This window comes from Rhodococcus sp. D-6 (assembly GCF_040256695.1).
Taxonomy (GTDB): Bacteria; Actinomycetota; Actinomycetes; order Mycobacteriales; family Mycobacteriaceae; genus Rhodococcus; species Rhodococcus pyridinivorans.
In genome coordinates this window covers 628,104-685,774 of the sequence record NZ_CP132970.1, presented here as the reverse complement: position 1 = coordinate 685,774, position 57,671 = coordinate 628,104, and the positions used below count along the sequence as shown (strand labels likewise).

At 67.8% G+C, this 57,671-nt stretch carries 49 protein-coding genes, 3 pseudogenes and 1 riboswitch (1 of these 53 only partly in view); of the genes and pseudogenes, 22 read left to right on the top strand and 30 right to left on the bottom strand.

Annotated elements, in window-relative coordinates; all coding sequences use genetic code 11:
* The first annotated feature begins 97 nt into the window (after positions 1–97).
* The gene (locus tag RBB84_RS03345) at positions 98–2,326 is read left to right on the top strand and encodes a glycoside hydrolase family 3 C-terminal domain-containing protein (RefSeq protein WP_064257352.1); all 2,229 of its coding nucleotides are present in this window, start codon (positions 98–100) and stop codon (positions 2,324–2,326) included.
* A 12-nt stretch (positions 2,327–2,338) separates the two neighbouring features.
* Here the strand turns inward: RBB84_RS03345 and RBB84_RS03340 are convergent, their stop codons facing one another.
* Positions 2,339–3,385 (bottom strand): zinc-dependent alcohol dehydrogenase family protein, encoded by a 1,047-nt coding sequence (locus RBB84_RS03340; protein WP_064257363.1) that lies wholly within the window; start codon positions 3,383–3,385, stop codon positions 2,339–2,341.
* Positions 3,386–3,565: 180 nt separating this feature from the next.
* On the opposite strand from RBB84_RS03340, the gene RBB84_RS03335 reads away from it, so the two are divergent.
* Together RBB84_RS03335 and RBB84_RS03330 are read left to right on the top strand one after the other, a co-directional pair.
* Positions 3,566–4,846 (top strand): serine hydrolase domain-containing protein, encoded by a 1,281-nt coding sequence (locus RBB84_RS03335; protein WP_064257353.1) that lies wholly within the window; start codon positions 3,566–3,568, stop codon positions 4,844–4,846.
* 133 nt (positions 4,847–4,979) lie between these two features.
* The gene (locus RBB84_RS03330; RefSeq protein ID WP_064257354.1) at positions 4,980–5,924 is read left to right on the top strand and encodes a type IV toxin-antitoxin system AbiEi family antitoxin domain-containing protein; all 945 of its coding nucleotides are present in this window, start codon (positions 4,980–4,982) and stop codon (positions 5,922–5,924) included.
* A gap of 15 nt (positions 5,925–5,939) precedes the next feature.
* Here the strand turns inward: RBB84_RS03330 and RBB84_RS03325 are convergent, their stop codons facing one another.
* Both RBB84_RS03325 and RBB84_RS03320 read right to left on the bottom strand, forming a co-directional pair.
* On the bottom strand, positions 5,940–7,244 hold the full coding sequence (locus tag RBB84_RS03325; RefSeq protein ID WP_064257355.1) for an LLM class flavin-dependent oxidoreductase: 1,305 nt from the start codon (positions 7,242–7,244) through the stop codon (positions 5,940–5,942).
* Entirely contained in the window at positions 7,244–8,008 is a 765-nt protein-coding gene (locus RBB84_RS03320) for a 3-oxoacyl-ACP reductase (RefSeq protein ID WP_064257356.1), read from the bottom strand. Before RBB84_RS03320 ends, RBB84_RS03325 begins: the two co-directional genes overlap by 1 nt.
* Before the next feature lie 54 nt (positions 8,009–8,062).
* Positions 8,063–8,154: riboswitch (TPP riboswitch) on the bottom strand.
* A 261-nt stretch (positions 8,155–8,415) separates the two neighbouring features.
* Here RBB84_RS03320 and RBB84_RS03315 point away from each other — a divergent pair.
* Entirely contained in the window at positions 8,416–9,912 is a 1,497-nt protein-coding gene (locus tag RBB84_RS03315) for a stealth family protein (RefSeq protein ID WP_024103526.1), read from the top strand.
* Here RBB84_RS03315 and RBB84_RS03310 read toward each other — a convergent pair.
* A complete protein-coding gene (locus tag RBB84_RS03310; protein WP_064257357.1) occupies positions 9,909–10,829 on the bottom strand; it encodes a phosphodiesterase in 921 nt (306 codons plus the stop codon). The two genes, RBB84_RS03315 and RBB84_RS03310, sit on opposite strands and share 4 nt — an antisense overlap.
* A gap of 280 nt (positions 10,830–11,109) precedes the next feature.
* Between RBB84_RS03310 and RBB84_RS03305 the strand changes: the two genes are divergently transcribed.
* From RBB84_RS03305 to RBB84_RS03295, 3 genes and pseudogenes are all read left to right on the top strand, one after another.
* Positions 11,110–11,445: a hypothetical protein gene (locus RBB84_RS03305; protein ID WP_156666199.1), complete on the top strand. Its 336-nt coding sequence runs from the start codon at positions 11,110–11,112 to the stop codon at positions 11,443–11,445.
* A 7-nt stretch (positions 11,446–11,452) separates the two neighbouring features.
* A pseudogene (locus tag RBB84_RS03300) lies at positions 11,453–11,593 on the top strand (hypothetical protein); the annotation flags it as partial.
* Between the two features lie 197 nt (positions 11,594–11,790).
* The gene (locus RBB84_RS03295) at positions 11,791–12,687 is read left to right on the top strand and encodes a type IV toxin-antitoxin system AbiEi family antitoxin domain-containing protein (protein ID WP_064257359.1); all 897 of its coding nucleotides are present in this window, start codon (positions 11,791–11,793) and stop codon (positions 12,685–12,687) included.
* A gap of 52 nt (positions 12,688–12,739) precedes the next feature.
* Here the strand turns inward: RBB84_RS03295 and RBB84_RS03290 are convergent, their stop codons facing one another.
* From RBB84_RS03290 to RBB84_RS03265, 6 genes are read right to left on the bottom strand one after another with little or no spacing between them, the layout of a single operon-like run.
* Entirely contained in the window at positions 12,740–14,221 is a 1,482-nt protein-coding gene (locus tag RBB84_RS03290; RefSeq protein ID WP_006550409.1) for a sodium:solute symporter family protein, read from the bottom strand.
* 21 nt (positions 14,222–14,242) lie between these two features.
* Entirely contained in the window at positions 14,243–15,274 is a 1,032-nt protein-coding gene (locus RBB84_RS03285; RefSeq protein ID WP_006550408.1) for a 2-oxoglutarate and iron-dependent oxygenase domain-containing protein, read from the bottom strand.
* Entirely contained in the window at positions 15,271–16,038 is a 768-nt protein-coding gene (locus tag RBB84_RS03280) for a hypothetical protein (protein ID WP_064257360.1), read from the bottom strand. Before RBB84_RS03280 ends, RBB84_RS03285 begins: the two co-directional genes overlap by 4 nt.
* On the bottom strand, positions 16,035–18,005 hold the full coding sequence (locus tag RBB84_RS03275; protein ID WP_024103518.1) for a 5-oxoprolinase/urea amidolyase family protein: 1,971 nt from the start codon (positions 18,003–18,005) through the stop codon (positions 16,035–16,037). Before RBB84_RS03275 ends, RBB84_RS03280 begins: the two co-directional genes overlap by 4 nt.
* Positions 18,006–18,012: 7 nt before the next feature.
* The gene (locus tag RBB84_RS03270) at positions 18,013–18,663 is read right to left on the bottom strand and encodes an urea amidolyase associated protein UAAP2 (protein WP_019288136.1); all 651 of its coding nucleotides are present in this window, start codon (positions 18,661–18,663) and stop codon (positions 18,013–18,015) included.
* On the bottom strand, positions 18,660–19,508 hold the full coding sequence (locus RBB84_RS03265) for an urea amidolyase associated protein UAAP1 (RefSeq protein ID WP_024103516.1): 849 nt from the start codon (positions 19,506–19,508) through the stop codon (positions 18,660–18,662). Before RBB84_RS03265 ends, RBB84_RS03270 begins: the two co-directional genes overlap by 4 nt.
* A gap of 174 nt (positions 19,509–19,682) precedes the next feature.
* Between RBB84_RS03265 and RBB84_RS03260 the strand changes: the two genes are divergently transcribed.
* The gene (locus RBB84_RS03260) at positions 19,683–20,369 is read left to right on the top strand and encodes a TetR/AcrR family transcriptional regulator (RefSeq protein WP_080678557.1); all 687 of its coding nucleotides are present in this window, start codon (positions 19,683–19,685) and stop codon (positions 20,367–20,369) included.
* Here RBB84_RS03260 and RBB84_RS03255 read toward each other — a convergent pair.
* Positions 20,266–21,837: an NAD(P)/FAD-dependent oxidoreductase gene (locus tag RBB84_RS03255; RefSeq protein WP_024103514.1), complete on the bottom strand. Its 1,572-nt coding sequence runs from the start codon at positions 21,835–21,837 to the stop codon at positions 20,266–20,268. The two genes, RBB84_RS03260 and RBB84_RS03255, sit on opposite strands and share 104 nt — an antisense overlap.
* 59 nt (positions 21,838–21,896) lie before the next feature.
* A complete protein-coding gene (ctaD, locus tag RBB84_RS03250; protein ID WP_258913650.1) occupies positions 21,897–23,645 on the bottom strand; it encodes a cytochrome c oxidase subunit I in 1,749 nt (582 codons plus the stop codon).
* Between the two features lie 219 nt (positions 23,646–23,864).
* Here ctaD and RBB84_RS03245 point away from each other — a divergent pair, with 219 nt between their 5' ends.
* From RBB84_RS03245 to RBB84_RS03235, 3 genes are read left to right on the top strand one after another with little or no spacing between them, the layout of a single operon-like run.
* Positions 23,865–24,194: a hypothetical protein gene (locus RBB84_RS03245; RefSeq protein WP_006553968.1), complete on the top strand. Its 330-nt coding sequence runs from the start codon at positions 23,865–23,867 to the stop codon at positions 24,192–24,194.
* Complete coding sequence (locus tag RBB84_RS03240; protein WP_231911964.1) at positions 24,188–24,454, top strand: AMP-binding protein; 267 nt, start codon at positions 24,188–24,190, stop codon at positions 24,452–24,454. Before RBB84_RS03245 ends, RBB84_RS03240 begins: the two co-directional genes overlap by 7 nt.
* Positions 24,355–24,573, top strand: coding sequence for a hypothetical protein (locus RBB84_RS03235; protein WP_006553967.1), 219 nt, complete (start codon positions 24,355–24,357; stop codon positions 24,571–24,573). Before RBB84_RS03240 ends, RBB84_RS03235 begins: the two co-directional genes overlap by 100 nt.
* 72 nt (positions 24,574–24,645) lie before the next feature.
* On the opposite strand, the gene RBB84_RS03230 is transcribed toward RBB84_RS03235, so the two are convergent.
* From RBB84_RS03230 to RBB84_RS03205, 6 genes are all read right to left on the bottom strand, one after another.
* Positions 24,646–25,629 (bottom strand): TauD/TfdA family dioxygenase, encoded by a 984-nt coding sequence (locus tag RBB84_RS03230; RefSeq protein WP_064255811.1) that lies wholly within the window; start codon positions 25,627–25,629, stop codon positions 24,646–24,648.
* 194 nt (positions 25,630–25,823) lie between these two features.
* The gene (locus tag RBB84_RS03225) at positions 25,824–26,549 is read right to left on the bottom strand and encodes a hypothetical protein (protein WP_041803607.1); all 726 of its coding nucleotides are present in this window, start codon (positions 26,547–26,549) and stop codon (positions 25,824–25,826) included.
* A 145-nt stretch (positions 26,550–26,694) separates the two neighbouring features.
* Positions 26,695–27,207, bottom strand: coding sequence for a hypothetical protein (locus tag RBB84_RS03220; protein ID WP_064255812.1), 513 nt, complete (start codon positions 27,205–27,207; stop codon positions 26,695–26,697).
* The gene (locus RBB84_RS03215; protein ID WP_064255813.1) at positions 27,204–28,061 is read right to left on the bottom strand and encodes an AAA family ATPase; all 858 of its coding nucleotides are present in this window, start codon (positions 28,059–28,061) and stop codon (positions 27,204–27,206) included. Before RBB84_RS03215 ends, RBB84_RS03220 begins: the two co-directional genes overlap by 4 nt.
* 95 nt (positions 28,062–28,156) lie before the next feature.
* Positions 28,157–28,531 (bottom strand): hypothetical protein, encoded by a 375-nt coding sequence (locus RBB84_RS03210; RefSeq protein WP_006553960.1) that lies wholly within the window; start codon positions 28,529–28,531, stop codon positions 28,157–28,159.
* A 239-nt stretch (positions 28,532–28,770) separates the two neighbouring features.
* Positions 28,771–29,973, bottom strand: a complete 1,203-nt coding sequence (locus tag RBB84_RS03205) for a hypothetical protein (protein ID WP_006553959.1) — start codon at positions 29,971–29,973, stop codon at positions 28,771–28,773.
* A gap of 793 nt (positions 29,974–30,766) precedes the next feature.
* Between RBB84_RS03205 and RBB84_RS03200 the strand changes: the two genes are divergently transcribed.
* Positions 30,767–36,244: a carboxyl transferase domain-containing protein gene (locus RBB84_RS03200; protein ID WP_064255814.1), complete on the top strand. Its 5,478-nt coding sequence runs from the start codon at positions 30,767–30,769 to the stop codon at positions 36,242–36,244.
* Positions 36,245–36,317: 73 nt separating this feature from the next.
* Here RBB84_RS03200 and RBB84_RS03195 read toward each other — a convergent pair whose 3' ends face one another.
* Together RBB84_RS03195 and RBB84_RS03190 are read right to left on the bottom strand one after the other, a co-directional pair.
* A complete protein-coding gene (locus RBB84_RS03195; RefSeq protein WP_006553957.1) occupies positions 36,318–36,701 on the bottom strand; it encodes a hypothetical protein in 384 nt (127 codons plus the stop codon).
* A 97-nt stretch (positions 36,702–36,798) separates the two neighbouring features.
* Positions 36,799–37,578, bottom strand: a complete 780-nt coding sequence (locus tag RBB84_RS03190) for an alpha/beta hydrolase (RefSeq protein WP_064255815.1) — start codon at positions 37,576–37,578, stop codon at positions 36,799–36,801.
* Positions 37,579–38,250: 672 nt separating this feature from the next.
* Between RBB84_RS03190 and RBB84_RS03185 the strand changes: the two genes are divergently transcribed.
* The 6 genes and pseudogenes from RBB84_RS03185 (at position 38,251) to RBB84_RS03160 (ending at position 44,420) form a co-directional block, all read left to right on the top strand.
* On the top strand, positions 38,251–39,084 hold the full coding sequence (locus RBB84_RS03185) for a 3-oxoacyl-ACP reductase family protein (protein ID WP_024103504.1): 834 nt from the start codon (positions 38,251–38,253) through the stop codon (positions 39,082–39,084).
* Positions 39,085–39,130: 46 nt separating this feature from the next.
* Positions 39,131–41,014 carry a ketoacyl-ACP synthase III gene (locus tag RBB84_RS03180; protein ID WP_064255816.1) on the top strand — a complete coding sequence of 628 codons (1,884 nt, stop codon included), beginning with the start codon at positions 39,131–39,133 and terminating at the stop codon, positions 41,012–41,014.
* A gap of 300 nt (positions 41,015–41,314) precedes the next feature.
* Positions 41,315–41,713, top strand: a complete 399-nt coding sequence (locus tag RBB84_RS03175) for an excalibur calcium-binding domain-containing protein (protein WP_024103502.1) — start codon at positions 41,315–41,317, stop codon at positions 41,711–41,713.
* 139 nt (positions 41,714–41,852) lie between these two features.
* A pseudogene (locus RBB84_RS03170) lies at positions 41,853–42,008 on the top strand (salicylate monooxygenase); the annotation flags it as partial.
* 147 nt (positions 42,009–42,155) lie between these two features.
* Positions 42,156–43,313 carry a helix-turn-helix transcriptional regulator gene (locus RBB84_RS03165; protein ID WP_024103501.1) on the top strand — a complete coding sequence of 386 codons (1,158 nt, stop codon included), beginning with the start codon at positions 42,156–42,158 and terminating at the stop codon, positions 43,311–43,313.
* 3 nt (positions 43,314–43,316) lie between these two features.
* Positions 43,317–44,420 (top strand): glycosyltransferase, encoded by a 1,104-nt coding sequence (locus tag RBB84_RS03160; protein ID WP_024103500.1) that lies wholly within the window; start codon positions 43,317–43,319, stop codon positions 44,418–44,420.
* Between the two features lie 53 nt (positions 44,421–44,473).
* Here the strand turns inward: RBB84_RS03160 and RBB84_RS03155 are convergent, their stop codons facing one another.
* Both RBB84_RS03155 and RBB84_RS03150 read right to left on the bottom strand, forming a co-directional pair.
* The gene (locus RBB84_RS03155) at positions 44,474–44,839 is read right to left on the bottom strand and encodes an SRPBCC family protein (RefSeq protein ID WP_064255818.1); all 366 of its coding nucleotides are present in this window, start codon (positions 44,837–44,839) and stop codon (positions 44,474–44,476) included.
* Between the two features lie 20 nt (positions 44,840–44,859).
* Positions 44,860–45,660, bottom strand: coding sequence for a DUF5602 domain-containing protein (locus RBB84_RS03150; protein WP_024103498.1), 801 nt, complete (start codon positions 45,658–45,660; stop codon positions 44,860–44,862).
* Between the two features lie 210 nt (positions 45,661–45,870).
* Here RBB84_RS03150 and lhgO point away from each other — a divergent pair, with 210 nt between their 5' ends.
* Together lhgO and RBB84_RS03140 are read left to right on the top strand one after the other, a co-directional pair.
* A complete protein-coding gene (gene lhgO / locus RBB84_RS03145; RefSeq protein ID WP_024103497.1) occupies positions 45,871–47,067 on the top strand; it encodes an L-2-hydroxyglutarate oxidase in 1,197 nt (398 codons plus the stop codon).
* Between the two features lie 89 nt (positions 47,068–47,156).
* A complete protein-coding gene (locus tag RBB84_RS03140; protein WP_006553946.1) occupies positions 47,157–47,816 on the top strand; it encodes an SDR family oxidoreductase in 660 nt (219 codons plus the stop codon).
* Positions 47,817–47,886: 70 nt separating this feature from the next.
* Here RBB84_RS03140 and RBB84_RS03135 read toward each other — a convergent pair.
* The 6 genes and pseudogenes from RBB84_RS03135 to RBB84_RS03110 all read right to left on the bottom strand — a co-directional run.
* Positions 47,887–48,093 (bottom strand): annotated as a pseudogene (locus RBB84_RS03135) (aromatic ring hydroxylase); the annotation flags it as partial.
* A 455-nt stretch (positions 48,094–48,548) separates the two neighbouring features.
* A complete protein-coding gene (locus RBB84_RS03130; RefSeq protein WP_064255898.1) occupies positions 48,549–49,901 on the bottom strand; it encodes a permease prefix domain 1-containing protein in 1,353 nt (450 codons plus the stop codon).
* Positions 49,901–50,263 (bottom strand): PadR family transcriptional regulator, encoded by a 363-nt coding sequence (locus tag RBB84_RS03125; protein WP_024103494.1) that lies wholly within the window; start codon positions 50,261–50,263, stop codon positions 49,901–49,903. Before RBB84_RS03125 ends, RBB84_RS03130 begins: the two co-directional genes overlap by 1 nt.
* Positions 50,264–50,358: 95 nt before the next feature.
* Positions 50,359–51,324, bottom strand: coding sequence for a hypothetical protein (locus RBB84_RS03120; protein ID WP_024103493.1), 966 nt, complete (start codon positions 51,322–51,324; stop codon positions 50,359–50,361).
* 135 nt (positions 51,325–51,459) lie between these two features.
* Entirely contained in the window at positions 51,460–53,535 is a 2,076-nt protein-coding gene (locus RBB84_RS03115; RefSeq protein ID WP_064255819.1) for a hypothetical protein, read from the bottom strand.
* Positions 53,536–53,775: 240 nt separating this feature from the next.
* Entirely contained in the window at positions 53,776–53,967 is a 192-nt protein-coding gene (locus RBB84_RS03110) for a hypothetical protein (protein WP_006553937.1), read from the bottom strand.
* 210 nt (positions 53,968–54,177) lie between these two features.
* Between RBB84_RS03110 and RBB84_RS03105 the strand changes: the two genes are divergently transcribed.
* Both RBB84_RS03105 and RBB84_RS03100 read left to right on the top strand, forming a co-directional pair.
* A complete protein-coding gene (locus tag RBB84_RS03105; RefSeq protein ID WP_064255820.1) occupies positions 54,178–55,083 on the top strand; it encodes a hydroxymethylglutaryl-CoA lyase in 906 nt (301 codons plus the stop codon).
* On the top strand, positions 55,080–56,039 hold the full coding sequence (locus tag RBB84_RS03100) for a glycerate kinase (protein ID WP_033097330.1): 960 nt from the start codon (positions 55,080–55,082) through the stop codon (positions 56,037–56,039). The genes RBB84_RS03105 and RBB84_RS03100 overlap by 4 nt, the downstream gene beginning before the upstream one ends.
* 114 nt (positions 56,040–56,153) lie before the next feature.
* Here RBB84_RS03100 and RBB84_RS03095 read toward each other — a convergent pair whose 3' ends face one another.
* Both RBB84_RS03095 and RBB84_RS03090 read right to left on the bottom strand, forming a co-directional pair.
* Entirely contained in the window at positions 56,154–57,155 is a 1,002-nt protein-coding gene (locus tag RBB84_RS03095; protein WP_064255821.1) for a hypothetical protein, read from the bottom strand.
* A gap of 83 nt (positions 57,156–57,238) precedes the next feature.
* A protein-coding gene (locus tag RBB84_RS03090; RefSeq protein ID WP_019288108.1) for an LppA family lipoprotein crosses the window boundary here: on the bottom strand, positions 57,239–57,671 show its 3' portion. 62 nt of this gene lie beyond the right edge of the window; the window shows 433 of its 495 coding nt (coding positions 63–495); its start codon lies beyond the right edge, outside the window — the gene reads right to left on this strand; the stop codon is at positions 57,239–57,241.

Below are 57,671 nucleotides of genomic sequence, written 5' to 3'. Positions count from 1 at the left end.
CCGCCCTCCCGATGTACCACACGCGCCGGCTCCGTCGATATCGTCCGTCTCCCCGAGGGGTTATGGTGCAGCGGACCGACCCCGCCGAAGGAGCAGCATGACCGACCGCTCACCTCTCGAGATCGTGGCGCGACTGACCGTCGAGGAGAAGGCGTCGCTCACCAGCGGCCTCGACTTCTGGCACACCGAACCGGTTGCGCGCGAGAACATCCCCTCGATCATGCTCACCGACGGGCCGCACGGTGTGCGGAAGCAGACCGCCGAGGGCGACCATCTCGGTCTGCACTCGTCCGTGCCCGCGACCTGCTTCCCGCCTGCCGTCGCGCTGGGGTGTTCCTTCGACCCGGAGTTGCTCGAGCGCGTCGGCGCGGCGTTGGGTGCGGAGGCCCGCGCACTGCAGGTCGGTGTCCTGCTCGGGCCCGGTATCAACATCAAGCGCTCCCCATTGTGCGGCCGGAACTTCGAGTACCTGTCGGAAGATCCGCTGCTCTCGGGTGTTCTGGGCGCTGCGCTCGTGCACGGCATGCAGTCGCAGGGTGTCGGTGCGTCACTCAAGCACTTCGCAGCGAACAACCAGGAGACCGACCGGATGCGGGTCTCCGCCGACGTCGACCCGCGGCCACTGCGGGAGATCTATCTGCGTGCCTTCGAGCGGGTCGTGCGCGACGCGCAGCCGTGGACGGTGATGTGCTCGTACAACCGGATCAACGGGGTGTACTCGTCCCGTAACCCGTGGCTGCTCACCGACGTCCTGCGCGGCGAGTGGGGTTTCGAGGGTCTGGTCGTGAGCGACTGGGGTGCTGTCGACGACCGCGTCGCGTCCCTCGCGGCAGGTCTGGATCTCGAGATGCCGTCCACAGGAGGTCGTACGGACGCCGAGATCGTCGCGGCGGTACGGGCGGGCACGGTCGACGAATCGGTCCTCGACACGGCAGCCGCGCGGGTGATCGAACTGGTGCAGAAGGCCGTCGCTGCGTCCGATCCCGGCGCGACCTTCGACGCCGATGCCCATCACGCCCTCGCACGCGAGGTGGCCGCGCAGAGCATCGTGCTGCTCCGCAACGAGAACGACCTGCTCCCCCTCGCCACCGACGCGAACATTGCGGTGATCGGCGAACTGGCCCGCACGCCGCGCTACCAGGGCGCTGGATCGTCCCGGATCGAACCGACGCGCCTCGACAACGCGCTCGACGAGATCCGGTCGCTGTCCGGCCGGGACGTTCCCTTCGCCGCCGGTTACGCGCTCGACGGATCGGACTCGGCCGAACTCGTCGACGAGGCGGTGAAGCGTGCCGCAGACGCCGATATCGCGGTCGTGTTCCTCGGTGTACCCGCCGAACTCGAATCCGAAGGTTTCGACCGCGACGACCTCGAACTCCCGCAGCGTCAGACCGCGCTGCTCGATGCTGTGCTGGCGGCGAACCCGAACGTCGTCGTCGTGTTGTCGAACGGCGGTGTCGTGCGGCTCAGCGGCTTCGCCGACCGTGTTCCTGCGATCGTGGAAGGGTGGCTGCTCGGGCAGGCCGGTGGGGGCGCCGTCGCCGACGTGCTCTACGGGCACGCGAATCCGAGCGGCCGCCTCGCGGAGACCGTCCCGATCCGGCTCGAGGACACCCCGGCGCACACGAACTTCCCGGGCGAACACGGCCACGTGCGGTACGGAGAAGGATTGTTCGTCGGATACCGTTCGTACGACGCGCGTCGCCTCGACGTGTCCTTCCCCTTCGGTCACGGCTTGTCGTACACGACGTTCGAATACTCCGATGCCGCTGTGGAATCCGACGGCGATCTCACGGTGCACGTCACCGTCACCAACACGGGTGGGCGTGCGGGCGCCGAGGTCGTGCAGGTGTACGCCGGTGCACCCGGTTCGTCCGTTGCTCGGGCGCCGCGAGAGTTGAAGGGCTTCACCAAGGTCCGTCTGGATTCCGGCGAATCGCAACGTGTGGCCGTGAGTATCCGACGCGACGACCTCGCCTACTGGGACACCCGCGTCGATTCCTGGGTGGTCGAAGGTGGCACGTACAGCATCGACATCGGTGCGTCGAGCCGCGACATCCGGCAGACGCTCACCGTCGACATGACGGGCGACGCGGTGCGAATTCCGCTGACGATGGAATCGTCTCTCGGAGAACTGTTCCAGAACCCCGCGGCCGCCGCGATCGTCCTGCAGGCGTTCGGTTCGCTCGGCGGCGAGGTCGGGGTCGACGAGAGTGTTCTGAAGATGGCAGCGTCGATGCCGCTCGGTCGCCTCGCCGGATTCGCTCCAGGGGTCGAGCCGGAGCAGATCCAGCAGCTTCTCGATGTGGTCAACCAGCAGGAGTGAAGGCAGAGCCGGTCACGAACCGGCGGTGAGGAGCACCTTCAACGCACCGGTTTCGCCGGCGCGAGAGAACACGTCGTAGGCCTGTTCGAACTCGTCGAGCGCGAACCGGTGCGTGATCATCGGCGACGTGTCGAGCTGACCACTGCTCACGAGACCGATCAGTGTGGGCGTCGAGTAGGTGTCGACCAGGCCGGTGGTGATCGTCAGGTTCTTGATCCAGATGTCCTCGAGGTGCAGGGTCGCAGGTTTGCCGTGCACGCCGATGTTCGCGACGTGTCCGCACGGCCGAGCGAGCGCGACCGCCTGTTCGAACGTCTCCGGATAGCCGACGGCCTCCATCGTGACGTCTGCGCCGAGACCTCCAGTGAGTTCGCGAACGACCGTCGCGACGTCGTCGCGACCGCTGTTGACCACGATGTTCGCCCCGAATGCCTTCGCCGCGTCGAGCCGGCTGTCGGCGAGGTCGACGGCGACGATGCGGCTCGGACTGAACAGTCGTGCGGCGAGGATCGCAGCGAGCCCGATGGGGCCGGCTCCGATGATGACGACGACGTCCGCCGGCCGGAGACGGCCGTTGAGGACGCCGACCTCGTAGGAGGTGGGCAGGATGTCGGCGAGCATGAGCATCTGTTCGTCGCTCACGCCGTCGGGAATGCGGTGGGTCGAATTGTCGGCGTACGGGACTCGGACCAGTTCGGCCTGGGTGCCGTCGATCAGGTGCCCGAGGATCCAGCCGCCGCCGCCGAGGCACTGCCCGTATCGGCTCTCGCGACAGAAGCGGCACGTACCGCACGCGGTGATACACGAGACGAGCACTCGGTCGCCGGGAGCGAGTGTCTGCACTCCGTCTCCCACTTCGACCACGGTGCCGACGGCCTCGTGGCCGAGGATCCGGCCGTCGGTCACCTCGGGCACATCCCCTCCGAGGATGTGCAGGTCGGTGCCGCAGATGGTGACCGCGTCGACCCGCACCACCGCGTCCGTACTGTCCTGGATGGTTGCGTCGGGAACGTCCTCCCAGGATCGCTTCCCCGGCCCGTGGAACACCAGTGCCTTCATGATCTGACCCCCGTACACGGATTCGGCCCTGTTCCAAGGATGACATGAGGGACACTGCGATCGGAATCGTTCGGAGGGGGTGAAAAATTCACCTCGACAGCGGGACATGTCCGGATTCGTGACACCACCACAGAGTCCCCTGCTCTTTCGGGGACCACCGATCCCGAAAGCAGACGATCGATGAAGACACTCGCAACCTCACTCGTGGCTGTGGTCGTACTGGCCGCTTCGGCGTGCAGTTCCGATACCACCGAGCCCGAATCCACACCGTCGCCGACCTCCTCCGATCAAGCTCAGCCCGAGTACGTGGCCGAGCTGGAATCGACCGTCGAGCGGTTGATGCGCGACAACGCCATTCCCGGCGCGGTGGTCCAGATCAGCTCCCCCGACCGCGGCGACTGGACCGGCACGTTCGGCACGTCCGCCCTCGACACCGACGATCCGATCTCCGCCGACGATCATTTCCGGATCGGGAGCAACACGAAGACGATGACGGTCACCGCCATCCTGCAGCTGGTGCAGGAAGGTCGCCTGTCGCTCGACGACCCGATATCGAAGTACATCGACGGTGTCCCGAACGGCGACACGATCACCATCGCGCAGCTCGCCGAGATGCGGAGCGGCCTGTACAGCTACACTTTCGATCCGGATTTCAACGCGACACTCGACCGCGAACCCGAGAAGGTGTGGACGCAGGAGGAACTGCTGCAGATCGCGTTTGCCCGGCCGGTGAACTTCTCGCCCGGCGAACAGTTCGAATACAGCAACACCAATACGGTGCTCCTCGGACTCGTCGTGGAGGAACTGACCGGCATGCCGGTCGCTGAGGCGTTCGACGAGCGGATCTTCGCTCCGCTCGGGTTGGCGAACACCTCGTTCCCGGCGATCGAGGATTCCTCGATCCCGGATCCGCATCCGCGGGGCTACATGTTCGGCACCAACGTCTCCACCATCGATACCTTCGAATTGCCGGACGACCAGCAGGCCGCAGCGGTCGCCGGAACACTGAAGCCGAATGACGTGACCGACGACAATCCCTCCTGGGCGTGGACCGCGGGCGCCGCGATCTCCACCGTCGACGACATGACCACTTATGTGAAGGCACTGGTCGGCGGCGGTCTGCTCGATGAGCAGATGCAGAATACCCGGCTCGACAGCGTGCAGTCGGTGGGCGGGGGAACCGCCGGATACGGACTCGGCATGGCACAGTTCGGTCCCCTGCTCGGGCACGACGGTCAGCTTCCCGGCTTCATGACCTTCATGGGACACGACCCCGACACCGACCTGACGATCGTCATCGCCACGAATCTGTCGACGGTGCCCTCGGGTGAAGGTTCGGCGCTGACCCTCGTCAAGGGCATCCTGCCGATCTTCTACGGCTCCGATTATCAGGCGCCGAGCGATCCGGCACGCGCTCCCGGAGCGGAGGAAAGCACTCCCGTGCCGACGCCGGGAGGCTGATCGTACCGGCGTCCGGTGGGCGAGCACGGCCGCGTCACGTGGTTGTCCACAGGCATTCGTGTTCTCCACAGACCGAGGCGATCGGAGTGCGACGGCCCCGGATCGGGTCCGGCCGTGCCCGAAGATCGGGTCCATGACCCGACAGGTGTGGACGAGGGCGATGCTCGCCGAGGCCGGCATATCGGATCGTGCGGTGCGCACACGGCTCCGGCACGGCGGGCTCGTCAGGATCGCTCGCGGCACGTACATGACACGAGAGGACGTCGACGCCCTCGGCCCCGTGGGAGTTCATCTCGCCCGGGCACGCCTCGTCGGCTCCCGCCTCGACGCCGACGAGGCGCTCAGTCATGTGACGGCCGCGGTCGTCCACGGCCTCGACGTGTGGGACGCGCCGCTGAGACGGATCCACGTCACGCGCCCACCGACGCGCAGCTGCCGGGTGAGCGACGACCTGCACATCCACACCTCCGACCTGGATGGCGACGTCGTCGACGTGGACGGTCTGCGCGTCACGTCGCTCGCTCGTACCGTCGTCGACGTCGCGCGCACGCTGTCGCGTCCGCGTGCTCTCGTCATCGGCGATTCGGCGTTGCGTGCGGATCCGACGGCGCATCTCGACCTGCCCCGGATCCTTGCTGCATGTCGAGGTAGGACCGGGATCGTCGCGGCGGAGTCGGTCGCGCGCCTCGTCGACGGCCGGAGCGAGAGTGTCGGGGAGTCGCTGTCGCGGCTGCACATGATCGAGGCGGGTCTACCGATGCCCGACCTGCAGCACGAGATCGTCGTTCGTGACGGACGCCGGTACCGCGTGGACTTCTTGTGGCGCGAACTCGGCATCGTCGGCGAGTTCGACGGTTCCGGAAAGTACACCGAGCGCCACGATCTGCTCGCTGAGAAGGAGCGCGAGGATGCGCTACGGGATCTCGGGCTGGAGGTGATCCGCTGGAACTGGGCGGAGCTGTCGCGATTCCACGTCGTCGTCGATCGGTTCGAGCGCGCACGTCGTCGGCAGCAGGCACGTCGGGCTGCTCTGGAGCGCGAAACAGTCATCGGCGCGCGCTACAACCCGCTCCGATGACCGCTTCGCGCTCCGCTATACCGTCTTCAGACCGAGCGAGTCGCGCAGGGTCGAGCCGGGATATTCGGTCCGGAACAGGCCGCGACGCTGCAGTTCCGGGACGACGAGGTCGACGAAGTCGTCGAGGGAATCCGGATAGGCGGGGCACATCAGATTGAAGCCGTCGCAGGCGCCCGCGGCGAACCATTCCTCGATGCTGTCGGCGACGGATTCGGGAGTACCGATCATCGTCGCGTGACCACCACCCGCGGCAAGGTATCCGAGCAGTTCGCGCAAGGTGGGGCGGCGGGTCTCGATGATGCGCTGCACCGTCGCGTAGCGCCCCTGCGGCCCGGTGAACTCCTCAATGGGTGGCAGGTCGTCGACGGGAGCGTCGAGGTCGTGGCCGGTGTAGTCCTGACCCGTGAACACGCCGAGCTGGGTGATGGCAGCATCGACGTCGAGGAGCGCATCGAGTTCCGCCTTCTTCGCCCACGCCTCCTCCTCGCTGCGACCGACGTAGGTGACGAGTCCGGGCAGGATGGCGACCGTACCGGGATCCCTGCCGGCCGCGGCGATCCGCGCGCGCAGGTCGGTGGCGTACTCGATCGCCGCGGTCATGTCCCACGCGACGGAGTAGACGGCCTCGGCGTGGCGGGCCGCCAGGTTGCGCCCGGTCTCCGACGCCCCCGCCTGGAACAGCACGGGTCGGCCTTGCGGGCACCGCGGCACGGTCAGGGGACCGTCGACGCGGAAGTGCTTGCCCCGGTGATGGATCGGACGGATCGCGGAGGAGTCCAGGAACCTGCCACCCGACCGGTCGACGAGAACACCGCCGTCATCCCAGGAATCCCACAGCGCACAGAGCACCTCGATGAACTCCTCGGCCCGCGCGTACCGTTCGGCGTGCGGTGGCAGGGAGTCGAATCCGTGGTTGCGGGCTTCCTCGTCGAACATCGAGGTGACGATGTTCGCGCCCACCCGTCCCCCGCTGATGTGGTCGAGCGAGGCGAGCATCCGCGCGGCGTGGAAGGGCGTGAAGAAACTCGCGGAGACGGTGGTGACGAGACCGATGCGCTCGGTCGCGCGCGCCATGGCCGCCAGTGCGGTGAGCGGTTCGAGGAACCAGGTGGTGCCCGCTGTGTACTTCGGGTTGACGCTGTGACCGTCGGCGAAGAACACCGCGTCGAGACATCCGCGTTCGGCGGTGCGTGCGAGTTCCTCGAAATACGTGATGTCGCCGATGCGTTCGGCCGCGGAGTCGGGATGCCGCCATGCCGACGAGTGGTGCCCGACGCCGTAGAGGAAGGCGTTGAGGTGGAGGGTGCGTGGTCCGGGCATCAGTTCATCACCAGTCCCCCGTCGACCACCAGGTTCTGTCCGGTGACGGCCCGCGACCAGTCGGATGCGAAGAACAGCACCGCGGCCGCGAAATCCTCGGGGGTGGTGACCTTCCGGAGCGGCGTCGACGACGCGATGAGGTCGAACACCGCTTCGGGGGTCGCCGACGATGCGTCGGTCGTGCGCAGCAGACCGCCGGAGACCATGTTGACGCGGATCCCGTCGGGGCCGAGGTCGGCGGCGAAGGTGCGGGTCAGCGACAGCAGCGCGGCCTTCGCGGCGGTGTAGTCGTGGTACGGGACCACCGGATGCTGGAACAGATTGGTGCCGATGTTGACGATGCTGCCGCCACCGGCCTCGCGCATGCCCGGCAGCGCTGCCTGGATGATGTTGACCGCGCCGCCGACGACGCCGTCGAACTGGGCTCCGAACCGGTCGTATCCGATCTCGTCGGCCTTGGGCCGGGCGTCGCCGTTGAAGGAGAAGTCGGGCAGGGCGTTGTTGACGACCGTGGTGACGGGACGTCCGAAGTGCTCGCGGGCCCGCGCGAACAGCGCTTCGACCTCGGCGCGGTCGGTGACATCGGCCTTCAGAGCGACGGCCCGCTCGGGTCCGATCTTGTCGGCCAGTTCGTGAGCGCCCTCGCCGCTGCGCCGGTAATCGAGGACGACGGCGGCTCCTTCGTCGGCGAACGCCTGCGCGATTCTGTGGCCGAGGCCGCGCCCGGCACCGGTGACGAGGACGACCTGGTTCTGCAATGACATCTTCTGTGCCTTCCCTGTGTGGGGAAGGGTGCGTGAGGGCGACAGACCTCAGGCCTGGCGCCGGCTCGGCATCCCTTCGCTCGCATAATCGAGATCAGGTTCGACGGGTGTTCTCTCAGCCGTGTCCGGCACCCCGTGTCGAGTCCTGCGCACAGGTTACACCTCGGGATCTCGACCCCGTCGAGACCGTCGGCGTCGGCATTCATCGGATCGTCACATCACCGACCCGGGAACTTAGCTCAGATCGGAGTTAAAATGAGCGTTCCCGTCCCGACTCGTGAAAGGAGATTCCGACGCACACGCCGGCCCCCCACAACGCTCCCTACGTCTCCGTTTCCCAGCAGGTCGGAGACGCTCCGCCGCTCGGCCGCGCCACCGTCCGCGGCCCCGCGAGGCACGAGGAAGTGGTGTGGTTCGAGGATCGCTACGCCATCCCGATCACCACCACCACGCCCGATGAGGCTCGGATCGAGGACGTGCTGTTCCTGCGCCGCGTGCTCGACCGGGCGCACATCGACTACCTGCTCGTGCGCGACGACAGCGACCGTCCGATCCTCGCGATCGACCGCGCCGACCGGAAGCGGCTGCGCGCCGCTCTCGTCGAGGGGTGTGCCGACGAGCCCTTCTACTCGAAGGCCGTCGGTTCGAAGCGGCGTCCCGTCCCGGTGGCAGACGGTCGGCTCTCGCGCGACAGGAAGGACCGGGTGTTCCGGCTGTTCCGCCCGCGGGTCGAGCTGACCAGCGGGTTGCGGTACGGCGCCTCGAACGGTGTGGACATCGAGCTGTGGACCTACACCGACGACGAGGTGATCATGCCTCGTCCGAACGCTCTCACCCGCACGATCGCCCTGCGCGACGAGATGCGCCGGACGACGGTCGAGCGGTACGGACAGTTGTGGCCCACGATCGAAGGCATGTTCGACCGCCATCCGGGCGACATTCCGTTCGAAATCGACCTCGTGTTCTCGTGGGTCGACGGGTCGTCGAAGTCGTTCCAGGCCAAGCGCGCGAAGCTGATGCAGAACTATGTCGTCGGCGAAGGTGACGACTCGCCGGCGCGCTATCGGCAGATCAACGAACTGAAGTACGCCCTGCGTTCGGTCCACATGTACGCGCCGTGGGTGCGGCGGATCTTCGTCGCCACCGACTCGCCGCGACCGGCGTGGCTCGCCGACGATCCGCGCGTGACCTTCGTGCGGAGCGAGGAGTTCTTCACCGATCCGTCGGCGCTGCCCACCTACAACTCGATGGCGGTCGAGTCGCAGCTGCATCACATCCCGGGACTGTCCGAGCATTTCCTGTACTCGAACGACGACATGTTCTTCGGTCGCCGGGTGAGCCCGAGCCTGTTCTTCTCGGGCGGGGGCGTCGGCAAGTTCATCGAGTGCGATGTGCGGATCGGCCTCGGGCGAAACAACGCGTCGCGCAGCGGATTCGAGAACTCCGCGCGCATGAACCGCAAGCTCCTGCAGGACCGCTTCGGGGTCACCATCACTCGGCACCTCGAGCACACACCGGTCCCGTTGCGCAGGTCGATCATGGCAGAGATGGAGCGCGAGTTCGCGGACGAGTTCGCTGCGACCGCGGCAAGCCCGTTCCGGGCGGCCGACAACATCTCGGTGACGAACTCCTTCTATCACTACTACACGCTGCTGACCGGCCGCGCGGTGCAGCAGACCACGGCGAAGGTGGAGTACGTCGACACCACCGTGAAGTCCGGTCTGCGACATCTGGACACGATCCTGGCGCGCCGCAATCTCGACCTGTTCTGCCTCAACGACGGCAGCACACCCGAGGTCGATCTGGAGTTGCGCACCGCGAAGGTCACGCAGTTCCTGGAGCGGTACTACCCGATTCCGGCGCCCTGGGAGACCGACTACCCGGGCCGACCGGACGTCGGCTAGACGCGAACGGTGAGGTCGGGGTTCTCGGGGATGCGGATGCCGGCTTCGGCCAGGCGCCGCGCCGCGTCCTCGGCCGTGTGGGGTTGCCCGGCGGTGGCGTAGCTTCCGCTGGGCACCACGGAGTGCACGATGGTGTCGGGATAGACGTGCACGAGGTTGAAGCCCTGCGCGCCGTCGTGCCCGCGCTGCGAGCCGACCGGGACGTTCAGGTCCTGCGTGTAGCAGGTCGACGAGGCGACGGACACCGGGATGCCTGCGAAGGTGGCCGAGGTCGAGTAGTGCAGATGACCGCCGAGGATGGCGCGCACATCGGTGCCACGCAGTACTTCGGCGAGGCCCGCTTGGTCGCGCAATTCGACGAGGACAGCCATGTCGAACACGCTCGGTACCGGCGGATGATGCAGTGCGAGAACGGTACCGAACGGGGCGGGTGTCGAGAGTTCGTCGGCCAGCCAGCCGAGCTGCTCGGCGGAGACTTCGCCGTGGTGATGGCCCGGAACCGAGGTGTCGAGCGTGATGATCCGCAGTCCGCCCACGGTGTGGACTTCGTCGATGGGTGCACCCACGGGATCTTCATCGAGGAGCTCCTCACGGAAGGTCGCGCGGTCGTCGTGATTACCCATCGCCCAGACGATGTCGGCACCGAGCGCTGCTGCCAGCGGTTCGACGAGACCGCGGAGCTTGCGATAGGCGTCGGGCTGGCCGCGGTCGGCGAGGTCGCCGGTGAACACCAGGGCATCGGGACGGACCTGCGACGCACGGATGTCCTCGAGAATCAGTCCGAGGCGGGTGTCGGCGTCGACGGTGCCGTAGAGGAGTTCGTCTCCACCGACGAGGTGTGTATCGGTGAGATGAAGGAGGGTGTGCGAAGGTCTGGGATATTCGGCTATTCGCTCAGGGGCTGGAGAACTGCCCATGATCTCTCACTTCCATTCGCCCGTTTCGGGGCACTCGATCGCCATCAACGGTAGCGAGTGTGTTTCTACGACTCCATGGCTTCTGGATCACATCGAGACCTCGAACCTCCGGCGAACACCTCGTTACTGCGCGGTGACCTGCGGAAACGGACAATCGAACATTCACTGGTGATCTGGGTCACAATCCAGCTCGGCGGATGCACCGGCACCCAGTGCATCCCGCAGCACGACGTCGACCTCGTCGCTCGGGTACATCGGCAGGGTGTGATGGGTACCGGCGGTGAGGGTGCCATCCGAGCAGATCGTCGACGTTGCGTACGGGATCACCGTCGGCGACGCTGCGTCCGACGTCGCCGAGGATGTCGACGGCCAGCACGCGGTGGGTCTCACCCAGGGCTGCTGCGGTGGCGAACCAGACCATCGACGTAGCGCCGGCGCCCGGAAGAAGCAGGACCGGCGGTGCGCCGGGCAGGCCGCACTCGGTGACGCGGGTGGTGCCGAAACGGGAGTCGAGATCGTGGATCACGGTGCCGCGTGGCCATTTCGCGAGGAGCGCGTCGTACGCGGCGTAGAAGGCGCGCCCCTCGTCGGATTCTGTGAACGATGTGCGTGGTGACCGGAGCAGCCACGCCGACCGGATCGTGTTCCTGGACCGAGGGCGAATCGTCGAGCAGGGAATCCACGACGAGCTGGTGCGTCGCGGCGGCCGCTATGCGCGGTTCTGGGAGACGTCGGTCGGGGTGGCTTCATCGATCCGCGCATAGTGAGCGAACACGGATACTCGGCAGAACCTCGCCCGCCGAACCGTACTTCACCCCGCCTATAGCACGGGCGAAGTACGGTTCGGCGGGCGAACTGCTGTAGGGCACGGGTTCTCCACAGCGGAAGCATTCATCCACAGAATGCGCCTGTGGACTTTCTGCGGCGCTTCGGCACCCGCACGGGCTGCGACGATCGACTCATGGGCGATCCACCTATACTCACGACCGCGGCACTGACGGAATCCGGCATGTCCGACAACGACATCCGCAGAGCAACCAGGGCCGGAGACCTCGTCCGCCTCGGACGCGGTATGTTCTTGCACCGATCGGACGTCGAGGCGCTCGGCGAGGTCGGGGTGCACCGGGTCCGGGCACGGCATCTCGGTCGGCAACTCTCCGCAGGAACGGTCCTGAGCCACGTCTCTGCGGCGTCCCTTCATGGGCTGGATCTGTGGAAGGCCTCGCTCGAACACGTACACGTCTCCAGGCCACCGCACCGGCACGGGCGGATGACGTCGCAGATCCATGTGCACCCGACCGAAGTCGGTGACGACGTCGTTCTCCTCGACGGCCTGCCGGTGACATCGGTCGCCCGGACGGTCGTCGACCTCGCCCGGACGTTGCCGAGAGATCAGGCCGTCGTCGTGGGTGACTCGGCTCTGCGACTGTATCCGGACGCCGCGGCGGACTTGCTCCGGGTGCTCGCCGGATCCGGACACAGGCACGGTCTCGCGAAGGCCCGCGCCGTCGTTCCGTTCCTGGACGGTCGGAGCGAGAGTGCAGGAGAGTCGCTGTCGCGTCTACGTATTGCGGAGGCGGGCCTCCCGCGGCCGATCCTCCAGTACGAGATCGTGGGTGGAAACGGTCGACGCTATCGCGTCGACTTCTTCTGGGAGAACGGCATCGTCGGAGAGTTCGACGGACGGATCAAGTATTCCGCTCCGCGCGACGTGTTCGACGAGAAGCTCCGGCAGGACGCGATCCGCGACGCGGGCTACGAGGTGGTGCGCTGGACCTGGGCGGAACTCGAGCGGTTCGACGTCGTGGCGGAGAGACTGCGGCAAGCTGCGCGTCGTGCTGCGAAGCTGACGCGGTGAACCGGGGTTCGCCCCGCGTGTTGCGGTAGCGAACCCCGGTTCGGCGCGCGAACTACACCGCGGCCGGCTGCTTCACGGGGACGACGACGGGCTCCGGAGCCGTGATCGCGGGGACCGGGCTGCGCACCAGCGCCACGGTCACGTACGCGACCAGCGAGACGAGGAAGCCGATGAAGGTCGTCCAGCCGTCGACGCTCGAGGTGACCAGAGAGTTCGGGATGTACAGCAGGGTGTTGTCGACGCCGTAGATCGTCGGGGTGAGGACGAAGAAGCCGGCGCGCACCGTGATACCGGCGATCGCTGCGGCAGCCACAGCGCGACCGTCACCGCGCGACCAGAACAGTCCGAGAATGAACGGCACTACCAGCGAGGCGAGCAGCAGGTCGAAGGTGAGGGTGAGCAGGATGCCGGTCTGCGGGACCCGCAGCGCGACGAGGGCACCGAAGGCAGCCATCGGCAGCATGAGCAGGCGGGTGGCCTTCATGACGTCCGACGACATCGCGGCGTTCTCGCCGCCTACGCGGAAGACGTTGCGCACCAGAACCGTCGCGGTGGACAGCAGCACACCACTGATCGTGGTCAGCGAAGCCGTCACCAGACCGGAGAGCACAAGGATCGACAACCACTGCGGCGTGTACTCGCCCAGCAGAACGTAGAGGATCGGGGCGTCGGCTGCGCTGTCACCGACGATCGACACGGCAGCAAGGGCCACGAAGGACAGCGGCACACACAGGACGAGAATGCCGGTCGCCGCAGAGAAGCAGGCGCGCTGCGCAGCGATCGGGGACTTGGCGGAGAACACGCGCTGCATCAGGTCGATCGCGACGAGGTTGCCGAGACCGAGAGCGACGATGGTGGCCCAGTTGACCGCGGCCCCCTGCGCCGGATCGGTGAGCTGTCCGAGATCGCCGATGCCGAGGCCGTCCCCGTGGGTGAAGCCGGGTCCGAAGGCCGTCCACACGAGGAGCGAGACGATACCGACGGCCATGATCGCGAACTGGACCATGCCGGTGTAGACGCTGGCGAACATGCCGCCGGCCACCGTGTAGGCGAGCACGAACGGGATGATCACCAGCACCGCCGCCGTGTAGTTCAGGCCGAGAAAGTACTGGAGCAGGTAGCCCAGGGCGACGAGGTTGCCGGCGAGGAGGATGCCGAAGCTGCCGACCGTGAGCACGGACGCGGTGATCTCGGTGCCGCGGCCGAAGCGGCGTGCAAAGAACTCGGGCAGGGTCACGACGCCCGTCGCGCGTAGGCGCTTCGCGAAGAACAGTCCGACGAGCAGCACGCTCGATGCGACACCCAGCGGCATCGCTGCACCCGCCCAGAATCCGAACCCGGCCGCGAGGTCGGCGGAACCGAGGGTCGCGTTGGAATCGATGACCTGCGACATGAGCAGGACGGCAAGGACAGGGGCACCGAGCGAGCGACCTGCGAGAAGAAAGTTCCCGGCCTGTCCGCGGACCTTGCGGGTGGAGTAGAAGCCGGCCCCGAGGAGAACGACGAGGCACACGGCGACACCGGTGATGATCATGGCTGCTCCGTATGGAGAGGGTCAGACGGCAGGAGCGCTGCGTTGGGCTTCGCGTCCGAGCGAGTAGAGGGGGCGTGCATTGTCGGGAAGGGTGATCTCGCCCGCGGCGAGCCGCTTGCGGAGATAGGTGAAGCTCTGGGCCGTCTGGGCGAACAGGTGCTCGCCGGCAGTGACTCCGCCGTAGCGCGGTCCGTCGGCGTCGACGAACCTCTCCAGCGGGTCGACCCGGGTGTCGTGATCGACGTTGAAGAACAAGGGGAACGAGTAGCGTTCCTCGGCAACCTTACGCACCCGATGTGACGTCGCTGTAAATACTCCGTTGGTCCAGATCTCCAGCAGGTCACCGATATTCAGGACGAAGGCATCCTCGCGGTAGGGCACGTCGATCCAGTCGCCGTCGGCGTTGAGGACCTCGAGTCCCGGTGCCGTGGGGAGCAGAAGAGTGAACACCTCGTAGTCGGTGTGGGCACCGATGCCGGGACGGTCCGAGGCGTCGGGATCGTAGGGATAGTGGATCATTCGAAGCTGAGCAGGCGGCGTGGTCACATAGCGGTCGAACCGATCCGCCGCCTCGCCGAGTGCTTCGGCAAAGGCACGCAACAACACACGTCCCAGAGCGAAGACGGATTCGTAGTACGCATTCACGGGCTCGTCGAAGTCCGGCAGGTCGGGCCACTGGTTCGGGCCGAGCAACGGGTTGCCGGCGAGATACTCGGGATGATCGGACGGAAGGTCGATCGACAGGTCGAATGCTTCCTTGTGGTCCGGTGTGGCTCCGGCGAACACTTCCTCACCGGGCGGCACGTAGCCGCGGTGGTTGGTGGAATTGCCGATGTACACATCCATTTTCGCGTCGTCGGGAAGAGCGAAGAAGCGTTCGGCCGCGTCCTTCAATCCGCCGACGAGGATGGGGTCGACTCCGTGTCCGACGATCTGCGCGAAGCCGACTTCTCGCGCGGCGCGCCCGAGTTCGGCGACGACGGCGTCGCGTCCGGTTTCGTCGCCGGACACCAGCGCATGCACATCGACGATGGGAATACTCGTGAACGTCATGTGTCACTCCTCGGGGTCGGGTGGACGGAACGCCACCGACGGGTGATGGACGTTCCGTCGAATGTTGTGTCTCGGATGCGGATCTCGTGACCGAAGACGGGGTGGAGATTGCGCCCGCTTCGGTACGGGAGGGTCGATGCGGAGATGGTCCACCGGCCGTCTTCGATGCGACCCACCGCGATCTCGCAGTCCAGCAACGCTCGGGCATCCGACACCGTCGCTGCGCCGAGGATCTGTTCGACGAGGGGTTCGGATCCGATCGCATGATCGCGACTCCGCCCGAATGCGAAGCACTCTCCGACCCGCACGAGCACTGCGGTCGCTCCGGTCTCGACGTCCTCGAGTAGGTACTCCTCGATGTCGGGCGAGACATCCGTGATGCGCCAGTGCTCGGTGTACTCCTCGAACACACCGTGTTCGACGAGGGTGTCGGTGTCGAGGGTCTCCAGGGTGCCGGCGTCGGGTGTCGGTCCGAGCGGATGGAACGACACGGCCCGTTCCCATTCGACATGGTTGCTGCTGTCGAGCAGTCGGCCGGCGAATCCGTCCTGGCTCGCGAGAGCGACGAGGTCGTCGATCTCCATCTCGGCGAGAGTAGAGGCCGTCACCGTCGGCAGTGTCGCCGGTCGTCGCAGGTCGCAGTACAACCGCTCACCCTGCAGCCACGTGACGCGGGTGGTGGTGTCCGGGATTGCTCCCGGTCGAGCCAACAGTGTTCGCTCGAACCGGGTTCCCACCGGACGGATCCGTTCGGCGGCCGTCATACGCCGTCCGCCTTCCACCGCGCGCGTTCCTGGCCGAAAGCGACGGACTGCGTCGCCTGGAACCCGCTGATCGAAGCAGCGTTGTCCGCGAGGAACTTCCGGTGCTCGGTCAGGGAGAATGTGCCGTCGGTGATCTCCACTCCCCCACCGCGACCCGCAGCGAGATCCGCTCGCAGATCGAGCAGTTCGTCGGGGTCGACGGGGTACCACGAGATGCGGTCGAAGAAGCGCAGCAGCCACGGGGTGCCGTCCTCGAACGGGCCGGCCGGCTGCGGGTGCCGGTGGTTCCACACCTGGGTGGTGCGGCCGACGAACTGGTAGCCGCCGGGGCCTTCCATGCCGTAGATGCACAGGTAGGCGCCGCCGATGCCCACGGCGTTCTCGGGGGTCCAGGTGCGCGCGGGGTTGTACTTGGTGGTGACGAGACGGTGCCGCGGGTCGAGCGGCGTCGCGACCGGGGCGCCGAGGTAGACGTCGCCGAGGCCGAGAACCATGTAGTCGGCGGCGAAGACCGTGTCGAAGACGTCGGCGACGGTGTCGAGGCCGTTCATGCGGCGGATGAACTCGATGTTCCACGGGCACCACGGGGCGTCGGAGCGCACGCCGTGCATGTAGCGCTGGATGGCCTCGCGGGTCGCCGGGTCGTCCCAGGACAGCGGGAGTCGTACCTGCCGGCTGGGGACTTCGAGTTCGTCGCTGTCGCCGATGGTGTCCTCGACCTCGCCGAGCAGGCCGAGCAGGGTCGGCACGGGCAGGACGTCGGGGTCGACCTTGACCTGCAGCGACCGGATTCCCGGGGTGAGTTCGAGCAGACCTGCAGGACGGTCGGCCTCGAGGCGCTGGTGCAGCGCGTGCACGCGGGCCCGCAGCGCCAGGTCGAGGGTCATGTCGCCGTACTCGACGAGGACGTTGTCGTCGCCGCTACGGCGGTAGGTGACGGCGGTGTGGCCGTCACGGCGGGTGAGCACTCCGTCGTCACCGTCGCCACCGGCCGAGGTGACCAGCGACAGTCCGGCGCGACGCGCGACGCCGAGTTCGCGGCGGGACGCGGTGTGCTGCGACTTCACGGGCACGAACCGGACCGTGTTGCCGGGAGCGAGCTGGCCGAGCTTCCAACGGTCGGCGGCCACGACGGTCACCGGGCACACGAACCCGCCGAGGCTGGGACCGTCGGGGCCGAGCAGGATCGGGGTGTCGCCGGTGAAGTCGAGTGCGCCGACGGAGTAGGCGTTGTCGTGGATGTTCGACGGGTGCAGGCCCGCCTCGCCACCGTCGGTGCGCGCCCATTCGGGCTTGGGGCCGATGAGCCGCACGCCGGTGCGGTCGGAGTTGAAGTGCACCTCGTAGTCGGTGGCGTAGAGGGCATCGATGTCGGCACGGGTGAAGAATTCCGGTGCGCCGTGCGGACCTTCGGTGACCGCGATCTCCCAGCGCGTGCTCAGTGCGGGCACGTGCTCGGACGGGACCGGGGCGCTCGCGCCGGGAGCGTTCTCCCCGACGACGAGGACGTCACCCTCGCGCAGCGTGCGCCCCTCGTGACCGCCGAACGTTCCGAGCGTGAAGGTCGCTGCGCTGCCCAGGAATTCGGGAACGTCGAGACCACCGCGAATGAGGACGTAGACGCGCAACCCCGGCCCGGAGACAGCTCCGACGTCGAGCAGGCCGCCCGCCGGGACGGTGACCGGGCGCCACTGCGGGACGGCGGCCCCGTCGACGCGCACGGTGACGGGCGCACCCGTCACGCACACCTCGGTTTCCTCCGTGAACCGCAGGGCGGGGCCGGCCATGGCGGTCTCGAGACCGGGGGTGCCCTCGTCGTTGCCGAGCGCGACGTTGCCGAGGCGGAACGACAGGTCGTCCATCGGGCCCGAGGGTGGCACACCGATCTGCCAGTAACCGGTGCGTCCGGGATAGTCCTGGACGGTCGTGAGCATTCCGGGTCGTTCGACGGTGATCTTCGTGGTCATGACTACCTCATTCCCCGCGGGTGACGATCATGCGGACCGGCGTGGGGTCGAAGCCGTTGCACGGGTTGTTGATCTGAGGGCAGTTGGAGACGAGGACGAGCACGTCGCGCTCGGCGCGGATTGCGAGTCGCTTGCCGGGTGCGGACAGGCCGTCGACGATGCCGAGGGTGCCGTCGGCCTCAACCGGCACGTTCATGAAGAAGTTGATGTTGGAGACGAGGTCGCGCTTGCCCAGTCCCCACTTGGCGCCTTCGATGAGGAAGTTCTCGACGCAGGCGTGCTGGTGCTTGGTGTGGTGCCCGTAGCGGAGGGTGTTGGACTCCTGCGAGCAGGCGCCGCCGACGGTGTCGTGGTTGCCCACCTCGTCGGCGACGAGCGTCATCAGCGGCTCACCGTCGGCGTCGCGCAACACCGAACCGGTGGAGAGGAAGAGGTTCTGCTGGGCGGCCACGGTGGCAGCGGCACTGTAGCGGCGGGTGTGGTCGGCGGCGTCGTAGACGAGGGTGTCGACCGCCTGGTTGCCGTGCAGGTCGACGATGGTGAGTACGTCGCCGGCGGCGACGACGGCCGACCACGGGCCGCGGAGTCCGACGATCTCGTCGAGGACGACGCGACCGGGAACGAGGGCGAGGTCTGCGGTGTCGGCGGTGATGGTCATCGGTGGATCTCCGTTTCGGACGTGGCGGCGGCCCAGGCGTCGTCGGTGTTGAGCACGGCGCGCTGGCACTCGGGGTCGGTGTTCGGCAGCGAGTTCAGTTCGCCGGGTGCTCGCCAGGCGAGGACTTCGAGGCTGCCGGTGGTGAACTCGGGATTCGGATCGAGCGGGTGTGCGGTGTTGGCGATCAGGGCGATCACCGGCAGGTGGATCAGCAGGTCGACGGCGGCACCGGGACCGGCGTTGCCGGTGCTGACGAGGCTGCCGTCCTCCTCGACGCGGACACCGTGGAAGAAGGACAGTGAGGGCGGCAGGTCGCGCGGTTGCAGGTCGTGCTTGGCGGCGGCGACGGTGAACAGTTCGCGACCCGCAGGAGAGCTCGAATGGAGCGATCCCTCACCGTATTTCGCAGTGTTCCCCGCGACGTGGGTGGTGCCGCACAGCGCGTCGTGGCGTCCGGAGGTGTCGGCGACGATCGTGGCGAGGACGCGGCCCTGATCGGAGAGCAGTGGGTGCCCGACACCGAGATAGGCCTGCCACGGCACCTTCACCGTGTCGGCGACGTTGAGCCGTTCGTGCGGGGCGTCGGCGCGGAACAGGAGGATGTTGGCGCAGGCGGTGCCGTGGACGTCCCGCAGGCGCAGGCGGGTGCCGCGGGCGAGGACCTTGCTGGTGTAGCGGCCACCGGGGACGGTCTCGGCCCAGGTCATCGACGCTGCGCGACCGCTGGGCGGAGCCGGCCACGACGATGCCGGGACGATCGGCATGGCGTCGGTGACGGTTCCTGCCTGCGCTCGGGCATGGGCACGAGCAGCGTGCGTGGTGGCGGTCGCGAGGGTCTCGGTCATGGTGCTCCGATCGGCGGTCCGGGGAAACTGTCGATCGACAGTTTTCCCATCGCGCATCTTCGGGAAATGTCCATGGCGTAACGAGTCCGTGACGCGTGTTTCGTACGTGTGACGAAAACTTCACGCACGAAGACGGTGGCGCTGCAGCACCTTTCGTCGTGTCACAGTGGAGGCGTGACCCATGCAGGACCAGGACGCCCCCGCCTCCACGCCCCGCGACGGCCCGGGCCGACCGCGCGTGCCGAGATCCTCGACGCCGCCGCGGAGCTGTTCACCACCCGCGGGTTCTCCCCCACATCGACACGCACGATCGCCGAGGCCGTGGGGATCCGGCAGGCATCGCTGTACAACCACTTCGCGACGAAGAACGACATCCTCGTCGCGTTGCTCGAGGACACCGTCGAACCGACCCTCGACTTCGACGACAATCTCGACCCCGCGCTGCCGCCCGAGGTGCGCCTGTGTGCGCTCGCCTGGTTCGACACCGCCCAATTGTCCGCGGGAAGATGGAATCTCGGTGCGCTCTACCACCTTCCGGAGGTTCGCACCGAACCGTTCGATCGGTTCCGGGAGGAACGTCGGCACCTGATGGAGCGCTACCGGACCCTGGCGGCGCAGATCGTGGGCGACGGCGATCCTCGCACCCATCTGCCGTTCCGGGTCGTCGAATCGGTCATCGGCATGCGAGCCGACGACGGCGACGTCGACGCCGGGCTCCCCGAAGTGCTGGCGACGGCATCGCTGACGGTGCTCGGTGTCAGCGACCTTGCGGCAGTGACGAGCGCGGCCCGGGCACTCGTGGTGGGGGTTCCCGGCTACCTGCTGGGCTCGATGAACCCGCCGGCTCGGCCACCCGCGTGAAACGCAGGGCGGGATCGTCGACCGGTTCGCGGCGCAGCCGTCTGCGGTCGAGATAGTAGTTCTGCTCCATCGACCACGGGCCGCCTTCCCCGGATGTGGGGAACACGTCGGCCGAGCGCCGGAGATAGTTCGACGTGAGGTCCCAGAACGGCCCTCCGGCGACGGCCGGATCGTCGCAGATCGGGGTGACGACGTCGTACCCCTGGTCGTCCATGTGGTCGAGCAACCGGCACAGATGATGGCCGGTGAGGTCGACCTTGAGGGTCCACGACGAGTTGGTGTAGCCGAACGCGAAGGCGAAGTTCGGCACGCCGGTGAGCATCGTCGCCTTGTAGGTGACGCGTTCGTGCCAGTCGACCGGGACGCCGTCGACGTCGACTTCGATCCTCCCGAACGGCACCAGTTTCAGGCCGGTCGCGGTGACGATGACGTCGGCCTCGATCTCGCGCCCCGATTCGAGGGCGATCCCCGTGGGCGTGAACCGGGCGATCCGATCGGTGACCACCGACGCCTCGCCGGTGGCGATGGCGTGGAAGAGGTCACCGTCGGTCGCGACGCACAGGCGCTGATCCCACGGGTCGTAGGACGGGTTGAAGTGCACGTCGACGGGATAGTCGTCGGGCAGCACGCTCGTCATCCGAAGGCGCAGGAGACGGCGGAAAAGGTTCGGCGCCCGGCGACTCGTCCGGTACATCTCGTGCAGCATCCGGATGCTCAGGGAACGGACGGCGCGGTCGGCCGCCGCTGTCGGGAGTGCACGTCGCAGCGCGTTGGCGACCTTGTTCTCCTTCGGCCACCCCAGGACGTAGGACGGGGAGCGCTGCAGCATCGTCACGTGCTCGGCGACGCCGGCCAGGGCGGGAATGAGCGTCACCGCGGTGGCGCCACTGCCGATGACGACGACGCGTTTGCCCGCACAGTCGAGAGCCTCGGGCCAGTGCTGGGGATGGACGATCGTGCCGCGGAAGTCGTCGCTGCCCTCGAACTCCGGGCTGTACCCCTCGTCGTAGTCGTAGTAGCCGGTCGCGGAGAAGAAGAACGAGCAGGTCACCGTAAGCATGGTGTCGTCGCTCGTGCGCAGGAGCGTGACCGTCCACCTGCCGGTATCGGACGAGAAGGACGCGCCGACGACGCGGTGCCCGAGGTGCAGGTAGGGACGGAGTCCGTGTTCGTCCACCGTCTCGTGGAGATAGCCGAGGATCTCGCCGCCTCCGGCGTACGCATGCGTCTTCCGCCACGGCTTGAACTCGTACCCGAGGGTGTGGAGGTCGGAGTCGGAGCGCACGCCGGGATATCGGAACAGGTCCCACGTGCCACCGAGCGCGTCACGCGCCTCGACGATCGCGAAGCTCGTCCCCGGTCTCTTCGTCTTCAGGTGGTAGGCCGTGCCGATGCCGGAGATACCGGCACCGACGATCAGGACATCCACCTCGGCGGGCACGCTCCCGCCGGGTTCGACTGCGGTCATGTTCGCTCGACTCCGTCCTTCGGCGGGGTTCGTTCGATGCGCGGAGCTATCGCGGTCGATCACTCCCGGGGGATGTCGCCCGGCGTGCGGTCGGCACCTTCGAGCACGTTCACCTCGTGCTTGTCGCTACCCGGACCCACGTGCGCCTCGGCACGCATCCGCTCGACCATGTCGGGATAGTGCAGCTCGAAGGCGGGACGCTCCGAGCGGATCCGCGGCAGCTCGGTGAAGTTGTGCCGCGGCGGCGGGCAGGTCGTCGCCCATTCGAGCGAGTTGCCGTAACCCCACGGGTCGTCGACGGTGACGACCTGGCCGTAGCGGTAGCTCTTGAAGACGTTCCACAGGAACGGCAGCGTCGACGCGCCCACGACGAAGGCCCCGATCGTCGAGATGGTGTTCAAGGTGGTGAACCCGTCGGAGGGCAGGTAGTCGGCGTAGCGACGCGGCATGCCCTCGTTACCGAGCCAGTGCTGCACCAGGAAGGTGGTGTGGAAACCGATGAAGGTCAGCCAGAAGTGCCAGCGGCCGAGCTGCTCGTCCATCATCCTGCCGGTCATCTTCGGGAACCAGAAGTAGATGCCGGCGTAGGTCGCGAACACGATGGTGCCGAAGAGCACGTAGTGGAAGTGCGCGACCACGAAGTACGAGTCGTGCAGGTGGAAGTCCAGCGGCGGGCTCGCGAGGATGACACCGGTCAGGCCACCGAAGAGGAAGGTCACGATGAAGCCGACCGCGAACAGCATCGGCGTCTCGAAGGTGATCTGGCCCTTCCACATCGTGCCGATCCAGTTGAAGAACTTCACGCCCGTCGGGACGGCGATCAGGAAGGTCATGAACGAGAAGTACGGCAGCAGCACGGCGCCGGTGGCGTACATGTGGTGCGCCCACACCGCGATGGAGAGCGCGGCGATGGCAATGGTCGCGTACACGAGGCCGCTGTATCCGAAGATCGGCTTGCGGGAGAAGACCGGGAAGATCTCCGAGACGATGCCGAAGAACGGCAGCGCGATGACGTACACCTCGGGGTGACCGAAGAACCAGAACAGGTGCTGGAAGAGCAGCACACCGCCGGTCGCGGGGTCGTAGATGTTGCCGCCGATCACCCGATCGACGAAGGCACCCATGAAGGCCGCGGCGAGCAGCGGGAAGACGAGGAGCACGAGGATCATCGTGATGAAGATGTTCCAGGTGAAGATCGGCATTCGGAACATGGTCATGCCGGGCGCGCGCATGCACACCACGGTGGTGATCATGTTGACGCCGCCGAGGATGGTACCGAGACCCATGACGATCAGGCCGAGGAACCACAGATTGCCGCCGATCCCCGGCGAATGGATCTCGTCGGCGAGCGGCATGTAGGACGTCCAGCCGAAATCGGCAGCGCCGCCGGGCGTGATGAATCCGAAGGCGACCGTGAGTGCGCCGAAGAGGAAGAGCCAGTAGCTGAAGGCGTTCAGGCGCGGGAAGGCGACGTCGGGGGCACCGATCTGCAGCGGCAGGATGTAGTTCGCGAAACCGAAGACGATCGGCGTCGCATACATCAGCAGCATGATGCCGCCGTGGTTGGTGAACAGCTGGTTGTACTGCTCGTTCGACAGGAACTGCAGACCGGGCACCGCCAGCTCCGCGCGCATCAGCAGGGCGAGCACACCACCGAACAGGAAGAACGAGAACGATGTGAAGATGTACATCAGTCCGAGCTTCTTCGGGTCCGTTGTGGTGATCAGGTCGTAGAGGACCGCGCCCTTGGAGTGATAACGCGGCGGATACGGCCGCGTGGGCTTGACGGGAGCGACAACCGCGTTCATCGGGCCTCCTCGAGCCGCCGTGAGGCGGCAACGGTGCGGCGCGGACGGGATCGACGGCGCACGGCGATCACCACCCGCGATGCTGCAGGTGAACTCAGAGTAGGCGTTCCACCTCACACGCGCACCGGGTTCGCGGACCGAATTGTGACGCGACGACGAGCGACCCGAACGACTCGTGTACGGCGAAGAGAACGTGTTCTCCATATATCCGAGGTAGCCATGGCAGAGACCGTCCAGCAGGCACTCCGTGACCTGTTCGAGAACAACACAGCGGCCGTCGTCCACGCGATCGCCGGGGCCGGGCTCGCGGGCTTCCCGCTCGTCGGCCTCAACAACACCCGACGCGGTGAGGGTCTGGCACGCGACATCCTGCGTGCGGACTGCCAGATCCTGCTGACCGATGCCGAGCACGCCCCTCTGCTGGACGGCCTGGATCTCGGCGACGTCACCGTCTTCGACGTCGCGAGCCCCGAGTGGCGGGCGCTCGTCGACGGGGCCTGTCCGCTCGAGCCGTACCGGAAGGTCGGGCCGACCATCCGTTCATGTTGATCTTCACCTCGGGGACGAGCGACGATCCGAAGCCGGTGATGCTCGCCCACATGGTGGTGTTGTTCTCGGGCAGCACGCTCGTCCCGCAGTTCTCGATCACGAGCGACGACGTAATCTACCTGTCGATGCCGTTGTTCCACTCCAACGCGATCCTCACCGGGTGGCCTACAAGGACGCGGACGGCTGGATCTACCTCGCCGGTCGCACGGCCGACTGGATGCGCGTGGACGGTGAGAACCTCGCCGCCGCCCCTATCATGACCGCGATCGTGCTGCGCGACGAGACGTCGCTCGTACCCGAGGAATTCGAGAAGGAAGGACCCACAGCGGGCGACGGCGTGCTGTGGGTCCGCGAGAACGAGAAGTACGTCGTGGCCTGACGTTGAGGAGCGCGAAACGGTCTTCGGCGCGGGATGTTTCGCGCTCCTATGACCGTTTCGCGCTCTGCTGTGTCAGTGCCCGTCGAAGCCGGGCAGTCGCGCCGGCTCCTCGACCACCGAGTACTCGCTCGCGTCGCCCTGCACGACCCTGCTGCGCGAGCCGTCGACGCCGACGGGGATGTCGCCGGCGAGGGTGATGCGATGCAGGCGGCGGGTGTGGTCGCCGAAGTCGGCGATGCCGTAGTGCTGCGTGGCGCGGTTGTCCCAGATCGCGACGTCGCCACTCTCCCACGACCAGCGGAACGTGTTCTCCAGCTTCGTGATCCGACTCTGCAGCAGCTGGAGCAGCGCGGCGGTCTCCGACGACTTGAGACCGACGAACTCCTTGACGAAGTGACCGAGCAACAGGGTGCGCTCACCCGTCTCGGGATGGACCCGCACCACCGGGTGAATCGTTTCGTAGGTGTTGCGGCGGAACTCGTCCTGGTAGCGGCGTCGCTCCTCGGTCAGCGCCGGATCCGAGCTGCCCGCGTCGAGCTTCTCGGCGTAGTCGTAGAGATTGGTGTGCAGGGCCCACAGGTTGTCGACGAGCGCCTTCAGCGCATCCGGCAACTGCTCGTAGGCCGCGGTCGTGGAGGCCCACGTCGTCGCACCGCCGTACGGCGGCAGGGTCACCGCCCGCAGGATCGACGCCTTCGGAATGCGGTCGACGAAACTGACGTCGGTGTGCCAGCTGTTCGCAGCACCCTCGATGGGCAACAGTCGCTTACCCTTCGAGTGGACCGTGGGGTGCGACTGGGTCTGCGTGCCGAGCAGGCCGGCGAAGGCCCACTGCTCCTCGTCGTCGAGGTGATGCTGGTCGCGGAAGACGATCGCCTTGTGCACGGCGAGTGCGTAGCGGATGGCCTCGACGGTCTCGGACGCCAACGAGCCGGACAACCGCACCCCGTCGATCCGCGCACCGATATGCTCCCCCAGCTTGGTGACGACGATGCCCCCGGCGGTGTAGACGGATTCGGCGGTGGTCGTATCGCGATCGAGTTCGGTGATGGTCATGCGATCTCTCCTTCGATGATCTGAACCTGGCGTTGTCGCTTGCGCCGATTCAGTTCACCGCCATCCGTCGGCAGAGTCGACGGTTGTGGTCAGCGAGATCGAAACGAGCCGAGCTCGCTTACGGGAGATCGAAACGAGCCGAGCTCGCTTACGGGAGATCGAAACGAGTCGAAGCCGCTATCGGGAGTGCGTTCTCACTCGAGGATCTCGCTCCGCCAGAAGGTGTCGCCGTCGGGGACGGTCTCGTGGTCGTCGAAGAAGGTGACGAGCGCCTGTGCGGCTGCCGCGGCGTCGGGGAAGCGACGCCCCTCCATCGGTCCCCGGTTGATCTCGAGCGTCCCGGACACCGGATCGACGCGCCCCTGCACGCGGTATCCCCCGATGTCGGCGACCACCGCGAGCCGTCCGTCGTCGGTGTCGGGTTCGGCGACCGCCGGTGTGGCCGGACGTGCTACGCGGACGGCCGCTGCCGGCACCGGCGCCGCACCGTGGTCGGGATCCTTGACCGCGTCGAGACCGAGCAAATCCCAATGATCTTGACCGTGAACGACATTGCTGCGCTGAATCGGGTGACTGCCGGTCGGTGTCCGGCCGGGGCGGTCGGCGAGCCAGAGCGCGACCTCCTCCTCGATTCCCCCTTCGATGTCGTCCGCGTCCACCACGTAGAACTCCGGTAGCTCGGGTGCGAGATCGACGAACACCCAGTACGACACGCCCGCACCGTCGGCGGCGGGAACTCCGTCGCGGCGTCGCGCGAGCCACGGATCGCTCGCCGTCGAGCACACCCGCACCACACGTTCGGATCCGTCCGCGCCCTGTACGCGGACGTCCCGCTGTCCAGGGATCGGCTCGGCCCGGCCGCCTCGCGCCAGAACCTCGGCCACGAAGGCCGCGACTCCCTGTCGAACGATGTCCCCCATATCGACTCCTCTTCTCGGTGCGCACATCGAGCAGTGAATCGGGACCGACGCGCGATGTGCCCACGTCCTGCGCGGTCTCATCGAGACCGGAGGTCTGGGGCGACCATACGTGGCTACGAGCAGAAGAAGAACTGCATGTGACCGATCACCGGAAAGCATCACCCTTCGTGGTGAGCGCCTTGACCCGTTCGACGATGCGGTCCTGAAGTTTGGACGGGGTGCGCCAGCGCATCGCGAGTTTGTCGTAGTCCATGGCGTGCTCGGCGATGATGTCCTTGAGTTGTTCGACCCCGAGGGTCGACAGCCTCTCCCGCAGAGTCGCCTCGCCGCTCTCGCGGAACACCACGAACGGGTCGAAGGCCCCGGGTGCGCGACGACTGCGACGCGCAGACGTTCGGGCCGCGGCCGGGCGCGTAGCAGGAGCGGGAGCAGGGGTCGGGGCGCTTGCGTCCGCGGTAACCGAGAGCGCTCCCGCGAGTGCCCTCGCGAACCGCGGCGTGCGCGCCGCCTCATCGGCGATCACCTGGACGAGAGCGACGAGCGCGCCGGCCGTGCCGGGTGCCGCCTCGTCGAGACGGGGCAACGCCGAACTCGCCTCGCCGATGCGCACCCGCAGACGCGCCTGTGCCATGTCGGTATCGGGGTCGGGATTCGTCACAGGTACACCTGCGCATTCATCATGATCGTCTCGGTGAGGATTCGCAGTGCGTCGTACTGGCCGGTGTTGCCGTACTTTCGCTTGAGCGTGCCGTAGGGCACGAACTCGGCGGACGCCGCGATCTGATTGGCCTCGGGCACCCAGGCGGGAACGACGCTCGCAATCCTGGGGTCGCGCTGGAGCTGTTCGATGATCGTGCGGTGCAGATTCGAGGCACTGCGGTACTTCGTGATGACGAGACCGATCTCCCGCACGGTGTGCCCGGTCCGTGTCGCGAATTCCTGGATCTTCGTCTGCAGCGGCGGAATTCCGTAGGTGGACAGGATGTCGGGAATCGTCGGGATGAGATAGCCGTCGGCGAGACGCAATCCGTTGAGGGTGAGGATCCCGAGATTCGGCGGGCAGTCGATCAGGATGTAGTCGTACCGGTCGGCGATGGGCCGGACAGCGGAGAGCAGCACCTCGACGGGACGGTGCGAGCCGGGATCGGCGTACTGCTGGTGGGTGAGCCCCTTCTGGATGTCCATGAGATCCAGCGACGACGCGAGCAGGTCGAGATCACGGACCGCTCGCACGGGCGAGACGTTCTTCTGGACGGCCTTCTCGATGTCGAACGCGTCGGCGTGGGGCGTGATCGCCTTACGGAAGAGCGTCGCGAGGGTCAGACCGAGTTCGTTCAGTTCCTGCCAGCGTTCCTCCCCCACCATCATCGTGGTGAGGTTGGTCTGCGGGTCGAGATCGATCATCAGCACCCGCTGCCCGAACTCCGCCGCCATGAACTCGCCCAGAGCGGCCGTCGTCGTGGTCTTGCCGACGCCACCTTTCAGGTTGATCGTCGCGATTACCCGTGCCACCCCACACCTCTTCGGGAAAGAAATTCATTACTCGATATCGCGAGCAAAACTACCCGAAGGCGGACATACGAGGCAGCCGGGTGACAGCTACCGGATCAGCGGCCCCTCGACTCGACCGCGAGACGGGGCATGCCGGCGAGTTCGTCGGGCGTGACGTACGAATCGGAGGTCGCGAAACCGCTCAGGTACAGCGGCGGCTCGCGGTCGGCGACCGCGCGCACGATCTGCCCCTCCGAGACGAACACGATGAGCCCTTCGGCATCGGATCCCGGCATGTTCCGCCAGGTGACTCCGGGGGTGTGCATCACGCGGTTGAGTTCGCTCATCAGCACCGGGACGCGGAAGTAGTACATCCGGTCCCACGACTCGACACCCGCTGCGGCCGCGACCTCCCCGAGCGTGCGGGACTGTCCGGAGACGAGCACCGATTCGAACTCGGCCTCGAGCTGCGGGTCGTCGACGACGGACACGCTCGTCGTCGCCCCCGAACAACCCGAAACCCCCAGCACCGCAGCGACAGCCAGCGCAAAACCCGTACGCACGAACCGCGACGCCACCGCACCCCCCTGTGTATCGACCCCCGATAGGACGCGAGGAAGCTACCACCGGTTCGGACGAATACACCAGTGAAGACGGTCACTTTCCACGAGTTCGGGGATACGACCCGAAACGCAGCCGAATCGATGTGACAAATGACAGTAACTCCGAGTTACTCCTTTGCGGTGAGCTCGGCGATGTCCGTCCACAGAGCACTGCGGAGCGCGACCATCGGTTCGGCTGCGGCGCCGAGCTGGTCGCCGACGAAATCGGTGTTCTCGGCGGACAACTCGCGCGCACCCGATCTGCCGATCAGGTCGTCGATCCGCTGGTCGAGACTCGCGGTCCGCTGCGCGATGTGTGTGAGATGCAGATGGCCCTCCGCGCGCGTGAGCAGGTCGCCGATGCGCGCGAGCGCGGTGACGCGCGCAAGGATCTGGTCCCATACCGGTTCGAGCGCTGCCACCCGGGATTCGAGACCGGACCGCGCCTCGGGCGCCGATCGGATCGCGGACTGCAACTCGTCGAGCAGGTCGCGCAGGGCGACGGTGTCCACCGCGATCTGGGTGAGCTCCTCGGCGAGATCGAGCTGGGCTCGTTGAACCTCGAAGTACTCCGAACGCCACGCCGCCGATGCCTCGACGCGGTCGTACAGGGAACCGGCGAGGAATAGCAGGGTGTCGTAGCGGTCGACGAAGCGGTCGTCGCCGGAGGGCACCTCGCGTCCGAGCCGTTCGGCGACGCGACGCCCCGTCTCGGCCAGCGGGGTGCGTTCGGACCAGCGACCCACGCGGTCGACGGCGACACCGAGCACCACTCCCCGGGCCTGCTCGACGGGCGTGACGGGCAGGGGCGCCGGGGTGCGTCGCAGTGCAGCGAACAGCGCCTCGCGTTGTTCGATTTCGAGATGCAGCCCGTCGCGTCGGTCGCGGCGCACGGCGCGGACGCCCTGGGCGTAGTGCAGCGGCGAGTGCACGACGGTCTGTCGCGCCGCCCGGATGCGTTTGCCGAGCTCGTTGGCCCGGTATTCGAGTGCGAGTCGCGCAGCGCCGGGACGCAGGCCGTCGATCCGTGTGCGGAGGCGGGCGTGCTCGTCGGACAGGCGGCGCAGCTCACCGAATCCGTCGAGGGTGGGCAACCGGCGCCCGACGCGCCGGCGGTTCGCCAGCACAGCACGTGCCGATTCGTCGAGGTAGCCGGCGGCCAGTGCGACCGCCGCGGCGTCCGACAGAGGAGCGTGCCCGCCCTCGATACTGCCGGTCTCGCACCACCGGCGGACCTGCCCGGCGATACGTGTCCGCCGGTCCACCGACGGGATGTCCCGGCCGGGCGCGTCGTCGCGCCCCGGGAGGTGGGGTCGATCGGCTTCGGACACGGGGATCCTCCTCGCGGCTCGTCCGCAGGCATGCACCGTCCACTGTTCCAGATTCCGCGCGGGCTCGGAGAAATGCCCGGTAACGGCCCCGATCCCGGGCACTCGACGGGCACGATCCCACACGTCCACGGCCGCGCTCCGGTTCGGTTGAGACCTTCACCTTTTCGCCCTTCGTGACGGATGTCACAGCATTATCGAGGTAGCTCCGAACGATTTGCCCGATCCCGGATCGCGCCCGAGACGGGGGCGCGCGAAAACCGTTGCGTACCAGCAGAAGCGAGAGGACGCCGGCGACGGATCCCTGACCCCTCAGGAAGTTACCGATCGGTGTTACTGCACAGTACCGGCGGCCTCCGGGACCGGAGACCCCCTCCCCGACACCCGTTCCCGAGCGAAATCCTCTGCGCGCGAATGCCTGTGAGAGAAGTCGGCCACGAGGGCGCCGCCGATCGCCCCGCATGGAAGCAAAACGTGACAAACCCTCATGTTTCCTCCATGCTGTAATCCGAACGGAGCCTTCGCCCAGGGGGACGTGACCGTCGCAACCGACGGCCGTAGCTGCGGAGACCTGTTCGAAACGGTCCTTCGGACACCGCGGATGTTGCCCGGTGGATCGACGACGAACACGCATGCCCATGCCAACCACGAGGAGCCGACCGCTACATGTTCCCGCTCGCGTCGCCAACACGAGACGTGGAAGGTAGGACCGGTTAGTTTGACTTCCTCATTGGGGTGGAGCTTCGAGACGCGCGCCCGATGCGTGCACAAACCATGGAGAACGGTGGCAACGAGTATGTTCAAGCGGATCGCAGTGGTCAATCGCGGTGAGGCGGCCGTACGCCTCATCCGGGCAGTCCGGGAGCTCAACTCCGAGCACGGCTACGACATCAAGACGATCGCTCTGCACACCGATGCCGAGCGACGGGCGATGTTCGTCCGTCAGGCCGACGAAGGAGTGACCCTCCGGCCGTCGACGACGGCGGCGACCCCCTACCTCGATCATGCAGAACTCGAGCGCGCGCTCCTCGAGGCGAAGGCCGACGCCGTCTGGGTCGGCTGGGGCTTCGTCGCCGAGGACCCCGCCTTCGCCGAGCTGTGCGCCCGCCTCGGGATCACCTTCATCGGTCCCTCCGCCGACGCCATGCGTCTGCTCGGCGACAAGGTCGAGGCGAAACTCCTCGCCGAGAAGGTCGGCGTTCCCGTCGCACCGTGGTCCGGTGGACCGGTCGATTCCCGCGCCGACGCGCGCCGCCACGCGCAGGCCATCGGCTACCCGCTGATCATCAAGGCCCGCTCCGGCGGCGGTGGCCGTGGCATCCGCAAGGTCTACGCCGAAGACGAGCTCGAGCTCGCCCTCGAGCGCACCCAGGGTGAGGCCGAGCGTTCCTTCGGCGACCCCGTCGTGTTCATCGAGCGTCTCGTCACCGACGCACGCCACGTCGAGGTCCAGGTCATCGCCGACAAGCACGGCAACGTCTGGGCCCCGGGCGTGCGCGACTGCTCGATCCAGCGCAAGAACCAGAAGGTCATCGAGGAGTCCGCCTCGCCGCTGCTCACCAAGGAGCAGTCCGACCACCTGCGCACGGTCTCGGCCGATCTCGTCCGCGCCGCCGGCTACGCCGGTGCCGGCACCGTCGAGTACCTCTACCAGCCCGACCTGAAGATCTTCACCTTCCTCGAGGTCAACACGCGTCTCCAGGTCGAGCACCCCATCACCGAGGCCACGACCGGCATCGACCTCGTCAAGCTGCAGATCCTCGTCGCCTCCGGCGAGAAGCTTCCCGGCGAGTGCCCCGGCGAGTTCGGGCACGCCGTCGAGGCCCGTCTGAACGCCGAGGACGCCGCCAACGGCTTCGCACCCGCTCCCGGCACCGTGCAGCTGCTCAAGTTCCCGCTCGGCTCCGGTCTGCGTGTCGACACCGGCATCGCCCAGGGCGACGTCATTCCGCCCGACTACGACTCCATGGTCGCCAAAATCATCGCGTGGGGCCGCGACCGCGACGAGGCACTCGCCCGCCTGCGCACCGCTCTGCGCGAGACCACCGTCGTCCTCGACGGCGGCACGACGACCAAGTCGTTCCTGCTCGACCTGCTCGACCGTCCCGAGGTCATCGACGCCTCCGCCGACACCGGCTGGCTCGACCGCACCGGCGCCGGCACCGAGACCGGTCCGTCCAAGGTCGCCGACGTCGCTCTGATCGCGACGGCCGTCGACGTCTACGACACCGACGAGGCCCACGAGCGCTCCGCCTTCCTCGCCTCCGCCCGCGGCGGTCGCCCGCGTGCCGGACACGCCGTCGGACGCAAGATCGAGCTGAGCTACCAGGGCCAGGCCTACGAGCTCGTCGTCGGCCAGGTCGGCCCGCACCGCTACCGGGTCGACACCGGTTCCGCCGAGTTCGACGTCGACGTCGAGCGGCTGGGCGACTACGAGTCGCGCCTGACCCTCGGCGGACGCCGCCACAACGTGGTGTCGATCGCCGGTCCGGCCCACTTCCTCGTCGAGGTCGACGGCATCAGCCACCAGATCAGCCAGGACGAGGCCGGCGTGGTGCGCACCCCTGCCCCGGCCGTGGTCGTCGCGGTTCCCGTCGCCGTCGGTGACGAGGTCGAGGCCGGTCAGACCCTCGTCGTGCTCGAGTCGATGAAGATGGAGACCGCGGTCCGCGCTCCCTTCGCCGGCAAGGTCCGCGAGATCCTCGCCGTCGTCAACGCGCAGGTCGACGCAGGCGCCCCGCTTCTGCGGGTCGACCAGATCGTCGAGGAGGTCGTCACCGAGACCGTCGAGCGCGTGGAGTTCGCTGCACCGGCGCCCTCGCTCAGCGACGATGTCGCCGCCGACGCACTCGCTCGCCTCGACTCGCTCGCCGCTCTGGTCACCGGATACGACGTGTCCGCCAAGCGCACCGCGGCACTGCTCGCCGAGTACGAGCGTCTCTCCGGCTCGGTCGACTCGTGCGCGCTCGTCCGCGCCGAGCTCTCGCTGCTGACGACCTTCGCGGACGTGTGCGAACTGTCGCGCAACCGTCCGACCGAGGAGGAGAAGAACAGCGACGACCGGGTCCACAGCCCCCGCGAGTTCTTCCACGGCTACCTGCAGTCGCTCGACGTGGAGGTCGGGGGTCTGCCCGACAGCTTCCGCGCGCGTCTCGCCCGTGCCCTGCGGCACTACGACGTCCTGGAACTCGATCGCACCCTGGAGCTCGAGGAGGCCGTCTATCGGTTGTTCCTCGCGCTCGAGCGCATCGAGGCCCACGTCCCCGTGGTCACCTCGCTGCTCGACCGCTGGGTCGAGCGCGACGACACCGAGGTGGGGATCTCCCACGAGCTCAACGAAGTCCTCGACCGGCTGATCGTCGCGACCCAGGTCCGCTTCCCGGTCATCGGCGACACCGCCCGCAACCTGCGGTACCGCTACTTCGAGGAGCCGGTGATCCGCAAGGCCCGCGAGCAGGTCTACGACGGGGTCCGCGGTTCGCTCGCGTACCTCGCCGAGCATCCGCAGGCGACGGACTACGCGCAGCGCATCGATTCGCTGGTCGCCACACCCGAGCCACTGATCGACCTTCTCGCACAGCAGATCACGCGTCCGGAGACCGTTCCGGGCCCGCTGCTCGAGGTCATCGCTCGCCGGGCGTACAAGATCCGCACCCTCGAGGACGTGCGTTCGTGCACCGTCGGCGGACACCAGTTCGTCACCGGCAACTTCGATCTGCGCGGCACGCGCCTGTACCTGATCTCCGCCGAGGCCCCGCAGGCCGAGTTCGCGTCGCTGCTCGACGCCGTCGAGGAGTCGGCGGCCTCGGTTCCCGACACGAAGAACCTCGTGATCGACCTGTACCTCGCGTGGGACGACGCTCCGGCCGATGCCGACGCCCAGGCCGACGCGCTGCGCGCCGAACTCGCCGCACGCCCGGTGACCGGCGTGGCCCGTCGCGTGACCGTGACGGTCTGCCACACCGACACGGCCGAAGAGCACGTGTTCACCTTCCGCCCCTACGAGACCGGATACGCGGAGGAGACCAACATCCGCGACATCCACCCGCTCACGGGTCAGCGTCTGGATCTGTGGCGCCTGAAGAACTTCGACGGCACCCGCCTGCCCGCCAACCCGGACACCTACCTGTATCACCTGGTGTCGCAGGACAATCCGTCCGATGAGCGGTTCATCGCCCTCGCCGAGGTGCGCGACCTGACGCCGCAGCGCGACGAGTCCGGTCGCATCGTCGGACTGCCGGCCTTCGAACGCGCTCTCGCGAGCTCGCTCGACGGCATGCGACGCGCCCAGGCCAACCGCGGCGGGCGACGTCTCGACGCGAACCGCGTGGTGCTCTACGTGTGGCCCGCCGTCGATCTCGACATGGAGGACCTGCGCCGCATCGGCCGCAACGCCGCGCCGCTGACCGTGGGTGCCGGACTCGAGGAGATCACCGTCATCGGGTCGTGGCGTGATCGCCAGGACGAGCCGGCACGCGAGGTCGCCCTGCGCTTCTCGTACCGCTCCGGTGCGGGCGTCATCGTGCGGGTCACCGAGCCGCCGAAGGAGCCGCTGAAGCCGCTCGACGAGTACACCCAGAAGGTCCAGCGGTCCCGTGCCCGCGGCACCGTCTACCCGTACGAGCTGATCCCGCTGCTCACCGGCGGCGAGGGCACCTTCGTCGAGTACGACTTCGACGAGCAGGGCACCCTCGTGCCCGTCGACCGCCCCTACGGCCGCAACACCGCGGGTCTGATCGTCGGCGTCGTCGACACCCCGACCCCGCGGTACCCCGAGGGCATGAAGCGCGTCACGCTGTTCGGTGATCCCACCAAGGCGCTGGGCACCGTCGCGGAGGCCGAGTGCTCCCGTGTGGTCGCCGCGATCGACCTGGCGGAGAGCCTGAACGCTCCCGTCGAGTGGTTCGCGCTGTCGTCCGGCGCGACGATCTCCATGGACTCGGGCACCGAGAACATGGACTGGGTGTCGCGCGGTCTGCGTCGCATCATCACATTCACGCAGAACGGCGGCGAGATCAACGTCGTGGTCACCGGCATCAATGTCGGCGCGCAGCCGTACTGGAACGCCGAGGCGACGATGCTCATGCACACCAAGGGCATCCTCGTGATGACCCCGGACAGCGCCATGGTGCTCACCGGCAAGCAGTCGCTCGATTACTCGGGTGGCGTCTCCGCCGAGGACAACTTCGGTATCGGTGGCTACGACCGCGTCATGGGCCCCAACGGTCAGGCGCAGTACTGGGCTCCCAACCTCAGGGCCGCCATCGAGACGCTGTTCGCGCACTACGCCCACGCCTACGTCGCGCCGGGCGAGCGCTTCCCGCGCAAGGCCGCGTCCACCGACCCGGTCGACCGCAACGTGTGCGTGTACCCGCACGTGCATCCGTCCAGCGACTTCACCACCGTGGGCGACATCTTCTCGTCCGAGACCAACCCGGATCGCAAGAAGCCGTTCGACATCCGTACGGTGATGCGCTCGGTGGTCGACCAGGACCACGCTGTGCTCGAACGGTGGGCCGACATGGCCGACGCCGACACCTCGGTCGTGTTCGACGCGCACCTGGGCGGAAACCCGGTGACGGTCATCGGCATCGAGTCCCGCGCGATCCCGCGCAAGGGCTGGTTCCCCGCCGACGGACCGGACCAGTGGACCTCGGGCACGCTGTTCCCCAAGTCGTCGAAGAAGACGGCACGGGCGATCAACGCGGCGAGCGGCAACCGTCCGCTCGTGGTGCTCGCCAACCTGTCGGGCTTCGACGGCTCCCCCGAGTCGCTGCGCAACCTGCAGCTCGAGTACGGCGCCGAGATCGGCCGGGCCATCGTCAACTTCGACGGTCCGATCGTGTTCGTCGTGGTCTCCCGCTACCACGGTGGTGCCTTCGTGGTGTTCTCGGGCGCACTGAACGAGAACATGGAAGTCCTCGCCGTGGAGGGTTCGTTCGCCTCGGTGCTCGGTGGCGCTCCGGCGGCTGCGGTGGTCTTCACCCGCGACGTCAACAAGCGCACCGCGAGCGATCCGCGGGTCGTGGAACTCGAGGCGCAGCTGCGGGCCGCCGAGGACGGCGACAAGGCACGACTGGGCGTCGAGCTCACCGCTCTGCGCACCGCGGTGCGGTCGGAGAAGCTCGGTGAGGTGGCAGCCGAGTTCGAGGCGATCCACAACATCCAGCGCGCACAGCAGGTCGGCTCGGTCGACGCGATCGTGCCGGCGGTCGAGCTGCGGCCGCAGATCATCGCGGCCGTCGAGCGCGGCATGGCACGCACGCTCGCGTAACCCACGCAACGAGAGCGAGACCCCACCGGAACACTTCCGGTGGGGTCTCGTCGTCGTGGGGCCGTCGTGCGGGTCAGTCGTCGTGATCGTCGTCCCGGTCGTCGTCCCGGTCGTCGTCGTGCACATCGTCACAGCGGTCGTCCCACGCGTCGTAGAAGTCCTCGACGTGGTCCGGCACCGTGTCGTCCCAGTCCTCGAACCACGCGTCGCAGCTCGTGACGTCGATGTAGGGGATGTCGGTGGGCAGGTCACCCGGCCCCGCATCCCGGGCCGGGTCGACGCCCGCCCGAACAGTTCCATCCGGGCCGCCGGTCGTCGTCTCGTCCACCACGCGGGCGACGGTGAACGACGACGGTTCGGAGGGAGCGGACTCACCTCGGTTCGCCGACACGAAACCGACGGTGCCGGCCGTCATCGCGACCGCTACAGCGGTCACGGCCCATGCGGTGCGGCTCATCGCCATGATCGTTCTCCTCGACTCGGTGTTCGTCCTGGTCACCGGTAACTTTGGCGCACGACGATGAGGGGTCGATGAGCCGAAGATGACGAAACCTTCATCCGAGACGCGTACGGATCCACTCGACCAGGATCCTGGCTACCTCGTGAGGAGCCTCCGGGACGAGGGCGTGCCCGCAAGCCGGCACGACGGCCGTGGAGACGAGTTCACTCCCGAACTCGTCGACGAGCTCACCTCGGGTCTCCGCGGGCCGGAAAACGTCCTCTCCTGCTTGTACGTCGAGCAGAGGTGACGGCGCCACCGTCCACCACGATTCCTTGTCGGTCGCGGCCATCGCTGCCCGCTGCGACACGATCGCGTCGGGCCACCACCCGTCGAGCCACACCGCCGGATCGTGTCCTGCGGCGAAGAAGACGTCGCGCAGGTGCACGAGTCGTTCGTGGTCGGGAAGCGAGAGGTCGGAGCACTTGGCGACACGCTCGGTCAGCGAAGCCGGAAACCGGCGGGCCCCGGCGGCGAGCACGGCGACCCCCCGGACGAGTTCGGGCCGGTCGGCGGCGAGTACCCGGGCCACGTAGTGCCCGAACGCATGACCGGCCACAACAGCGGGAGCGGCGTCGAAATGCTCGATGACGGCGGCGACGTCGCCCGCGAGATCGTGCAGGTCGAGACCGGTCATGGGTCCGCGGCTGCTGCCGATACCCCGGGGTTGCGGTCGCAGAGCGGTGAATCCCGCTGAGGCGAGGTCGCTCGCGATCGGATCGAATTCGTAGGAGTCGCGCCCGAGGGAGGGCAGCAGGACGACTGCCGGCCCTTCCCCGTCGAGACGTACCTCGAGTTCGGCCACCGGTGTTTCGACAAGACGAGTGTTGCTCACGGGGCCATCCTCTCATCGCCGGAAAGACCCGTGCTTCGCCACAACGACCCTCTGTAGTGTCGAGAATCACACCGACGCCAGGTGTGGCGCGTTCTCGAACGGGGAATACCAACGAGCTCGTCTTGGTCGAGCTTCGGCGGCACGGAGTGCGTCTCTCCCCGACAGGCGTCAAGCGACCGCCCACGGTAGGAAATCGACTCCGAATCCCTTCATCTGCAATTACTTTCGGGACCATGCGCGAAACACGTTCGCGTCCACGTCATGTGCACACAGTTGTACCTGACTCCCCGGTAGCACGTTGTGCCATTCTGGAGCAGTCCGATTCGTGCAGGCTGTACGTCCGGATGGATACGAACATTCAGCATGTTCGTACCGTGGGGTAACCCCGAATCTTCGTCGAATATGATTGTGCTCCAATACTTCTCGAACTATTCGGACAAATTGACGAAATTCGAGACTCGAATTGTTTCTGGTGACAACATCATCGAGGTGGTGCATGATTGGTGCCGCAGGGAGTTGTGAGCCGATGAAGGCTCGTTTCAGGGGACACGCGTTCGAGTCAGGGGGATCCGAAACGTGCTCCCCCACAGAGAAATCAACGCGCAGGGGGCGTTTGTGCGACGTCGGCGAACAGCCGCGCCCGTCGCCCCCTCGCACAGCGAGGAGATCAGCATGACCAGCACCATCGAACCCAGCTCGCAGATCGCTGCCGGCGGAAACAAGCTCCGCGGACGCGTCGCCTTCGTCACCGGCGGCACGCGCGGCATCGGTGCGGCGATCAGCCGCAGCCTGGCGAGCCAGGGCGCCACCGTCGCCGCAGGCTACGGACGCAACACCGCCCAGGCGGATCAGTTCCTCGCAGACCTGAACGAGACGGGCCGCAAGGACGTCCGTTACTCGGTGCACCGCGGTGACGTCGCGAACGCCGACGACTGCCGACGCACCGTCGACGAGGTCATCGAAACGCACGGCCGTCTCGACATCCTGATCAACAACGCCGGCATCACCATCGACCGCACGGTGCTGAAGATGCAGGACGAGGACTGGGACACCGTCATCGGCGTGAACCTCTCGGGTGCGTTCTACCTGGCGCAGGCCGCACTGCGCCACATGCTCGAGCGTGGCACCGGACGCATCGTCAACGTCTCCTCCGTCATCGGCGAGACCGGCAACATCGGCCAGGCCAACTACGCGGCATCGAAGGCCGGCCTGTTCGGTCTCACCAAGACCCTCGCCAAGGAAGCGGCCTTCTACCTGGCCAAGAACGACAAGCTGGACCCGAACGGCATCGGCGTCACCGTCAACACCGTCACCCCGGGCTTCGTCGCCACCGAGATGGTCGAGGCCATCCCCGAGAAGGTTCTCGCACGCATCACCGACACCATCCCCGTGAAACGACTGGCCGACCCGCAGGAGATCGCCCGGGTCGTGCACTTCCTCGCCGCGGACGCCTCCTCGTACATCACCGGTCAGGTATGGGGCGTCAACGGCGGCCTGGACATGTGATCCGGTCTCCCCACCCACTACTTCGAATCGAACGGTCCCCTCGCACATGCAGCCATTCGAGCTCAATCGGCACGGCCGAATTGTCTTCCCCTCCAATTTCGTTCCCGAACTCGACTTCTCCACGCTGAGCAGCGTCGACCACCTCGACGCCGTCATCCGACGCGACTTCGACACCAAGGCACCCACGGTCTCGGAGATCCTCTCCCGGCACGAACTGGGCAAGTACGCCTCGAAGTTCGAGATCATGCGGGACATGGCCCTGAACGTCTTCTGGGCCGACCGATTCCCGCTGATGATGTTCGAGCGGCGCGTCATTCGCTGGGGCGACGTTCCCCGCAACCGCGACGACGTCTACATGCCTCGTCTGACTCCCTGGCCCGAGGCCGAAGAGCGGCTGGGGGCGGTCGAGGAGGCCTACCGCGCTCTCCCCCGCGCATGGGACAGTGCCGCCGAGGACCACATCTTCGATCGACTCTTCGCGGTCTTCGGTTCGCGTCGTCACTTCGCCGGCGACCTGCCCACGGTCAAACCGACCGTGCCACAGCTGATCTCCGATCCGGAGAACATCACCCTGCGTGTTCGCCACTACGATCCGAACCACCCCGTCTTCGGATACGACGAGATCCTCGACTGTCACGAGGACGTCGCCGAACTCGAGGCACTGAGCCGCTGGTCGATGGTTCTGCACAACCAGCAGCCCTGGGACGGAAGCGAAACCGAACTCGTCCGGGTCGCGGACCTGAAGGACGACGACTACGTCGTGGCCTCCCATCCGCGCAATCGCGAGGTCCAGCGGTTCATCAACCGGGTCATGTCGGGCAAGACCCGTAAGGCCACCTCGTACACGCGGCACGAACCGGTGGCACCGTCTGCGCCCTACCCGGCCGTCGACGTGCGCTCGGAGTTCGCGATCGCACCCCGCATCGATGCGATCGCGGTCGCGCACGGCGACCAGGTGTGCACCAACGAGGACCTGATCCGTAACACCGCCTACAACTGGTCGCCCATGTCGGCCGACGAGATCACGGCCAAGACCGGGATCGAGCAGCGCCGGTACACCTCGGGAACCTTCGAGGACCTGGCCCTGACGGCGGCGAAGCAGGCGATCACCCACGCCGGAGTCGGCCCGCAGGACATCGGCGCGGTCATCACCTGCACGTGCACGAGCGGTCGGCTGATCCCGTCGCTGGCCACGTGGATCTCGGGCGAACTGGGCATCGGGCAGACCCATGCCTCGTTCGACCTGATCGCGGCGTGCGCGGGAATGCCCTACGGCCTGGCCGAGGCGACCCGCATCCTGCAGCAGGTCAAGCGCCCCGTCCTCGTGGTGTGCGTCGAGAAGTTCTCGGACAAGATCGGCACCGTCCGGCCGTCCCGGATGATCTTCGGTGACGGCGCCGCGGCGATGGTCATCTCGCCGGCCGCCGAGGGCGAGGCACCCGATCTCGAGTTCTTCAACAGCTACGCGAGCGGCCCGACGAGCGAGGTCAACTCGATCATCTGGCCGAACCCGGACTTCGACAACTTCATCACGGTCTACGGACCCGAGGTGAAGACGCTCGCCGGTCGTTATCTGGCGCAGATGCTCGACGAGATCAAGGCCCTCCCGTCTCCCGACGACGCCGAGCGTTCGCTGCTCGACGACATCGATCTCATCGTTCCCCATCAGGCGAACAAGACGATGGTCATCGAGCTTGCCGCGAACGCCGGACTCTCGGCCGACCGGTTGTACTTCAACATCGAGAAGGTCGGCAACACGTCGTCGGCGAGCATCCCACTCGCGATCCACGACGCCGTCCGCGAGGGGGTCATCACAGAACCGGTGCGCATCTTCGCTCCCGGCTTCGGCGCCGGAGCGGTGGCGGGGTACACCGTCATGCGGATCGACCCGAAGGTGGTCGTGGCGTTCGAGGAGGCCGACGCCGGCTGAGCCGGCAGATGGACCGACGCCGGCTGAGCCGGCAGATGGACCGACGCCGGCTGAGCCGGCAGATGGACCGACGCCGGCTGATCCCGGCAGATGGACCGACGCCGGCTGATCCCGGCGTACGACAGGCATCCGGGCCGTCCCCCGGCAGGCCCGGAGTACATCGGCCCGTTCGCGACATCCGGTCGCGAGCGGGCCGATCGTCGTCTGCGACCGGGCGACGTAACACCCGCGCCGTCCAGGCCGACATTTCGATCGGATCCGGCAAATCGGATCCGGACGAAGTACAGAAAGGCCTCGCGCATGAAGTTCCGCCGCATCGTCGCTGCGACGCTGGGGTGTGTGGCCCTGACGGTCGCCGCACCCTCGACCGCCACCGCCTTCCCTCTCGTGGACCTGCTCCCGAAGGGCATCGCCGATCTCGTTCCGAGCGGATCGTTCAATCCGTTCGCTCCGCCGCCGGCACCTCCGGCACCTCCGGCTCCCCCGTCCCCGCCGGCACCTCAGGCCGGCCCGGCTCCGCAGGTGGCACCGGCTCCCCCGGCTCCCCGTCCGGCTCCGTCCGCACCGAGCGGCGGGTTCAAGAACTGCACCGAGGCCTGGAACGCGGGCGCTGCTCCGGTCCACCGCAACGACCCCGGATACGCACCGCGCCTCGACCGCGACAACGACGGGATCGGCTGCGAGCGCGATCCGCGCTGATCGGTCCGTCCCGTAAAAGGGCGAAGGCTCTTCCATCCTCTCCGGGATGGAAGAGCCTTCGTCGTTCGTACGTGTGGAAACCTCAGAGCCAGCGCGGCGGCGTGAGTTCTCCGCCGGTGACGCCGACGGCTCCGCGACCGACCGCATCCTCACCACCGGACGCATGTGGGGCGACCTGTGGCACCTCGACGGTGCCGGTCGCGAGGCCCGCAACGAGCTGTTCCGCACCCGCGACACCTCGAGCTACAAGTACACCGACTGGCTCCGGCGCTACAGCTCCGACCGCAACCGCTGAGCACTCACACAGCGCTGCAGAGCAATTCGTCCCGTTCCGGACAATGCCGTCCCCGATCACCGATCGGGGGCGGCATTCGCCGTATATACGTCGTTCGTCCCGCACCGAAAGGTACCGGAGCGACCGTGACCAGCACATACTGAAAATATGACCGCGTCACGGCAGGCGTCGGCGCTCCGCAGCGAGGTTCGGGACATCGCACTCGGAACCGCCGACCCGGTCGAGTTCCGGCACGCCGTCCTCGACACGATCCGGCGGCGTATCCACTACGACATCGGATGCATCGCTCTCGTCGATCCGGCGAGCATGTTGTTCACGTCCGTGACCATGCTCGGCGCCGACGCCCCGCCCGGTCGTGCCGCGAAGACGGTGGCACACATCGAGTACGGCACGTCGCGCTTCGCGAACACCTACTGCAAGCTCGCCCGGACGCGCACCGGTGTCCAGACGATCCGCGAGGCGATCGACTGCGACATCCGCGATTCCTTGCCCTACAGCGAGATCCTCGAACCGCAGGGAATGGACGACGAGGTGCGCCTCGTCTTCCGGGGCCGTGACGGGCGCGTCTGGGGCGGCGGCACTCTCATGCGCGCCCCCGGCCGACGCTTCGACGCCGACGATGTGGCAGCACTCGCAGGATGCGTGGGCGAGATCGGCGACGGACTGCGGTTGTCGTTGCTCCGCGAATCCCCTCGACTCGCGGCGGACGCATCACCCGGCGGTTCCGGTCCCGCGGTCGTGGTGGTGGGCGCGGACAACGAGATCGAATCGGCTACTCCGCAGGCGGTGGAGTATCTCGAGCGACTCGGTGCCGAAGGCGCCTTCATGCTCCCGGCCGTAGTGGTCGCCGTCCGTTTCCGCTACGAAGGGGCCGCCGCGCGCGTCGTCCGTGTCCGTACGGAGGACGGTCAGTGGCTCGTCCTGCGGGCCGGGTCGCTGGACGGCCGAGGAGAATCGGCCCGGATCGTCGTCGCGATCGAACCCGCGCAGCCCGGTCAGCTCGTGGCTCTGACCGCCGCCCTTCACGGTCTCACCGAACGGGAGACCGATGTCCTCGCCCGCGTTCTTGCGGGAGAGACACGCACCGAGATCGCGCGTGGACTGTTCGTCAGCCCGTACACCGTGCAGGACCACCTGAAGAGCATCTATGCGAAGACGGGCGTGAACAGTCGGCAGGAACTCGTCGCACGACTGTTCTTCACGCACTGCCTCCCCCGGGTCGGTACGGAGATCGGGCCGGACGGGTGGTTCGTCGAGAAACCGGCGCCGACGAGCGTCCCGGTCGGTGCACATCGGAAGAGGTGAGCCGTGGCACGCATCCTGATCGTCACACTGGAAGGCGGCGGGAACTACCCGCCCGAAGCAGCGCTCGGATGCGAGTTGCACCGCCGCGGACATCACGTTCGGGTTCTCGGTCACGAATCGCAACGGAAGGTCGCGGAGGATGCCTGCCTCGTCTTCTGCGGCTACCGGCACTCGCCGACCTGGACCCCGCACGTAGAACTGAGCACCCCGAAAGTGCTGACCATGGCCTACGCCATGATGACCGACCCCGCCGTCGCATGGGATGTGGAGGACGAGATCGCCGGGGAGCCGACCGATCTGGTGATCGTCGATTGCATGCTGTTCAACGCCCAGGACGCTGCGGCGCGCACCGGGGTGCCGTACGTGGTGCTGTTCCATTCCTTCTTCGCCGCATTCGACGGCGCCTTCCGGCACGGACCGTTCGGGATCGGTTCGCGACTACGCGGCCTGGGTCCGAAGCGACTGTGGGAACAGGCCGACATGCGACTCGTGTGCTCGGACCGAGTGCTCGACCCGGCCGCGCGACGGCGCACGGACGGCTCGCTGACCTGGACCGGTGCGATCCACGACGCGAAGGCCGCGGCGGTCGGTCGAACACCGCCGCGCGTGCTGGTCAGTCTGAGCACCGCCGGCTTCCCGGGTCAGCGCCGCACTTACCAGAACATCTTCGACGCCGCCGCGGAGATGGACGCGGAGTTCGTCGTCACGACCGGGCCGGCGATCGACCCTACCGGGTTGCGCGTACCATCCAATGCGACCGTCCACCGGTACGTCCCGCACCACGAGCTGATGCCGACCTGTTCGGCGGTCGTCGGGCACGGCGGGCACGCGACGGCCTTCCGGGCTCTCGCACACGGACTTCCGATACTGATCATGCCCATGTCGGCGGTGACGGATCAGGCGATCATCGGTCGTGAGGTCGCGAAGGCGGGGGCTGGAATCCGCCTGCGGAAGACCGCCTCGCCCGAGCAGATACGCGCGGCCTTGGAGAGGCTGCTGACCGACGACGGTTATCGCACGGCAGCAGCAGAACTCGGCGCCCGTCTCCGAACCGTCGATGGTGCGTCGGCTGCGGCCGACCGGGTGTTGACGCTCGTCGACCACTGACGAGCACGCGAAGGACCGGCACCTGTCCGGTAGGTGCCGGTCGATCCTTCGCATCACCCTTCGATCGCATCTCCCTCCTCCAGAAGCTGTTTCGCATGTTCGAGGTTGTTCCGCACATCGCGCGCGTACAGCTTCTCCACGACCGGCTGGGTGAACCTGCCGAAGAAGTTCCCGACGTCCTCGGTGTCCTGGTGGAAGGTGACGCGGGTTCCCGTCTCCACCGGCTCGAAGCGATAGACGGTCTCGTACCGGATCGGACTCTTCACGCTGCGGCAGTGCTGGGCTCTGCCGGGTTCGACCCGGGCCAGTTCCTCGGTGAGTTCGATCCGCCGTCCGGCAACCTTGACGGTGGCGCGCGAGACGGATCCCTCCTTGCCGCCCTCACCCGAGATGCAGTGACTGTTCCTGCTGTACCGCAATGGTTCTCATGGGGTACGCGTCAGGATTCCTGGCGCGGGACCATCCCTCCGAGGGCGATGTCGTATTCCTGCGCCTGCTCGTCGAATCCGACGCTGTAGACGGTGGGATACCAGGCCGAGTGCTGATAGGCGGCCGGCAACTTGATCTGTTCGCGGATGGTGGGACGGGTCAGCAGCCACTCCCGCGTGATCATGGGCTCCATGAAGGTGTAGTCACCGTCCCACGAACCGTTGACGAACGTCTCGGTGAAGTTGTAAACGCCCGGAACCATTCCTTCCGTGATGTCGAGCCAGTGCACACCCATGAACGGCACCGCGAGTTGCGATGCGAGCATCCCCGGCGGGGTCACGTAGTCGCTCGGCATGTACTTCGGGTCCGGGAGTCGTTCCGCGCGAGCGGCGTAATCCGGTGCGGCCGGGTCGATTGCTTCGATCGCCGCCATGTCGGTCATATAGAAGTGCATGTCGAAATGGGGCTTCCCGAACAGCACGGTCGGATCGTGTCCGCGCGGGTTCCAGTTCAGCATGACGTGGTCGAACACCGTGTCGGATGCCTGAACGGGCAGGTGCAGCATGTACATCTCGTCGGCATCGGGCAGTCCGTCGAGGGCCGCCGGCGAGAAGCGGATACCGACGGCGGTCGGGGCCCCGTTCGCATCGACGGTGGCGTACGCACGCGCGGTTCCGTCACCGACGCTCACGGCCTGACCGAAGTGCAGGTGGGCGGGTGTGGGCACCGCCGACGCCACGCCGCCGACCGCCACGGCGACGCACGCGGCGAGGAGCACTGCGATGGAACGAGATGATCGATGTTTCTTCATGGTGATATCCGATCGCCGAGGGTTCTCGGTGAACCTCTCCATTCCGTGGGTCCAGTCTCGACCGGTGTTCGTCACCCCGGCCATCCCTCATTCGGGGGATTTCGCCGAGCGATCCGACAGAAGAGCTCGTCCTCACAGCGTCGCGGCATATACTCGCCGGACTGCAGACAGACGTCACGATCCGCGGAGAACAGGGAGCGGCCCTTGAGTATTCGCAACCTTCGCGTCGCGGTGGTCGGTGGGGGAATCATCGGTGCCGCGACCGCCCGGCGACTCGCCCTCACGGACGCCGACGTCACTCTGTTCGAGAAGGAGGACCGGCTCGCCGCGCATCAGACGGGGCACAACAGTGGTGTCGTCCACGCCGGCCTCTACTACACACCCGGCAGCCTCAAGGCCCGGTTGTGCAGGCGTGGGGTGGAGTTGTTGCAGACGTTCACCACGGACAAGGGCCTGCCTTACGACGAGTGCGGCAAGGTCGTCGTCGCCCTCGACGAATCGGACCTCGGCCGGCTCGACGCGATCTTCTCGCGGGCCACGGCGAACGGGGTCCCCGGCATCAGACGCATCGGCGGCGACGAGATCACCGCGATCGAACCGCACGCCGTCGGGATCGCGGCCCTTCATTCCCCGCACACGGCGATCATCGATTTCGTCGCCGTCACCCGCGCGCTCGCGGACGACGTCGTCGCCGCGGGCGGCACGGTGCGGACCGGTACCGCCGTGACGGCGATCCGTGAGGCGGGCGAGCAGGTCGTCGTCGGCATCCCAGGCGATCAACTGGCCTTCGACCTGGTGATCACGTGCGCGGGACTGCAGTCCGACCGCCTCGCCCACACCTCGGGTGACACCCGCGACCCGCGGATCGTCCCGTTCCTCGGCGACTATCTGCTACTCGAACCCGACGCGGCGGCGAAGGTGCGCGGGTTGATCTATCCGGTGCCCGATCCCCGCTATCCGTTCCTCGGTGTGCATCTCACCCGGCGGATAGACGGTGAGGTGATGGTGGGACCCAACGCCTTCCTCTCCCCCGGCCGCGAGGCCTATCGCGGCGGGCGCGGATCGTGGCGGGATCTGCGCGATGCCGTCGCCTGGCCCGGTTTCTGGCGGTTCGCCGCCCACAACCTGCCCGCAGCGGGCCGGGAACTGCGCACCGCGAGCAGCACTCGGCGGTTCGTCGCCGATGCGGCCGCGTACATGCCCGGGCTGACCGTCGACGACGTGCGGCCGGGTCCGCGCGGCATCCGCGCCCAGGCGATGAACTCCGACGGAAGTCTCGAGGACGACTTCGTCGTCACCGGGCACGGACGGGTCGTGCACCTGCGCAACGCCCCGTCGCCCGGAGCCACCTCGTCGATGGCGATCGCGGAGTATCTCGTCGACCACGCACTCGAACGCATCGCCTGATCGGGTCACCCGGCGGCGGACGTCATGGTTCGCGGTGACCGGTTCCGGGCATGCTGCATGGGAAAACACTTCATCGTCAGGAGGTCTCCATGGCACGAATCGCACTCTTCGGAGGACACGGCAAGGTCGCGTTGCATCTCGAGCGGCTGCTGGCCGATGCCGGTCACGAGACCAGCGCATTCATCCGCAATCCCGATCACGCCGACGATGTCCGCGCTGCCGGTGGCACGCCCGTCGTCGCCGACGTCGAGAAGATGGACATCGCCGAGATCACCGAGCTGCTGCGCGGCCACGACGCGGTGGTCTGGTCTGCAGGCGCGGGCGGAGGGAATCCCGAACGCACCTACGCGGTGGACCGCGACGCGGCGATCGCCTCGATGACCGCCGCGCAGGAGGCCGGGGTCCGCCGGTACGTGATGGTGTCGTACTTCGGGGCCCGCCCCGACCACGGCGTCCCCGAGGACAACAGCTTCTATGCCTATGCCGAGGCCAAGTCGGCCGCGGACACCCATCTGCGGGGTACCGACCTCGACTGGACGATCCTCGGTCCGAGCGCGTTGACCCTCGACCCGCCCACCGGCCGCATCGAGATCGAGGGGCACGGGGCGAGCGACAAGGGGCAGGTCTCGCGCGCCGACGTCGCGGCCGTCGCCGCAGCGGTGCTCGAGCGACCGGAGACGGTGGGACGCACCATCGAGTTCAACAACGGTGACGTCCCGATCGACGAGGCACTCGACGCGCTGAGGTAGCTCCCCGCGCAGCAGTCCGCCCCCCGGTAGCAGGGGTGATCGGGGGCGGACATACGAGCGATGTGATCGCTCAGGCCTGCGGGGCGAGTTCCTCCACGCGCAGCGGCGACGTGTCCGCGGCGGCCGCGATGGCCTCCTCGAACTGCCGGCGGTCGACCTGCGAGCCGAGCACCAGCGCGGGTCGCGCCAGGAAGCCCTCGCGGTCGTCCTCAGGGGCCTGGTCCAGGGTGATCGACAGGCCGAGCCAGACGTTCTCACGACGCTGGTCGTCCTCGGTGACCTGCTCGGCGGGCCGGGCCCGAGCACGGCGAATCCGGTTCCGCGCGTCGTTCAGCGACGTCTCGAGTCCCGGTTCGAGATCGAGGTCGTAGAGGAAGGCCACGTCGAGGTCGTGCGAGTCGAGCAGCATCCGTAGACGGTTCTGGGTGTCCTCACGGAAGTCGATGTCGGCGCGAGGGAGAGATAACACCCCACCGCCACCGGACCGACGATGTCGGCCCGCCTCCGACCGCGCGTCGCTCTCGAGTTCGCTCGCGTGGTGCAGCAGCATCTTCGCCCGCTCGAGCACCGCGTGACCGGTCGGTGTGAGCTTGACGCCTTGGGCGCGCTGCCGGACGAGGAACTTGACCGCGAGGGCCTTCTGGTCGGTGATCGCAGACGAGAGCGAGTTGCCTCATCGTGTACGTGGGCACCGCGTCCGTCCTGGGCATGGTAGTCCCGAGTCGAGAGCGCTCACACGAACCGGAAGAGCGGCGGGATCGCGACGACCGCCAGTGCCGCCCACCCGCAGTAGACGGGCAGGTAGCGCATCTGCCACCGCTCGACCGCCGCGAAACCCGTGCGGCCCCGCAGGAACGAGATGCCGAGCCACGCCGCCCACACGAGGTTCACCAGGAGGACGAGGTTCAGACCGAGGGCGGTGACCTTGTTGGCGGTGAAGCCGAACTCGGCGATGCGGGTGGCCATCGCGGTGAGCATCAGCAGGTCGACGGCGAGCGCCGCGGCGATCAGCATCACCTGCAGCAGATCGAAGACGTCCGGTGCGGCGTGCGGGTCGCGGGCGGAGATCGAGTAGAGCAGAAGTCCGAGGACGAGCACGAGGATCAGGTCCATGAGGATCAGCAGGCCCCGGTCGACGTCGACGACGCTGTGGGACGCGATCACCGCGACGAACAGCGCGACCAGCATGAGGATCGTGACGGGCGTGAAGACCCGGGTGAGAACGGGAGCGATGTTCTCCACGACCTGCTGCTTCGCCTCGACGAGCCAGGCCGCGACGACGATCGCTCCGGCCGGCCCGAACGGGACGATCCACTGTTCGAAGAACGGTTCGATATCGATCCCCAGGGCGCTGAAGGCACCCGCGGTCAGCCCCATGAGCACGCCGCCGCCGAGCGCGAGCAGCGCCAGGTACACGGCGAACTCCCCGGTGAAGCGCACGAAGTCCATGCGACGGCGATGGGATCGCCACTGCCCTGCGACATAGGCCGCACCGACGACGAACCACAGGACCACCGGGGCGTGGATCGCCGCGATGATCTCGGTGGCGCCGCCCGGTTCGAACGGGAAGACGTTGAGCGCGATCGCCACGAGGACGAACGGAACGGCAAGGAGCGCACTGCTCTTCGGACTCATCTGACGCTTCCATGCGAAATACAGCGTGAGGAAGGGCAGCATGAGCACGGCGGCGTTGCGCACCAGTGCGTTATCGGAGAGCCACTCGAATCCGGCCCGGACGGCCAGACCGGCACCGAGCGCGCAGGCGAGGACGACCGGGAGTTCCCTACGGCGACGCGGGGTTCCGGACTCCTCACCGCGACCGCCACCGGTGAGGACGAGCTGCTTCCACAGCCGGTCGGAGTGTTCCTGGGCGAACTCGCGGGAGACCTCGTCGAGACCACCCATCCGGCCGACCGCGACGAGGAATGCCTCGTCGGCCGTCAGTCCGACCGACACGAGGTCCGAGATCTGTTCCCGCAGATGATCTTCCATCTCGTCGATGTCCGAGGACGAGATGACCCGATGGTCGGCGACGTAGATGCGCCAGCCGGCGATCCGGTCCTCGAGATGTGCGTCGAGTGTCATCACGACCACCCCGGCGCGACGGCGGGAGGCAACTGGGCCGACTGCCACACCTGGTGCAGGGCCTCTGCGACGACCGTCCACTGCGCCGCCCGTTCGGTGAGGACTTCCCGGCCCGCGTCGGTGATGGCGTAGTGCTTGCGGCGCCGCCCGTTGTCGGCGACACGCCAGGTGGCGGACACGTGCCCCGCCCGCTCGAGACGGTGCAGGAGGGGATAGAGCATCCCGTCGGTCCACTGCATCCGGCCCTGCGACAGCTCGTTGACGCGTTTGATGATCGCATACCCGTACGACTCGCCCTCGGCGAGGATGCCGAGCACGAGCGGGGTGGCGGACGCGGCCACCAGATCCTTCTCGATGAACATGTCGTCCTCATACCTAGAGGTTCTATGGATAACGGTGACCCTAGCAGATCTAGGTATGAGGACCGAGCGCTCTCCGCAAGGTGGTGCGGTGGCGTCTACTGCCGGTCGTCGGATCCGGCGGTTGTGGATTCGTCGGAGCCGGAGGCGGTCGATCCGGAATCCGCAGATCCCGAAGCGGCAGATCCCGAAGCGGCAGATTCCGAAGCCTCGGAGCGACTCCACGTCTCCGTCACCCGCGCCCGGCCGCGTTCGAACACGTCTCCGAGGACTCCCCCGACCGCCTTGAGCGGACTGCTCATCGAGTCCAGGGCCTCGGCGATCACCGGGTCCTCGTCGTCGAGCCAACCCGCCTCGTCGGCACGGCACGCCCACCGGAAGTCGTCGAAGTCCTGACGCAGACCCGCGAGCACCTTCGTCGTCCGTCCCGACGACAAGCGGCGTACGACCTCGATCGGGGTGCCCTCCGCGAACCGGGCGAGCGCGGCACGGGCGCGGCGCAGCAGTTCGGCGTCCTGCGTGAAGTGGTCGGCCAGGACCTGACGGGCGGAGGTCAGCGCGTCGCGCAGTTCGTCGTCGGGCGTGCGTGCCAGGTGCACGCGATGCCACAGGAACAGGCAGTCCTCGACGATCACGAGCAACTGCAGCGTCTCCCCCAGAGCCTCCTCCACCGCGACCTTCTGCAGCAGTTCGACGTGCTCACCCACCGCCGCGTCGAGTCCGAGATCGTCGAGCGACGAAGAGACGTGCCCGCGCAGACGCGTCACCGTCCGGACGAGGACCTCACCGAGGTCGGCGATCGACTGCCAGTCCCGGTCGGGAAGACCGCCGGTGTGGTCGACCATTGATGCCGCCCTGGTCAGAACATTGTGGGTCGCGACGATGTCGCCGGCCGGCTCCGCCCCGGCCAGGTCGAGCACGCGGTCGACGGTTCCGGGCGCCGCATCGTCGCCTTCGAGACGCACGACGGCGGCCTCCACCGACGCGACTGCTCCCCGCAACGCCTCGAGGACCGCGTCGGGGGCGGTGGGGACTGCGGCGGTGGGTTTCGACGTGTCGGCCATACCCCAATCGTGCTACGTCGAAGGGCCGGATGCATCACGTCTTCCGGCTCAGTTCGGGACGCGCACCCACTTCCCGCTCAGTTCGGGACACGGACCCACTTCCCGCTCAGTTCGGGACACGGACCCACTTCCCGCTCAGTTCGGGACACGGACCCACGCCTGTTCGAGCAGGGCCACCACTTCGGTCTCCCTGCGGGCCCGGTAGGCCGACAGGATCCGGCGCGGGCGCGACTCCCCGTCGAGGCCGAGAGCGGACGCCAACGCCGACGCGATCCGCTCCTCGGGGACGGTCTCCGGTTCGGTGTGGCCGATGAGCGAGAGCGCCTTGCGCAGCGGTTCGGCGTTGTCGGCAACGGTGCGCAGCGGCAGGACGTCGAACCGGCCGTCGGTGCGGACCTCGAGCAGCAGCTCGTTGTCCTCCTCCACCCCGACGTCCTCGAGAAACCGGCGGATCGAGGACAGACGCGGCACCGGTCCCGTCCAGCGCAGGGTCTGGCCGCCCAGGCGGGACGGGAGCACCACGTGCCCACCCGGTGCGCACCCGGCGATCGCGGCGACGGCGGACGGAACCGTGAACTCGGCTCCCCGCAGGTGGTCGCGGGTCGCGGGGATGCGCAGGCGCCAGGCCTCGCCCAGCCGGTAGAGGCGGCGTGTGCGCTCGGGCAGGGCGATCGGGACGTGCGAGCGGTGACGACGCCGGACACGGCCGTCGACGACCTCGAAATCCCCTCCGGCCGTGAACGTCCGGGCGGAATCCTCCGAGATGCCGAATCGGTCGACGAGCGCGGCGACCACCATGTCGCGATCGGCGCTTCCGCCGCGGGCATCGACCAGCCGTGCGATGCGGTTGCGGATGGCGGTGACCACGTCGACGTCCCACTCGGCCAGCGCCCAACGTTCACCGTCGGATGTGAAGCGCTCGTCGTCGGCGAGTTCGGAGACGAGGGTGTGGACGTCGGCATTGACCCCCATGCGCGCGACAAGCGTGTCGGCGGTCAGGGGATCGCCGAGCACCTCGAGGACCTGAGCGGCACGTCCGGCGAGCCCGTCCGGCGGGGACAGTAAACGGCCTTCGAAGGTCGTCGTGCCGCAGTACCGGGTCCACGCCTCGAACTCGTCGTCGGGAAGCGACCACACGGCCTTCACGGCGGCGGGCTCGACCACACCGTTCGGTGATTCGAACTCCGAGAGCAGTCCGCGGGTCTGCTTCTCGGCGTCGGGCAGATCCGGTACCGCGATCCACCCGTCCGCGACCTCGAAACGGTCGTCGAGACGGTGCAACACCCGCCACAGGGGCACGTCGAAACCCTGGACGGTCCGGCCCAGCACCGGGTGGGTGCGCACTATCCGGTCGAAGGCCGCCACCGGCCGCACGTCGACGCGCAACGCCGCGAGCAGGTCGCCGACCGCCGTGCCGAATGGGAAGGTGGACGGCCCGGCCGGGTCGTCGACGCCGTCGTGGACGCGGCGCCGCAAGGCCGTGCGTTCCGCGTCGGGCAAGCCCTCGAGGTAGTCGGTGAGTTCGGTGATCGGATCGGCCGGCGCCGCCACCGGCAGGTCGCGGGCGGTGAGTGCCCGCAACCGGGCCGCGGCGTCCTGGATCTCCTCCGGCGCCCCGTCGTCGATCACGGCCAGCAGGAGAGGAGCATCGTCGCGGCCGCACACGCGACTCCACCGCGCCAGCGCCGCCAGGTCGTCGAGGAGCAGCGCCGCGGCGGGCACCCGCGCGGCACGCGGATCGGCTTCGAGGGTGGCCGGTTCGCGGAGCACCGTCGCGACGAGCGCGGCGCAGACGATCTCCTCCACCGCGTCGCGGTCGGCGCCGCGGATCCCGAGCAGATCGGCCGGACTGCGACTGAACAATTCGGCGGTGGTGGGTGCGTGCGGGAGGCGCGCGACGAGGGTCGCGGCGGCCGGACCGAGATCGAGTGCGGCCACAGGCACTTCGTCCTCACGCAGCAGACCGTCCGCGAAGCGCAGCTCCGGGTGGTCGGTGACGTAGATGTGGGCGAGTTCGGCGCACAGTTCGGGGATCTCGGTGTGCTCACAGGTCTCGGCGGGCGACTCGTTCTCCCACCAGCGGGACGACGACACGAGTGCCCCGAGGGCGGCGGTGCGGGCCGATCCGTAGCGGTCGATCCACGGCATCAGATCCACCCAGCGACGACTGTCGAGTTCGTCCGACGACAAGGCACGAGACCACAGCGACACTGACCGATGCTCCTCTTCCACGCCCGGCGGAGGCCGCGGGCCCCCTCTCCGGCGTCGACGCCGCGCTCGTGCAGCGCGTCCACGCGAGGCGCCCTCGACCCGGACGCCGGTTCTCACCCTACAGTCCGAACGCCCCGTTTCCCGTCAGGTGAGGGCGGTGTCGACCGCTCAGGTGATCGCGAGGTCGACCGCTCAGGTGATCGCGAGGTCGACCGCTCAGGTGAGCGCGAGGTCGACCGCTCAGGTGAGCGCAATGTCGGAGTCGTCACGCGCCTCCGGGCGCAGCCGCAGCAGGACGAGTCCCGTCACCGACGCGACGATGAGCGAGGCCACCAGCCCGTTCACGTGCAGCGCCCACACGGCGATCACCGCCCCGGCCAGTCCCCCCAGCAGAGCGATCCAGAGCAGTACTTTTCCCAGGACCGAAGCCATTTCCCCGCACCTTCCGGCAATTCACGATCAGAACGGTGAGGATAGTGTCATCTGTCACAGTCCTCGCGAAAGTCCATCGGTGTGTCGACGGATCGTGCCCGCACGGTGACCGGGGCATACTGGTGCGGTTCGAGACGGTGGGGTCGGCAGGAACACGACGGGGAGGCGGAAGCAGTGGCGGAACCGACGAGTGACCGAGCATGCACGGACGTGATCCTGCGCGACGTGACGCTGCGCGACGGACTGCAGCTGACCGGCAAACTGCTCCCCACCGAACGCAAGGTGGAGATCGTCCGGGCGCTGCTCGCCGCGGGCGTGCCCGAACTCGAGATCGGGTCCCTGGCCCGCGCCGACCTCGTGCCGCCGATGGCGAACACCCTCGACCTCGTCGCAGCGCTGACCGAGGAGGAACTCGACCGCTGCTGGATCTGGGTCGCCACGCCGCGCCACGTCGAGAAGGCGATCGCGGCCGGTGCCCGACGGTTCCAGTACTGCTTCTCGGTCTCCGACGCCCATAACCGCGCCAACATCGGCCGCGACACCGCGGACAGCATCGCCGCGATGCCGGCGGCGATCGAACGCGCCCACGCCGTCGGCGGCGGTATCCAGTTGTGCCTGGCCACGGCGTTCACGTGCCCGTTCGACGGGCCGGTCGATCCCGACCGGGTCGTGGAGATCGCATGCGATCCGCGCACCGACGGGGCCGCCGACATCGTCGTCGCCGACACCCTGGGCCAGGCCGTGCCCGGCCAGGTGTCGTCGCTGGTCGCGCGCCTGGCCACCGAATCCCCCGACCGACGGATCGTCTACCACGGTCACGACACGTGGGGTCTCGGTGTCGCCAACAGCCTCGCCGCGATCGACGCCGGGGCGACCGTCGTCGACGGCGCACTCGCCGGCCTGGGCGGGTGCCCGTTCGCACCGGGTGCGAGCGGCAACACCGCGAGCGAGGACCTGCTGTTCGCGACCCGCCCGTCGTGGCTGGACCCGGAGGTCTTCGGCTCCCTGGTCCGGCTCGGCGAGGACATCGTCGCCGAACTGGACGAACCGAACCGGTCGCGTGCCCGGCAGGGCGCCCGCTCCGAGGCCGAGGCCTTCGACTGGGTCCTCCGGTGACCCGCATCCTGATCGCCCCCGACAGCTTCAAGGGCACCTACACCGCCGTCGAGGTCGCCGACGCGATCGCCTCCGGTGTGGAGAGCGCCGGGCACACCGCGATCCGGATGCCCGTCGCGGACGGCGGCGAGGGCACTCTCGACGCGCTCGCCGGGCCGCTCGGTCTCGCCCGGATCGAGGTCGAGGCCGTGAACCCGTGGCGCGCACCGTGCCGCGGACTGCTGGGGATGTCGCCGGACGGCACGGCCGTCGTCGAACTCGCGACGGCGAGCGGCATCACCACTCCGCACGACGGTCCGCGCGACGCCGTCACCGCCGACACCTACGGCACCGGGATGGTCATGGCCGAAGCCGTCCGGCGCGGAGCACGACACATCGTCGTCGCGGCCGGTGGGTCGGCGACGACCGACGGGGGCGCAGGTGCGATCGCCGCGATCGACGAGCGGGGTGGGCTCGACGACGCCCGCGTCACCGTGCTGTCCGACGTGACGACCCGCTACACCGATGCGGCACGGATCTTCGGGCCGCAGAAGGGCGCCGATACGGCAGCCGTCGCGCTGCTCACGCGCCGCCTCGAAGAGAGGGCGCTGACCCTCCCCCGCGACCCGCGGGAGGTCGACGGCTCTGGAGCGGCCGGGGGTTTCTCCGGTGGGATGTGGTCGCGGTTCGGTGCAGAACTGCGGTCGGGAGCCGACTTCGTGCTCGACGCAGTGGAATTCGACGACGCCGTGCGCACCGCCGATCTCGTGGTGGTCGGCGAGGGACGGCTCGACGGCCAGTCGCGGGCGGGCAAGATCGTCTCGGCGATCCTCGCGCGCTGCAGCGACGTTCCGGTGGTCGCGGTGGTCGGTTCGGTCGGCGACGACCTCGGCGACTACCGCGAGCGGTTCGCCGATGTCGTCGTCGCATCCGATGCGGAATCGCTGACGCGCGCCGGTCGGACACTGCGCACCTGAGAGATGTACCTTTCGGCACTGCGCACCTGAGAGATGTGCCTTTCGGCACTGCGCACCTGAGAGATGCGCCTTTCGGCACTGCGCACCTGAGGAATGCGCCCGATCACCGGCCGATCACGGAGCGGTGGGAGGTGCGCTGCCGCAGGGAATCTCGGTGGGCGTCTCGGGCGTCGGCACCGGGTCGACCGGATCGGACGCGTGGGCCGGCCACGATGCCGGTCGCGCCTCGGAGCACGGGTCGGCGACGGGTGCGCGATCGGGCGACGGCACCGGCGCCGGCGGCGGCGCCACGGCCGTCTGCAGTCCGGGCGCGGAGCGTTCCGCCTGCACGCCGCTGCTCACCGCGACGGCCAGTCCCCCACCCAGCAGGGCGACGAGCGCGACGAGCATGGCCGGCAGGACGGTGCCGCGACGACGGTTCGTGGGCGCGGCGACGACCGTCGGGGAACGGCGGGCGGCTGCGACGAGCGCGGCACCGGTCGCGCGATGCCAGGGCACCCCGTGCGGAGTCACGAAGGGAACACCGAGGACGGTGGCGAGCTCTCGTGCCGGACGGGCGTCGCCGGGACGCAGATCGAGGAAGACCACCGCGTCGGGCGAGGTGCCGGCGCGGGCGACCGCTTCGTCCATCGCCTCGGGCAGGGACTGCGTGTAGGGACCGAACTCGTCGCCGTCGGGACTCACCGTGGACAGCACCGTGCGCGAGGGGACGTCGACCATCGATGCGGATTCGACGCCGTAGGTACGGGTGTGCAGGGCCAGGACCGGCAGTTCCGCGAGTTCGGGTGCTCCGGCGAGGAAGGCCAGTCGCGCGTCGTCGAGCAGGACCGTGTCGACGTCGATACCGAGCACGGCTCGCACCGCCTCGGTGACCGGTTCGGCGTCCTCGTCGTTCTCGGGACCGGTCACCACCGCGGCCGCGGACAGGGTCAGCGACGCCGCGGCAGCACGTTCCGCCATGGCGGAGGCGGCAGCGGCAGCGGCCTCCGCCGGCGTGTCCCCGGGTGCGCCGAAGCCTCGCTGGGAGTCGAACGGACCGAGACTCGGAACGTCGGCATCGACGAGGACCGCGCACACTTCACCGTCGTCGACGGAGATGCCGAGCATCGGGCGCATCTGTTCGTCCCTCCACGGCTGCCAGCACGAATCACGACGGCCCGAGCGGCCGTCGCTCGGACGAGCCTAGCCGACTACCGGGCCTACTCCGGGTAACAACCGACGGTGAGTCCGACGGTCGCGGCGACGTAACTGCCGAAGGTGATGTACGAGCCGTCGGCCGCGAACATCCGGACGGCGAGACCGGTATCCGGAGGCAGCACATGACGACCGTGGAAGCCCGCCCGCGCGGCGGTGTCCTCGAAGACCCTGGCCGCACGGTCTAGTTCGTCGACCGGCACCGGCCTGCCCGAGCCGTGGATCGGGAGGTGCACCGTCAGGCCCGAGGTGCCGTCGGGCAGCGTGCATCCCGCGGTGGTGCTCGCGTACTTCGGTTCGAAGCGCACGCTGGGGAACTCGGCGGACAGCGCGGTGAGGACGTCGCGCTGCACGGCGGTGTAGAACTCGACCGCGCCCGCGCTGGTCGTGGCGACCGGTTCGGGCATCGCGACCGGGGTCACCGTGGTGGTGCACGCC

What these genes read in the sequence shown, in the direction of transcription:
- RBB84_RS03175 (WP_024103502.1), top strand. Translation starts at nt 41,315, where the DNA reads ATGAAGTTCCGCCGCATCGTCGCTGCGACGCTGGGGTGTGTGGCCCTG.
- RBB84_RS03165 (WP_024103501.1), top strand. Translation starts at nt 42,156, where the DNA reads ATGACCGCGTCACGGCAGGCGTCGGCGCTCCGCAGCGAGGTTCGGGAC.
- RBB84_RS03340 (WP_064257363.1), bottom strand. Translation starts at nt 3,385, where the DNA reads ATGAAGGCACTGGTGTTCCACGGGCCGGGGAAGCGATCCTGGGAGGAC.
- RBB84_RS03255 (WP_024103514.1), bottom strand. Translation starts at nt 21,837, where the DNA reads ATGACCGCAGTCGAACCCGGCGGGAGCGTGCCCGCCGAGGTGGATGTC.
- RBB84_RS03270 (WP_019288136.1), bottom strand. Translation starts at nt 18,663, where the DNA reads ATGACCATCACCGCCGACACCGCAGACCTCGCCCTCGTTCCCGGTCGC.
- ctaD (WP_258913650.1), bottom strand. Translation starts at nt 23,645, where the DNA reads ATGAACGCGGTTGTCGCTCCCGTCAAGCCCACGCGGCCGTATCCGCCG.
- RBB84_RS03335 (WP_064257353.1), top strand. Translation starts at nt 3,566, where the DNA reads ATGAAGACACTCGCAACCTCACTCGTGGCTGTGGTCGTACTGGCCGCT.
- RBB84_RS03130 (WP_064255898.1), bottom strand. Translation starts at nt 49,901, where the DNA reads ATGACACTCGACGCACATCTCGAGGACCGGATCGCCGGCTGGCGCATC.
- RBB84_RS03185 (WP_024103504.1), top strand. Translation starts at nt 38,251, where the DNA reads ATGACCAGCACCATCGAACCCAGCTCGCAGATCGCTGCCGGCGGAAAC.
- RBB84_RS03230 (WP_064255811.1), bottom strand. Translation starts at nt 25,629, where the DNA reads ATGACCATCACCGAACTCGATCGCGATACGACCACCGCCGAATCCGTC.
- RBB84_RS03325 (WP_064257355.1), bottom strand. Translation starts at nt 7,244, where the DNA reads ATGCCCGGACCACGCACCCTCCACCTCAACGCCTTCCTCTACGGCGTC.
- RBB84_RS03120 (WP_024103493.1), bottom strand. Translation starts at nt 51,324, where the DNA reads ATGGCCGACACGTCGAAACCCACCGCCGCAGTCCCCACCGCCCCCGAC.
- RBB84_RS03310 (WP_064257357.1), bottom strand. Translation starts at nt 10,829, where the DNA reads ATGGGCAGTTCTCCAGCCCCTGAGCGAATAGCCGAATATCCCAGACCT.
- RBB84_RS03345 (WP_064257352.1), top strand. Translation starts at nt 98, where the DNA reads ATGACCGACCGCTCACCTCTCGAGATCGTGGCGCGACTGACCGTCGAG.
- RBB84_RS03225 (WP_041803607.1), bottom strand. Translation starts at nt 26,549, where the DNA reads ATGGGGGACATCGTTCGACAGGGAGTCGCGGCCTTCGTGGCCGAGGTT.
- RBB84_RS03195 (WP_006553957.1), bottom strand. Translation starts at nt 36,701, where the DNA reads ATGAGCCGCACCGCATGGGCCGTGACCGCTGTAGCGGTCGCGATGACG.
- RBB84_RS03265 (WP_024103516.1), bottom strand. Translation starts at nt 19,508, where the DNA reads ATGACCGAGACCCTCGCGACCGCCACCACGCACGCTGCTCGTGCCCAT.
- RBB84_RS03150 (WP_024103498.1), bottom strand. Translation starts at nt 45,660, where the DNA reads ATGAAGAAACATCGATCATCTCGTTCCATCGCAGTGCTCCTCGCCGCG.
- RBB84_RS03330 (WP_064257354.1), top strand. Translation starts at nt 4,980, where the DNA reads ATGACCCGACAGGTGTGGACGAGGGCGATGCTCGCCGAGGCCGGCATA.
- RBB84_RS03280 (WP_064257360.1), bottom strand. Translation starts at nt 16,038, where the DNA reads ATGACGGCCGCCGAACGGATCCGTCCGGTGGGAACCCGGTTCGAGCGA.
- RBB84_RS03290 (WP_006550409.1), bottom strand. Translation starts at nt 14,221, where the DNA reads ATGATCATCACCGGTGTCGCCGTGTGCCTCGTCGTTCTCCTCGGGGCC.
- RBB84_RS03125 (WP_024103494.1), bottom strand. Translation starts at nt 50,263, where the DNA reads ATGTTCATCGAGAAGGATCTGGTGGCCGCGTCCGCCACCCCGCTCGTG.
- RBB84_RS03095 (WP_064255821.1), bottom strand. Translation starts at nt 57,155, where the DNA reads ATGCGCCCGATGCTCGGCATCTCCGTCGACGACGGTGAAGTGTGCGCG.
- RBB84_RS03180 (WP_064255816.1), top strand. Translation starts at nt 39,131, where the DNA reads ATGCAGCCATTCGAGCTCAATCGGCACGGCCGAATTGTCTTCCCCTCC.
- RBB84_RS03240 (WP_231911964.1), top strand. Translation starts at nt 24,188, where the DNA reads ATGTTGATCTTCACCTCGGGGACGAGCGACGATCCGAAGCCGGTGATG.
- RBB84_RS03140 (WP_006553946.1), top strand. Translation starts at nt 47,157, where the DNA reads ATGGCACGAATCGCACTCTTCGGAGGACACGGCAAGGTCGCGTTGCAT.
- RBB84_RS03285 (WP_006550408.1), bottom strand. Translation starts at nt 15,274, where the DNA reads ATGACGTTCACGAGTATTCCCATCGTCGATGTGCATGCGCTGGTGTCC.
- RBB84_RS03295 (WP_064257359.1), top strand. Translation starts at nt 11,791, where the DNA reads ATGGGCGATCCACCTATACTCACGACCGCGGCACTGACGGAATCCGGC.
- RBB84_RS03275 (WP_024103518.1), bottom strand. Translation starts at nt 18,005, where the DNA reads ATGACCACGAAGATCACCGTCGAACGACCCGGAATGCTCACGACCGTC.
- RBB84_RS03110 (WP_006553937.1), bottom strand. Translation starts at nt 53,967, where the DNA reads ATGGCTTCGGTCCTGGGAAAAGTACTGCTCTGGATCGCTCTGCTGGGG.
- RBB84_RS03245 (WP_006553968.1), top strand. Translation starts at nt 23,865, where the DNA reads ATGGCAGAGACCGTCCAGCAGGCACTCCGTGACCTGTTCGAGAACAAC.
- RBB84_RS03200 (WP_064255814.1), top strand. Translation starts at nt 30,767, where the DNA reads ATGTTCAAGCGGATCGCAGTGGTCAATCGCGGTGAGGCGGCCGTACGC.
- RBB84_RS03320 (WP_064257356.1), bottom strand. Translation starts at nt 8,008, where the DNA reads ATGTCATTGCAGAACCAGGTCGTCCTCGTCACCGGTGCCGGGCGCGGC.